Source organism: Sphingomonas cremea (assembly GCF_021502585.1).
Taxonomy (GTDB): domain Bacteria; phylum Pseudomonadota; class Alphaproteobacteria; order Sphingomonadales; family Sphingomonadaceae; genus Sphingomicrobium; species Sphingomicrobium cremea.
On sequence record NZ_JAKFGM010000002.1, the window covers coordinates 653550 to 709487 of the forward strand.

At 62.1% G+C, this 55938-nt stretch carries 55 protein-coding genes and 2 pseudogenes (2 of these 57 running past the window's edge); 28 read left to right on the forward strand and 29 right to left on the reverse strand.

Annotation, left to right across the window (positions count from 1 at the left end):
• Positions 1-3093, reverse strand: partial view of an efflux RND transporter permease subunit gene (locus LVY65_RS09705; protein WP_235067871.1) — the 5' portion only. The gene continues 69 nt to the left of window position 1, outside the view; 3093 of the gene's 3162 nt are visible here — the first part of the coding sequence; the start codon lies at positions 3091-3093; the stop codon falls past the left edge of the window.
• Between the two features lie 32 nt (positions 3094-3125).
• Complete coding sequence (locus LVY65_RS09710) at positions 3126-4307, reverse strand: efflux RND transporter periplasmic adaptor subunit (protein ID WP_235067991.1); 1182 nt, start codon at positions 4305-4307, stop codon at positions 3126-3128.
• 226 nt (positions 4308-4533) lie between these two features.
• Here LVY65_RS09710 and LVY65_RS09715 point away from each other — a divergent pair, with 226 nt between their 5' ends.
• Entirely contained in the window at positions 4534-4797 is a 264-nt protein-coding gene (locus tag LVY65_RS09715; RefSeq protein ID WP_235067872.1) for a GlsB/YeaQ/YmgE family stress response membrane protein, read from the forward strand.
• An 83-nt stretch (positions 4798-4880) separates the two neighbouring features.
• Complete coding sequence (locus tag LVY65_RS09720; protein ID WP_235067873.1) at positions 4881-5606, forward strand: SIMPL domain-containing protein; 726 nt, start codon at positions 4881-4883, stop codon at positions 5604-5606.
• A gap of 68 nt (positions 5607-5674) precedes the next feature.
• Here the strand turns inward: LVY65_RS09720 and LVY65_RS09725 are convergent, their stop codons facing one another.
• From LVY65_RS09725 to LVY65_RS09735, 3 genes are all read right to left on the reverse strand, one after another.
• Positions 5675-5929, reverse strand: a complete 255-nt coding sequence (locus tag LVY65_RS09725; protein ID WP_235067874.1) for a GlsB/YeaQ/YmgE family stress response membrane protein — start codon at positions 5927-5929, stop codon at positions 5675-5677.
• 187 nt (positions 5930-6116) lie between these two features.
• Positions 6117-6416, reverse strand: a complete 300-nt coding sequence (gene sciP, locus LVY65_RS09730; protein WP_037497888.1) for a CtrA inhibitor SciP — start codon at positions 6414-6416, stop codon at positions 6117-6119.
• A gap of 95 nt (positions 6417-6511) precedes the next feature.
• Positions 6512-6739 (reverse strand): hypothetical protein, encoded by a 228-nt coding sequence (locus LVY65_RS09735; protein ID WP_235067875.1) that lies wholly within the window; start codon positions 6737-6739, stop codon positions 6512-6514.
• A gap of 77 nt (positions 6740-6816) precedes the next feature.
• Here LVY65_RS09735 and mnmA point away from each other — a divergent pair, with 77 nt between their 5' ends.
• Complete coding sequence (gene mnmA, locus LVY65_RS09740; protein WP_235067876.1) at positions 6817-7926, forward strand: tRNA 2-thiouridine(34) synthase MnmA; 1110 nt, start codon at positions 6817-6819, stop codon at positions 7924-7926.
• A 330-nt stretch (positions 7927-8256) separates the two neighbouring features.
• On the opposite strand, the gene LVY65_RS09745 is transcribed toward mnmA, so the two are convergent.
• The 3 genes from LVY65_RS09745 to LVY65_RS09755 form a co-directional block, all read right to left on the reverse strand.
• Positions 8257-8757, reverse strand: a complete 501-nt coding sequence (locus LVY65_RS09745) for a hypothetical protein (RefSeq protein ID WP_235067877.1) — start codon at positions 8755-8757, stop codon at positions 8257-8259.
• A 536-nt stretch (positions 8758-9293) separates the two neighbouring features.
• Positions 9294-9563: a hypothetical protein gene (locus LVY65_RS09750; protein WP_235067878.1), complete on the reverse strand. Its 270-nt coding sequence runs from the start codon at positions 9561-9563 to the stop codon at positions 9294-9296.
• A gap of 292 nt (positions 9564-9855) precedes the next feature.
• On the reverse strand, positions 9856-11685 hold the full coding sequence (locus tag LVY65_RS09755) for a sulfatase-like hydrolase/transferase (RefSeq protein WP_235067879.1): 1830 nt from the start codon (positions 11683-11685) through the stop codon (positions 9856-9858).
• Positions 11686-11827: 142 nt separating this feature from the next.
• Between LVY65_RS09755 and LVY65_RS09760 the strand changes: the two genes are divergently transcribed.
• A complete protein-coding gene (locus LVY65_RS09760) occupies positions 11828-12490 on the forward strand; it encodes a TetR/AcrR family transcriptional regulator (RefSeq protein ID WP_235067880.1) in 663 nt (220 codons plus the stop codon).
• A gap of 93 nt (positions 12491-12583) precedes the next feature.
• Here the strand turns inward: LVY65_RS09760 and LVY65_RS09765 are convergent, their stop codons facing one another.
• On the reverse strand, positions 12584-12922 hold the full coding sequence (locus LVY65_RS09765; RefSeq protein WP_235067881.1) for a YciI family protein: 339 nt from the start codon (positions 12920-12922) through the stop codon (positions 12584-12586).
• A gap of 879 nt (positions 12923-13801) precedes the next feature.
• Here LVY65_RS09765 and LVY65_RS09770 point away from each other — a divergent pair.
• Positions 13802-14416: a hypothetical protein gene (locus LVY65_RS09770; RefSeq protein ID WP_235067883.1), complete on the forward strand. Its 615-nt coding sequence runs from the start codon at positions 13802-13804 to the stop codon at positions 14414-14416.
• Between the two features lie 431 nt (positions 14417-14847).
• Here the strand turns inward: LVY65_RS09770 and LVY65_RS09775 are convergent, their stop codons facing one another.
• The 3 genes from LVY65_RS09775 to pdxH are packed head-to-tail and all read right to left on the reverse strand — an operon-like array spanning position 14848 to position 17185.
• Complete coding sequence (locus tag LVY65_RS09775) at positions 14848-15639, reverse strand: PhzF family phenazine biosynthesis protein (protein WP_235067884.1); 792 nt, start codon at positions 15637-15639, stop codon at positions 14848-14850.
• On the reverse strand, positions 15636-16610 hold the full coding sequence (locus tag LVY65_RS09780; RefSeq protein WP_268828691.1) for a cation diffusion facilitator family transporter: 975 nt from the start codon (positions 16608-16610) through the stop codon (positions 15636-15638). Before LVY65_RS09780 ends, LVY65_RS09775 begins: the two co-directional genes overlap by 4 nt.
• Positions 16607-17185 carry a pyridoxamine 5'-phosphate oxidase gene (pdxH, locus tag LVY65_RS09785; protein WP_235067885.1) on the reverse strand — a complete coding sequence of 193 codons (579 nt, stop codon included), beginning with the start codon at positions 17183-17185 and terminating at the stop codon, positions 16607-16609. The genes LVY65_RS09780 and pdxH overlap by 4 nt, the downstream gene beginning before the upstream one ends.
• Positions 17186-17285: 100 nt before the next feature.
• Here pdxH and LVY65_RS09790 point away from each other — a divergent pair, with 100 nt between their 5' ends.
• The 4 genes from LVY65_RS09790 to LVY65_RS09805 are packed head-to-tail and all read left to right on the forward strand — an operon-like array spanning position 17286 to position 20365.
• Entirely contained in the window at positions 17286-18239 is a 954-nt protein-coding gene (locus tag LVY65_RS09790) for a DnaJ C-terminal domain-containing protein (protein ID WP_235067886.1), read from the forward strand.
• A 9-nt stretch (positions 18240-18248) separates the two neighbouring features.
• Complete coding sequence (locus tag LVY65_RS09795; protein ID WP_235067887.1) at positions 18249-19283, forward strand: YihY/virulence factor BrkB family protein; 1035 nt, start codon at positions 18249-18251, stop codon at positions 19281-19283.
• A gap of 3 nt (positions 19284-19286) precedes the next feature.
• Entirely contained in the window at positions 19287-20090 is an 804-nt protein-coding gene (fabI, locus tag LVY65_RS09800) for an enoyl-ACP reductase FabI (RefSeq protein ID WP_235067888.1), read from the forward strand.
• Positions 20090-20365: an acylphosphatase gene (locus LVY65_RS09805; protein ID WP_235067889.1), complete on the forward strand. Its 276-nt coding sequence runs from the start codon at positions 20090-20092 to the stop codon at positions 20363-20365. Before fabI ends, LVY65_RS09805 begins: the two co-directional genes overlap by 1 nt.
• Here the strand turns inward: LVY65_RS09805 and LVY65_RS09810 are convergent.
• The gene (locus LVY65_RS09810) at positions 20362-21651 is read right to left on the reverse strand and encodes an adenylosuccinate synthase (protein ID WP_235067891.1); all 1290 of its coding nucleotides are present in this window, start codon (positions 21649-21651) and stop codon (positions 20362-20364) included. The genes LVY65_RS09805 and LVY65_RS09810 overlap by 4 nt on opposite strands.
• A gap of 88 nt (positions 21652-21739) precedes the next feature.
• Here LVY65_RS09810 and LVY65_RS09815 point away from each other — a divergent pair, with 88 nt between their 5' ends.
• The 3 genes from LVY65_RS09815 to LVY65_RS09825 all read left to right on the forward strand — a co-directional run bounded on the left by LVY65_RS09815 (position 21740) and on the right by LVY65_RS09825 (position 24157).
• Complete coding sequence (locus LVY65_RS09815) at positions 21740-22729, forward strand: alpha/beta hydrolase (protein WP_235067893.1); 990 nt, start codon at positions 21740-21742, stop codon at positions 22727-22729.
• A gap of 432 nt (positions 22730-23161) precedes the next feature.
• Positions 23162-23626, forward strand: coding sequence for a conserved oligomeric Golgi complex subunit 4 (locus tag LVY65_RS09820; protein ID WP_235067895.1), 465 nt, complete (start codon positions 23162-23164; stop codon positions 23624-23626).
• A 99-nt stretch (positions 23627-23725) separates the two neighbouring features.
• Positions 23726-24157 carry an acyl-CoA thioesterase gene (locus LVY65_RS09825; protein WP_235067896.1) on the forward strand — a complete coding sequence of 144 codons (432 nt, stop codon included), beginning with the start codon at positions 23726-23728 and terminating at the stop codon, positions 24155-24157.
• A gap of 59 nt (positions 24158-24216) precedes the next feature.
• Here LVY65_RS09825 and serA read toward each other — a convergent pair whose 3' ends face one another.
• Entirely contained in the window at positions 24217-25797 is a 1581-nt protein-coding gene (gene serA / locus LVY65_RS09830) for a phosphoglycerate dehydrogenase (protein ID WP_408021984.1), read from the reverse strand.
• Positions 25794-26912 (reverse strand): phosphoserine transaminase, encoded by a 1119-nt coding sequence (locus LVY65_RS09835; protein WP_235067898.1) that lies wholly within the window; start codon positions 26910-26912, stop codon positions 25794-25796. Before LVY65_RS09835 ends, serA begins: the two co-directional genes overlap by 4 nt.
• A 388-nt stretch (positions 26913-27300) precedes the next feature.
• Between LVY65_RS09835 and LVY65_RS09840 the strand changes: the two genes are divergently transcribed.
• The 3 genes from LVY65_RS09840 to xth are packed head-to-tail and all read left to right on the forward strand — an operon-like array spanning position 27301 to position 29410.
• Positions 27301-28245, forward strand: a complete 945-nt coding sequence (locus LVY65_RS09840) for a M23 family metallopeptidase (RefSeq protein ID WP_235067899.1) — start codon at positions 27301-27303, stop codon at positions 28243-28245.
• Positions 28246-28282: 37 nt separating this feature from the next.
• The gene (locus LVY65_RS09845; RefSeq protein ID WP_235067900.1) at positions 28283-28606 is read left to right on the forward strand and encodes a HesB/IscA family protein; all 324 of its coding nucleotides are present in this window, start codon (positions 28283-28285) and stop codon (positions 28604-28606) included.
• Positions 28607-28636: 30 nt separating this feature from the next.
• Positions 28637-29410: an exodeoxyribonuclease III gene (xth, locus tag LVY65_RS09850; protein ID WP_235067901.1), complete on the forward strand. Its 774-nt coding sequence runs from the start codon at positions 28637-28639 to the stop codon at positions 29408-29410.
• Here the strand turns inward: xth and LVY65_RS09855 are convergent.
• On the reverse strand, positions 29407-29964 hold the full coding sequence (locus LVY65_RS09855) for a cysteine hydrolase family protein (RefSeq protein WP_235067902.1): 558 nt from the start codon (positions 29962-29964) through the stop codon (positions 29407-29409). The two genes, xth and LVY65_RS09855, sit on opposite strands and share 4 nt — an antisense overlap.
• Before the next feature lie 82 nt (positions 29965-30046).
• On the opposite strand from LVY65_RS09855, the gene LVY65_RS09860 reads away from it, so the two are divergent.
• Entirely contained in the window at positions 30047-30484 is a 438-nt protein-coding gene (locus LVY65_RS09860) for an Lrp/AsnC family transcriptional regulator (protein ID WP_235067904.1), read from the forward strand.
• A 7-nt stretch (positions 30485-30491) separates the two neighbouring features.
• Here the strand turns inward: LVY65_RS09860 and LVY65_RS09865 are convergent, their stop codons facing one another.
• Positions 30492-31631, reverse strand: a complete 1140-nt coding sequence (locus LVY65_RS09865) for an N-acetyltransferase (RefSeq protein WP_235067906.1) — start codon at positions 31629-31631, stop codon at positions 30492-30494.
• A 139-nt stretch (positions 31632-31770) separates the two neighbouring features.
• Here LVY65_RS09865 and LVY65_RS09870 point away from each other — a divergent pair, with 139 nt between their 5' ends.
• Entirely contained in the window at positions 31771-32868 is a 1098-nt protein-coding gene (locus tag LVY65_RS09870; protein WP_235067907.1) for a fatty acid desaturase family protein, read from the forward strand.
• Between the two features lie 41 nt (positions 32869-32909).
• Here LVY65_RS09870 and lptG read toward each other — a convergent pair whose 3' ends face one another.
• Positions 32910-34007, reverse strand: a complete 1098-nt coding sequence (gene lptG / locus LVY65_RS09875) for an LPS export ABC transporter permease LptG (protein WP_235067908.1) — start codon at positions 34005-34007, stop codon at positions 32910-32912.
• Positions 34004-35212, reverse strand: coding sequence for an LPS export ABC transporter permease LptF (lptF, locus tag LVY65_RS09880; protein ID WP_235067909.1), 1209 nt, complete (start codon positions 35210-35212; stop codon positions 34004-34006). The genes lptG and lptF overlap by 4 nt, the downstream gene beginning before the upstream one ends.
• Positions 35213-35365: 153 nt before the next feature.
• On the opposite strand from lptF, the gene LVY65_RS09885 reads away from it, so the two are divergent.
• From LVY65_RS09885 to LVY65_RS09895, 3 genes are read left to right on the forward strand one after another with little or no spacing between them, the layout of a single operon-like run.
• Positions 35366-35866: a DUF2141 domain-containing protein gene (locus LVY65_RS09885; RefSeq protein ID WP_235067910.1), complete on the forward strand. Its 501-nt coding sequence runs from the start codon at positions 35366-35368 to the stop codon at positions 35864-35866.
• On the forward strand, positions 35866-36840 hold the full coding sequence (locus LVY65_RS09890) for a diacylglycerol/lipid kinase family protein (RefSeq protein WP_235067911.1): 975 nt from the start codon (positions 35866-35868) through the stop codon (positions 36838-36840). Before LVY65_RS09885 ends, LVY65_RS09890 begins: the two co-directional genes overlap by 1 nt.
• A 9-nt stretch (positions 36841-36849) precedes the next feature.
• A complete protein-coding gene (locus LVY65_RS09895) occupies positions 36850-37713 on the forward strand; it encodes a hypothetical protein (protein ID WP_235067912.1) in 864 nt (287 codons plus the stop codon).
• Here the strand turns inward: LVY65_RS09895 and LVY65_RS09900 are convergent.
• From LVY65_RS09900 to LVY65_RS09910, 3 genes are read right to left on the reverse strand one after another with little or no spacing between them, the layout of a single operon-like run.
• A complete protein-coding gene (locus LVY65_RS09900; RefSeq protein ID WP_235067913.1) occupies positions 37670-39673 on the reverse strand; it encodes an ATP-binding protein in 2004 nt (667 codons plus the stop codon). The two genes, LVY65_RS09895 and LVY65_RS09900, sit on opposite strands and share 44 nt — an antisense overlap.
• A gap of 56 nt (positions 39674-39729) precedes the next feature.
• Positions 39730-40932, reverse strand: a complete 1203-nt coding sequence (gene spt / locus LVY65_RS09905; protein WP_235067914.1) for a serine palmitoyltransferase — start codon at positions 40930-40932, stop codon at positions 39730-39732.
• A gap of 1 nt (position 40933) precedes the next feature.
• Entirely contained in the window at positions 40934-41179 is a 246-nt protein-coding gene (locus tag LVY65_RS09910; RefSeq protein ID WP_235067915.1) for an acyl carrier protein, read from the reverse strand.
• Between the two features lie 404 nt (positions 41180-41583).
• On the opposite strand from LVY65_RS09910, the gene LVY65_RS09915 reads away from it, so the two are divergent.
• Positions 41584-42537 (forward strand): prolyl hydroxylase family protein, encoded by a 954-nt coding sequence (locus LVY65_RS09915; RefSeq protein ID WP_235067916.1) that lies wholly within the window; start codon positions 41584-41586, stop codon positions 42535-42537.
• A 9-nt stretch (positions 42538-42546) separates the two neighbouring features.
• On the opposite strand, the gene LVY65_RS09920 is transcribed toward LVY65_RS09915, so the two are convergent.
• The 4 genes from LVY65_RS09920 to LVY65_RS09935 all read right to left on the reverse strand — a co-directional run bounded on the left by LVY65_RS09920 (position 42547) and on the right by LVY65_RS09935 (position 45526).
• Positions 42547-42720 (reverse strand): hypothetical protein, encoded by a 174-nt coding sequence (locus LVY65_RS09920; protein ID WP_235067917.1) that lies wholly within the window; start codon positions 42718-42720, stop codon positions 42547-42549.
• 89 nt (positions 42721-42809) lie between these two features.
• Positions 42810-44024: a selenium-binding family protein gene (locus LVY65_RS09925; RefSeq protein ID WP_235067918.1), complete on the reverse strand. Its 1215-nt coding sequence runs from the start codon at positions 44022-44024 to the stop codon at positions 42810-42812.
• A gap of 170 nt (positions 44025-44194) precedes the next feature.
• Positions 44195-44998, reverse strand: coding sequence for an agmatinase (speB, locus tag LVY65_RS09930; RefSeq protein ID WP_235067919.1), 804 nt, complete (start codon positions 44996-44998; stop codon positions 44195-44197).
• A 93-nt stretch (positions 44999-45091) separates the two neighbouring features.
• Positions 45092-45526, reverse strand: coding sequence for a MarR family winged helix-turn-helix transcriptional regulator (locus LVY65_RS09935; protein ID WP_235067920.1), 435 nt, complete (start codon positions 45524-45526; stop codon positions 45092-45094).
• Positions 45527-45643: 117 nt separating this feature from the next.
• On the opposite strand from LVY65_RS09935, the gene LVY65_RS09940 reads away from it, so the two are divergent.
• Positions 45644-46351 (forward strand): alpha/beta fold hydrolase, encoded by a 708-nt coding sequence (locus LVY65_RS09940; protein WP_235067921.1) that lies wholly within the window; start codon positions 45644-45646, stop codon positions 46349-46351.
• A gap of 111 nt (positions 46352-46462) precedes the next feature.
• Here LVY65_RS09940 and LVY65_RS09945 read toward each other — a convergent pair whose 3' ends face one another.
• Positions 46463-48526 (reverse strand): alkaline phosphatase D family protein, encoded by a 2064-nt coding sequence (locus LVY65_RS09945; RefSeq protein ID WP_235067923.1) that lies wholly within the window; start codon positions 48524-48526, stop codon positions 46463-46465.
• Positions 48527-48808: 282 nt separating this feature from the next.
• Between LVY65_RS09945 and LVY65_RS09950 the strand changes: the two genes are divergently transcribed.
• A complete protein-coding gene (locus LVY65_RS09950; protein ID WP_235067924.1) occupies positions 48809-49723 on the forward strand; it encodes an alpha/beta fold hydrolase in 915 nt (304 codons plus the stop codon).
• A gap of 33 nt (positions 49724-49756) precedes the next feature.
• Here LVY65_RS09950 and LVY65_RS09955 read toward each other — a convergent pair whose 3' ends face one another.
• Positions 49757-50524, reverse strand: a complete 768-nt coding sequence (locus tag LVY65_RS09955) for a transporter (RefSeq protein ID WP_235067925.1) — start codon at positions 50522-50524, stop codon at positions 49757-49759.
• The gene (locus tag LVY65_RS09960; protein WP_235067993.1) at positions 50521-52353 is read right to left on the reverse strand and encodes a potassium transporter Kup; all 1833 of its coding nucleotides are present in this window, start codon (positions 52351-52353) and stop codon (positions 50521-50523) included. The genes LVY65_RS09955 and LVY65_RS09960 overlap by 4 nt, the downstream gene beginning before the upstream one ends.
• A 276-nt stretch (positions 52354-52629) precedes the next feature.
• On the opposite strand from LVY65_RS09960, the pseudogene LVY65_RS13455 reads away from it, so the two are divergent.
• The 5 genes and pseudogenes from LVY65_RS13455 to LVY65_RS09985 all read left to right on the forward strand — a co-directional run.
• Positions 52630-53340 (forward strand): annotated as a pseudogene (locus tag LVY65_RS13455) (DUF4118 domain-containing protein); the annotation flags it as partial.
• Positions 53341-53613: 273 nt separating this feature from the next.
• Positions 53614-53901 (forward strand): annotated as a pseudogene (locus tag LVY65_RS13460) (winged helix-turn-helix domain-containing protein); the annotation flags it as partial.
• A 143-nt stretch (positions 53902-54044) separates the two neighbouring features.
• Positions 54045-54974: a TIR domain-containing protein gene (locus LVY65_RS09975; protein ID WP_235067926.1), complete on the forward strand. Its 930-nt coding sequence runs from the start codon at positions 54045-54047 to the stop codon at positions 54972-54974.
• Between the two features lie 13 nt (positions 54975-54987).
• Positions 54988-55908: a hypothetical protein gene (locus LVY65_RS09980; protein ID WP_235067927.1), complete on the forward strand. Its 921-nt coding sequence runs from the start codon at positions 54988-54990 to the stop codon at positions 55906-55908.
• 5 nt (positions 55909-55913) lie between these two features.
• Positions 55914-55938, forward strand: partial view of a glutathione binding-like protein gene (locus LVY65_RS09985; protein WP_235067928.1) — the 5' portion only. The gene runs 578 nt beyond the window's last position; only the first 25 of its 603 coding nucleotides appear in the window; it begins with the start codon at positions 55914-55916; the stop codon falls past the right edge of the window.

The following is a 55938-nucleotide window of genomic DNA, read 5'->3' on the forward strand; positions in this document are numbered from 1 at the left end:
GAACTTGGCCGCGATCCAATGCTCGATGTCGACGGCAATCGAGAAGTAGGCCGGAACCAGCAACAACGTCAGGAGCGTCGAGAAGATCAAACCGCCGATCACGGTGACGCCCATCGGCGCGCGCCAGCTGCCGTCGCCGGTCAGCGAGATGGCAATCGGCACCATTCCGGCGACCATCGCCACCGTGGTCATGACGATTGGCTGGGCGCGCTTGTGCCCCGCTTCGTAGATCGCCTGATTCTTGGGCATGCCGTGATTCATCATCTCGACCGCGAAATCGACCAGCAGGATCGAGTTTTTGGCGACGATTCCGAATAGCATCAGGATGCCAATCAGCACGGGTAGCGAAATCGGGTTGTTGGTCAGGAGAAGACCGATCGCGGCGCCCAATGGTGCAAGCAGTAGAGAGCCCATATTGACGAACGGCGACAGGAACCGCCGATACAGCAGCACCAGGACGGCGAACACCAACAGGACGCCCGACATTAGCGCGATCATGAAGTAGTAGATCAGCTCTGCCTGCCACTTGCTGTCGCCAAGCTCGAGCTTCTGCACGCCCTCGGGAAGATGTTTGACGGTCGGCAGCTCGTTGATCTTGGTCCAGGCGTCGCCGGTGACCAGGCCAGGCGCAAGGTCGGCGCCGATGGCGATGCGGCGGATCTGGTTAGTCCGCTGGACCGTCGTCGGACCGGATCCAAAGCCGATCTCAGCGACCGACTTCAATGGCACCGAACCACCGCTGGAGGTCGGGACGGGCAAATTCTCGAGCACTGAAAGATCGCGACGCGAGCTTTCCGCCAGCGACACGGTGATCGGGACCTGACGATCGGCGAGAGAGAACTTTGCGCTGTTCTGGGCAATGTCGCCCAGCGTCGCGATGCGAATCGTCTGCGATAGCGCAGTAGTCGTGACCCCAAGGTCCGCAGCAAGGTCGAAGCGCGGCTTGATCATGATTTCCGGCCGAACCAGGTCGCCTTGGACGCGCGGAGCGCGAAGTTCCTTCAGCCCGGTCATCTCCTCGACGACCTTGTTGGCGGTCGCTAGGAGCAGCTCCGGGTTGTCGCCGCCCAGGTAGAGCGTGATATCGCGTCCGCCGCTGCCAGGGCCCCCTCCATTCTGGCTCATGAAATTGACCTGGGCGTCGGGGATCGCCGAGATCAACGGAGTCAGCCCACGCTCGAACTCGGTCGAGGTGACTTCGCGGTCCTTCTTCAGGACGATATTGATGAACCCGCTACCGACGAAGATGCGCTGGAAGACGCGATCGACCGCGGGATCCTTTTCGATGATTGCTGCCGTGCGGTCGGCAACTTCGGCCGTCTGCTCGAGCGTGGAGCCCGGCGGCAGTCCGATACGCACTCGCGAGAAGTCTAGGTTGAGAGGCGGCTGGAACGACATCGGGATGCTCATGAACAGCCCGATCTGGACGATGAAAGCCGCAAGGCCTGCCCCAACCATTGCAAAACGATGATCGCGAAACAGCGACATCACACCGCCGAAGAAGCCCGGGTGCTGGGCCCGATAAGCCTCGGCCTTGTCCGTATTCAGGCTCCAGTTCAAAATCCCTAGATACCGCTCCATCATCTTGCCGGATGCGTGCGGCTGCACGCCATGGGCCTTCAGGAAATAGGCGGCAATCAGAGGGGTAATCATCCGCGCGACGAACAAACTCATCAGCACCGAGATAACGACGGTGTAGCCGAAGCTCTTGAAGAATTGCCCCGAGATGCCCGGCATCAGCGCGACCGGCAGGAACACCGCGACGATCGACATGGTCGTCGCGACGACCGCTAGGCCGATCTCGTCGGCGGCATCCATCGCCGCCTGATAGGCGGACTTGCCCATGCGCATGTGGCGGACGATGTTCTCAATTTCAACGATCGCATCATCGACCAGCACGCCCGCGACCAGGCTCATCGCCAGCAGCGACAGGCCGTTCAGGGTAATGCCCATCAAGTCCATGAACCAGAAGGCGGGAATTGCCGACAGCGGGATCGCGAGCGCGGAGATGATCGTCGCCCGGAAGTCGCGCAGGAACAGGAAGACCACCAGCACCGCCAGGATGGCGCCGAGGATCAGGCCCTCCATCGCGGAAAGATATTGCTCCTTGGTGTAGTCGACCTGGTTGATGATCTCGATGAAGCGGATCCGTGGATCCTCCTTCTCGATCTTGCGCAACTCCTTCCAGGCGTCGTCATAGGCCGTGACTTCGGACGCACCCTTGGACCGCTGGACGTTGAAGCTGATCACCTGGCGGCCGTTCATCTTGGCGATGGTGCGCTGTTCCGAATAGGCGTCCTTGACTTCGCCCAAGTCGGCCAGGCGAACGACGCGGCCGTTGCCGGCGACGATCTGCGTCTGCGACAGTTCATAGGCGGAACGGGCATTGCCGAGCACTCGGACGGCTTGCTCCGAACCCGCAATCTCGGCGCGGCCGCCGGTCGCGTTGAGGTTGGTCTGCCGAAGCTGCTGGTTGACCTGGGCGGCCGTGATCCCCTGCGCCTGCAGCGCGGCGGGATCGAGAATGACGCGGATCTGGCGATCGACACCGCCTTCGCGCGAAACCGCGGCAATGCCTTCGACCCCGAGCAGGCGGCGAGAGACGGTGTTGTCGACGTACCAGCTCAATTGCTCGAGCGTCATGTCGGTGGTCTCGGCAGCCACGAACAGGATCGGGTCACCGGCGATATCGACGCGGTTGATTTGCGGCTCGAGGATGCCCTCGGGGAGGTCGCTGCGGATCTGCGCAACCGCCTCACGCACGTCATTCACGGCGCGATCGGTCGGAGTGCCGATCTCGAACTGAACGAAGGTGCTGCTGCTGCCTTCGCGAACCGAGCTATTGATCTCGTCGACGCCATTGACCGAACGGATCGCCGCTTCGACCTTTTGCGTGATCTGGTTTTCCATCTCGGTCGGGGCGGCTCCCGGCTGCGAGATGTTCACCTCCGCGGCCGGGAAATCGATGTCCGGATTATTGTTCACGTCCATGCCCATGAAGGCGACGAGACCCGCCAGCATGAGGCCGATAAACAAGACAATCGGCGGAACCGGATTGCGGATGCACCAGGACGAGATGTTGCGGAAATTCATTTAATCACGCCTTCGCTTTACTAGCTCCGCAGTCAGCGGGCCGCCTGCCGCTTGGGGGCAACCTTCTGCCCTTCATTGAGGAACGGCCCGGCCGAAAGCACGACGGACTCCTGGCCCGACAAGCCCTCGGCGATGGTAACTCCCTGATCGTCCACCGTCCCGATCTTGACGTTGCGCCGAACGACCTGGTTCTTGCCGTCGATGATATAGACATAATTGCCCTTCTCATCGCTCAGCACCGCGCTCTGCGGCAGCAGCGGCGCAGTCGTCGCGCCTGCCTCGATCTTGGCCTCGGCGAAACCGCCGGGGCGGATTGCCGGATCATAAGGGACCGTGATCCTGACCTCACCCTGCCGGCTTTGCGGGTCGATTACGGGCGAGACCTGCCAAACCCGGCCGGCGAAGCTCCGGTCGGTACCGATTGGAGTGACCGACGCAGGCATGCCCTGGCGGATGAATGCCAGGTCCTGCTGGGACATTTGCGCCCGCATTTCCATTTCGCCGCCTTCCGCCAGGCGGAACAGGGCGCCCGATCCGGCGCTTACGACCTGGCCGACCTCGACGTTGCGCGAAAGGATCAGGCCGCTTTTCGGCGCACGGATATCGAGCCGCCCGATCTGGGCGCGCATCGAATTGAGGTTGGCCTCGGCTACCCGGATCCGCGCATTGGCTGCGTCGCGCGCCGCCTTCTTTCGGTCGAGGTCCGCCTTTGACACGAAGCCGCGGCCGACCAGGGCCTGGCTGCGCTCATATTCATTCTGCGCGAGGGCGGCATCGGCGCGCGCCACCTGCACCTGCGCTGCAAGCTGCGCCGCGTTCTGCGCCTGGACCGACCGGTCGACGGACGCCAGCGTCTGGCCTTGGCGCACCCAGGCGCCGGCATCGACCAACACCGCGCGCACCATGCCACCTTCGCCAGCCACGCCGACCGGCTGATCCCTAAGGGCCGCAAGCGCGCCCGAGGCAGTAATGATCCGCGCGACCTGGCTCCGGCCCGGCACGACGACGCTCACCGTTGGAATTTGTCCACGGCCACCGGGCGCGGTTGCGCTCGGCCCACCGGCCTCATCCTTGCTCCCACCCGAGAGCATGAAGAAAGCGATCAGTGCTGCCGCAAGGACTGCCACCGCGGCGATAATGATGTTCCGCCGACGCCGTGAGCGATCGACCACGACTAGCGTGTCGGAACTCGCGAAAGTGGTTTCCCGGTTCATAAGCCGCATTCTTTCCGCCATTCGTAACAAGCGGCAGCCTTCCGAGCCGCCACCGCTGTATTACCTAAATAACTCACCGCGCGCAACTGCACCGCCCGCGCCGCCGGTGGAAAGGCTTTTTCTACGAACGGCGGCACCCGTTACACAGACGCGCGTTGTTGCAATAGTGAAACGAGCGTGTGCAAACTGAGTAGCTGCGTCATTTAGCACAGGGAGCAAGAAAAGGATGATCGAAAGTTACGGAATCCTCGGCTGGATCGTCATCGGCCTCCTTGCAGGGGGCATCGCCAAGCTGCTTATGCCGGGCAAGGATCCCGGCGGTTGCGTTATAACCATCTTGCTTGGGATAGCCGGCGCCCTTTTGGCAGGCTTCCTTGGCAAGGCAGTGGGCTGGTATGACGAAAGCGAAGCCGCCGGCTTCGTCGCCGCCATCGTCGGCGCTTTCCTCATCCTGCTGATTTACCGCCTCGTACTGAGCCGCCGCCGCTAGGCGCTGCCTCGTCGTTCATATTGGGGCCATCGCTGATCAATCACGATCCGGCGATGGCCCTGTTTTTGGCGGGAGGTGAAGTTATGCGAAACCTGTTTATGACTGCGCTGGCGCTTGGCGCCTCCGCGATCCCAATGAGTGCTGTCGCCCAGACGGTGGCGACTTTACCGGTGCTGAACGGTACCCGGCTTGACGTCAGTGCAACCGGTGAAGTGACACGTGTGCCTGACCTGGCGATCATCTCGGCCGGGGTTCAGACGCTTCAACCGACCGCGACTGGGGCGATCGAGGAAAATGCGACGCGGATGGAACGAGTCCGTGCGGCGTTGAAGCGCGCCGGCATCGCCGACAAGGACATCCAGACTTCGTCGATCAATCTCAATCCCGAATATCGCTATGAAAATAACCAGCCGCCGCAGCTGACCGGATATCGGGCGACCAACACGGTCAACGTCAAGTTCCGCGACTTGAAGCGAAGCGGGTCGATATTGGATGCGCTTGTCGCAGAGGGGGCAAACCAGATCAGCGGGCCCAACCTGACCATCGATAAGCCCGAGGCGGCCTATGACGAGGCCCGGGTCAAGGCGATCGCAGCGGGTCAGGCCCGTGCGGAACTATATGCGCGAGCTCTCGGCAAGCGAGTTGTGCGGATCTTGTCGGTAAGCGAGGGCGGGGCCTTTGTGCCGCCGCCGATGCCGTTGGCTTACGGACGCGACATGGTTGCGGCGGCCCCCATGGCAAAGACCGAGATCGATCCCGGCACCCAGCAACTGCAGGTAAATATCTCGATGAGTTTCGAACTTCAGTAGTACTGGCAATAAAAAGAGGCCGCCCGGACCATTCTAGGCGGCCTCTCTTATCGCGTCTTTATCGACAGCTAGCGCACGCTTCCGCGGCGGACCAGATTCACGACCGCCAGCAGGATCACCGCGCCGAGCAGTGACCACAGGAAAGTTTCGACCGTCAGGCCCTGATTGATCGTACCCTTACCGAGAATTAGACCGGCAATCACGGCGCCGACAATGCCGACGACAATGTTCATGAGGATGCCTTGCTGGGCATCGGTGCGCATAATCAGGCTGGCAAGCCAACCCACCACACCACCGACGATGAGCCAAATAATGATACCCATGTTCGTTCCTCCTGTTCGTGGCCACCCCAATTTTACGCGGGGCGCCTTCCGGCATCAGAGACGCACGATGCGGGCATGTTGTTCCGGTAAAGCAACTCTATGTCTAGTGTCGGCTACGAAATGAATGTGAAAAGGGCCCCGCCTTCCGGCGGAGCCCCCTCCTGGTCCAACTGGGGACGGACCTAAATCAATAGCGCTGCTGGCGCTCGTACTGGTCGCGATAATGTTTGATGCGGGTAACCCGAAGGCCGGGCATGCCCGACCGATCGACGGCCCGCTGCCAGCCGGTAAATTCCTCGAGGCTCAAAGTGTAGCGCTGGCATGCCTCGTCGACCGTCAGGAGCCCACCGGCGACCGCTGCGACAACCTCGGCCTTGCGGCGGACGACCCAACGCGTGGTCGAAGGAGGCGGAAGCGAGTCGAGCGTCAACGGTTCGCCAAGCGGTCCGATAACCTGCGCGGGACGAATTTTCTGATTCTCGAGCATCTAAAACCTCAACCACGTTAAACTTTTGTCGATAGCCAGCTTTTAACCGAAGGCCGTTGAGAAGGTCTGAAACACAACGGTAACCTTCTGCTTCATCATTCCTTACTTTCCCTTAACCACGAGGGCCGCGGGATGCTTGCAAAGGTGCCTTTCAGCGTGCCCTTTGCATCCTTCCACCCCTCGCTGACGGAGAGGAAACAGGCGATTGCGTCCTGACGCTCTTCTCGCCCCAAATTGGAGCTCGACGACAGCACCGAAAGAAGCTCGTCGATTTCGAGCTTGGTTTCTCGCGCCGCCTTAAGTTTGCCTTCGAATCGCGCCAATGAACGCCCCCTCACCCCCGATTGGGCAGGGTCGATCTAGCCGAACAGGGTGAATTTCGAGTAAAGAGCCGCGCAGCATGACCCCAAATTTTGACCTTAAGGACGCCGCGTCGGCGCGGATCATCGTTGCGATGTCGGGCGGCGTCGACTCCAGTGTGGTCGCGGCGCTCGCCGCGCGCACCGGCGCGGAAGTGATTGGGGTGACGCTCCAGCTCTACGACCATGGCGAGGCGGTGAAGCGCAGCGGCAGCTGCTGCGCGGGGCAGGACATCTACGATGCCAAGACCGTCTGCGACCGGCTCGGCATTGCGCATTATGTGCTCGATTATGAAAGTCGATTTCGCACCGGAGTGATCGACAAGTTCGCGGATGAATATGCCGCGGGGCGAACGCCGGTTCCCTGCTCGCTTTGCAACCAGGGGGTGAAATTCGTCGACCTCATCGCCTTCGCCCGCGACCTTGGCGCCGACTGCCTGGCCACCGGCCATTATGTTCGGCGCGTGAAGCGGGAAGGCCGGGTCGAATTGTGGAAGGGGCGGGACCCGTCACGCGATCAAAGCTATTTCCTCTACGGCACCACGCCTGACCAGTTGAATTATCTTCGTTTCCCGCTCGGTGATTTGCCGAAGAGCGAGGTGCGCAAGCTCGCTACCGAAGAAGGGCTGATCGTGGCCGACAAGCCCGACAGCCAGGACATCTGCTTCGTTCCCGACGGCGACTATGCGGGCCTGGTCAAGCGGTTGCGGCCGGAAACGGCGGCGCCGGGTGAGATCGTCGATCTTGAGGGCCGGGTACTGGGCGAGCACCAGGGTGTGGTCCACTTCACTATCGGCCAGCGGCGCGGAATCGAGGTCGGCGGCCAGCCCGAGCCGCTTTACGTCGTCCGGATCGAGCCGGAGGCGCAGCGGCTGGTCGTCGGCCCGCGCCGTGCGCTGGCGGTCGCGGCGGCAAGGGTCGAGGGAATCAACTGGCTGGCCGAGGACCAAGTGCAGGTCGAGGCCAAGGTGCGATCCCTGGCCCGGGCGGTGGCGGGGCGCTGGGACGGCGAGAAGCTGACCTTCGCCGCACCCGAATATGGTGTCGCGCCGGGCCAGTCGGCGGTCTTCTACGACGGAGAACGACTGCTTGGCGGAGGCACGATCGTCGCGACCGAATCCGCGGCGATCGAAGAAGCGGTCGCGGCCTGATCGTTCAAGGGTCGGCTCTTAAGTTCACTAAGTTCGCAAAAGTCTCGGGATAAGGCGCCATTGGCGTGAACTTAGTGACCTCGAGGTGTCCAAGTCGGGTTAGTGCGGGCAATGAGAAAGAGCGTGGCGACGCTCTCACATTCTGCCGCCTGTAGGACAGGAAAATCGGTCGGCCCAAATGTCCGCTTTGGGGGGAAGCCGGAAATTGCCTTTTAGGCTTTAAGTCCCCAATCGACGTGGCTCAGATTCGGAGAAGCCCGGCCGGGACAGACGTCACCGCCGGGCTTCTTTCAACGCTGCTTTTGTTGAGTAGCGCCTCGACCAGATCGCTTAGTGGACGTTCAAGTTGCCCGAGACGATCGTCTCAAGCGGAAGGTCCGTCAGCGTGGCGCCGAGGCACAGTGCCGGATCGCCCGTGGTCGCCGGATCGCCGTCGAAGAAGAATGCGCGGCTGACCTTGTCCTTGCCAGCACCGGGCTCGCCATTGTCCTGGACCGAGAAATAGACGGTATCGACCAGGCTTGGGTCGTTGGTCCGCTTGACGGTGCCGCCGAAAATGGCGGTGTTGGCATCGACCATTTTGCCGCAGCTGATATCGAGCTGAAGCAGATAGGGGGCTTTGCCGTTTTCGCCGGTGAAGGCTTTGTTGATCAAAGTTGCGTGGCCGGTGGCGGTGCCATCGGCGTTGATCTTCGCGCTCACCGAGAAATTGCGGCGCGGGTCGCTTGAAAGCGCACCCTGGCCGCTGACCATACCGCTGGTGGCGGCGATGGCGGGAACTGAACCGACGAGTGCAATGACGAGGCTTGCGGCCCCAAGGGAAATCCGCATGGGCTTACTCCTTTACTGGTTTTACTGGGAGAATAGCGCTCAACGCCTTGTAATCACTGAATGTTCCGAAACACCTCGAAAGGGTGGGGAAGCATCGACGCTAATGTCCGCTTTGGGGGGAAAGCGGACATTGGTCATGGAGTGATCTTCGGGCATCCATTGGCCGAAGGGATGAGGTGACGCCAGACAGTGAGCCCTGTCCAATATCGGCAAGTGAACCAAATCTCCTCCTCCGTTCGGGATGCCTCCTGGGCGTTCGCCGGAGGTGTCTCAGAAACCAAATCGCCCTCAAAAACATAGACGCGCGTCTTTTTAGCGGTCAGCAAAACAGACCTTTGAGTAGCTTGAAGGAGGGCCGCTTGGACGGCGAAAAGGCCAATTAGGCCGAATACGATCCAGCGAGTAGCAGAGCGTCTCATGTTCCAACTATTCGATAGAGCGGCTTCAGTGGCAATGTCCGCAATGGGTCGAAGGCGGACATTCCTAGGGAAACCTATTTGTCCGTAGCGCGGCGCGCTGAAGTGGTCGCGCCCTAATTATTTATCCGTTGTGGGAGGTGAGCTTCCGGGCGAATTGGGATTAACATTGCCCAACCTCAGCGCGTTGCGCGCGTTGGTGTCGATCGCGCGCTGCTCGACGTCCGATCTGCAGATCCTCTTGTACAGATGGCTTCCGACCTCGCGAGTCCTGCGGCACTTCTGATCGGCTTGTCTCTCACCTTTGACTACGATCGGCTGCTGTTCGGGCGAAGGGGCCGGAGGCTGTGCCTGACCGGCAAGAGCGATGAGCAACACTGACGTGATCATGGCCGCCTCCCAGGGTGTATTTCTGCTTCGCGGCCGCTCAAGTCAAATCAAGGCCTGCTAAGGTGTGGAGGCCACCCAACGAGCTAGCGGCAGGAATGGGTCGAAAGCTGCCATAAGCCGATTTCGTCATTCCCGCTTTCGCGGGGATGACGAAATGGAGTTGAGCGATAGTCTCTCTAATGACTACAAATGGTTGAAAGCGGACGTAAGCTAAACCCTGCCCCACTCGTCGCAGTCGTTTCCACCCCCATTCCATTTAGTGCAGGCAGACGAGACCCAAGGGCCAGTTCGGCTAGAATCCCTTCATCGTCTCCGCAGAAACTTCCCAGCCGCCATCGATGCCTCCAGGCATGATAGCGCCATTGTCCTCGCCAACCTCCGTGTCGATCAGGCGGTTGAGCTTGTCGTTCATGGCGAGCACCAGCTCATAATTCGCGTTGCTGCCGGCCGCGAGGTTGACCGCCTCCATCGGATCGGCCTTGAGGTCATAGAGCTCGATATCGTTGAAGGCGCGGATCTGCTCCAGGCTGTTCGGACGATTGTGCTGCTTGGGCGAGAAGTAGCGGGCGTACATGTAGCGACCGTCGAAAACCGATCGGATGGCACCGCGCTTCTTCAAATCGGGCAGGATTCCCGCTTCCTTGAGCTGGTTGCCCTTCCCGCCCTTGCGAATGAAGTCGATCGCCCGATAGGCAAAATCGCCATCGACATAGGCAAGCATGTTGTAATTGAAGAGCACGCCGTCGCGGACTGCATCGAGTGGTGCGGCGTCGGGTTTTGCAAGGACAATCGACAAGTCCTTGCCCTTCAGTTGCCGGGTGATCGCCGCCTTCTTCTCCGGCGCGGCCCCTGTCATCGCTACCAAGGTCGGGGCGAGGTCCAAGTGCGATGTTACTGCCCAGCATTCCTTTCCGCCGGGATGATCGGGATGGACGATGATCAGCGGCACGTTGTTTTGCTCGCGGTACGCGCTCGCGCCCTTCGAATGCATGAAATGGGCGCCATCGATGTCGCCATGGTCGGCCGTGAGTACAATGATTGTGCGGTCGGCCAGGCCCGAAGCGTCGAGTTCAGCCAGGATGGCAGCAATGTTACGGTCCACGTCGCGCAGACAGTTGAGATAATTGTTGTGGCGCCGGTGCCAGCGCGCATCGTCGGCGGGGTCGACCGGCTTCACCATCGCGTCGTGCGAACGAAGATAGTCGCGATGCGCCGCCGGGCGTCCTGGCTGGTCCAGCGGCTGATAGTGCGTGGCCGGCAGATTGAAATTCCACTGACGAGCATAAAGCGGGTCGACCGGGTCACGCGCCACCGGCGCAATGCCTGGGGGCGGCTGGATGGGACTACCGGGCGGATCGGTATCGAAGAACATGACGTCGTGCGGGTTGACGAGGTTGACCGCCAGGAACCAGGGCTTGGCTTGAACGGCGAGATCTCGTCCCTTGCCGCGCAGCCAGCTGGTGGCCATCGCCGCAATAATGCCGTCGTGCAGATAGCCGCCTCGCTCATGAGCGATGATATCGCCGATCCCGAAATAGTCGGAGAAGCCATAGGCTTCCATTTCCGCGGTGAAGATCTTGGTCGGCGAGCCGAGCTTGTTGACCTCCTCGAACTCCTTGGTCATGTGCCATTTGCCCTTGTACGCGGTGTAGTAGCCGGCATCCCGAAGCATGTCGCCGACCGTTGGCATTTCGGTATCCAGGCTGTGGATCCACGGGAAGTTGGTGTTGTCGAACATCTTGGTCTGCTGGATGTGCTGACCGGTGTAGATGACCGAGCGCGACGAGGTGCAGACGCATGACGCGATGCGATGGTTGACGAAATAGGTGCCTGACTTCTTCAGGCGGTCGTGAGCGGGCAATTCATATCCCACCGGTAGCTCGCCGGGCCGGAAATGCCGTTCCTGGTCGGTGAGGATAAACAGGATGTTGTAAGGCCCGCGGCTGACCTTTGCCGGGCCGGATGCGGGCGCAGATGCCAGCCCTTCGGAGCCGCTGCTGCCTATCGCCAGCCCGGCCAGTGCCGGCGGCACCATCGACAGCACGGAGCGACGAGACAGCCCGCCGTTTGCGCCAGATTTCTCGTCTTCCATTTCGAGCAGCCCCCCAAGCGCACCGTTCACGGACACCGCCTTTGGTCCATCGGGTCGCATCAAAAGGCTAACGTCGGTCCCGGAGACTGTCCAGAAAAAATGTACAGTGTGTCATTATGACAAAATGTACAATTTCATGGACCTGACGGCTGCGCTCGTGCATTGCTTCGGCATGGACCAGCCAAACCATCGTGTGCGCGTGGCCGCCCTGCGCCGGGAAAGGATGCGGTCACGCCTGCTCGAAGCGGCCCTGACCGTCTTTGGCGCAGCGGAGGACGAAACTGCAGCAGTGGACGAGGTCATTCGTCGCGCAGGAGTCTCACGCGGCACTTTTTACAATTACTTCAACAATGCCGATGACCTGCTGCGGGCTGCGGCGGACGAGGTGGGTACCGAACTCATGCTGGCCGTGGCGCCGATCGTCGAGGCTCGCGATGATGCCGCCGAGCGCATCGGCGCGGGCGTTCGGTCGTGGATTTCGCTGGTCGGGCACTATCCCGGCCTCGCCGGCTTCTTCCGCAGGGCAGGGCTGTACATCCTGTCCAACGAGCGCGTCCGGACGGACCTCCCGCGCGACCTAATGGCGGGCATGAACTCCCGGCGCTTCACGATAGACGAGCTAGAGCTTGGCTTCGTACTCGTCGCCGGCACAGTCCTGGCTGCAATCAACACCTTGGCCATCGGCAAGGCGCCGCGGACGTATGGCAACAAGCTTGCCGAGCGCGTGCTCATGTCCCTCGGCGTCGAGCCTATCGAGGCGCGAGAAATTGCACGTGCCCGGCTCAGAAAACCGCAACTGGCTCAAGAGTCACTGATTGCCCGGGCAGGCAGGTAAGGAACAATGACAAGCTGAAGGGCGAAGGTGCATGCCTGGCTCACTTGGGTTGGGTAATGACCGGAACGGGTGGAAAGCGGACGTTGGTAATACTTAGCTTGCTGGGTCGTACCCGAACTCGCGGAGCTCCTGCGAGCAACGACAAGCCTTTGCAATCTTCGCTGCCCAACGAACGGCATCATCCCGCGTTGGCAATTCTAGAATAGTGAACCCGCCGTTCAGTGAGCTTCCGGGATAAAGATCATGCGAGATCAGTCCGTCGGACGATACCAGCACCGGAGCAGCCTGCTCATCGATCCCTCCGCCAAATACGTAGACACCGGCCTTCTTTGCTTCTTCGATGACGGCATGTGAGTCGGCCACGACACTGGGAAACTCCTCGTCGGTGACGACCATGGCTTCGCTAGGAAACGAAATCAGGTACTTCGCCATTCAGCAATCCTCGATCCAGGCGGCACCGTCCATGGTGAACGCAGCAGCTTACCGACAAGAGCAATGTCTGCAATGGGTCGAAAGCGGTCATCACCGCTAATGACCGGAATGGGTGGAAAGCTGCCATTACGCGGCTAACGTCGGGATTGTGCGGAAAGGGGACGTTCAACGGCCCGCCAAGCACCACAGATATCTACTCGCATTGCCAATTGTGGTTCGGTTGATTTTGGAAGTTATTGGGTGCACGTAACGATCTTCTTATTGTCGTTAGTATCCTGGCGTATCCGCGATAACAGATATCGGGGAAAATCATGCCACCTGCAGCTGTCCGCTTTGCAGCTCTATTTCTCGGTACGGTAGCTTCGGCTGCAACTGCCCAGTTCAATCCGAGGATCATTGTCCGGCCGCCGCCAAATCCTGGCCAACCAGCCACTGCGCCTGCCCCAGTTGTCACTGAGCCGCCCATGGAACCATCCGCCATTCCGACTACCGCGGCCGAGCCCACGACGGCACCTTACTCGCCCAATAGCGCCTATGCGCAGCCCCAAACTAACGAAAAGCAGATTGTCGATCTGCAGGCGGCAGTTGCTGAGCTCCAAGCGGAGGTAGAGCGCTTACGCGGGCAAATCCATGAGATAAGACCCAATCAAAATGATTATGTTCTTACGAGTGCTAGCCCAGTTCCTGGTCATCGCTGCGACTACAGCGGGATGGTTTCGCTGAACACTATACTATCTCACGTTCACACACACGGAGTAGCGATCGGGGGAACGGAGAACATGAATATGTACGTACCCGGCCGTGATTTTAAGAACGATCCCATGGTCTTTACATGGACTAACTGTCGCTGACTCTGCTCCAACGGAGGATGGGAAGGCCATGAAACATTTACTGATCTTCGGGACATTTCTGGTTTGCGGTGCTTTGGTTTCCGCGCAGCCAGTAAACCGGGGAACAACGCGCGTGGCAGTTCCCCAGCAATCGCCGCCTGCAGCGGTGGACCAATCCGCCGTGCAGGTTCCAGTTGCTGACGAACCGGCGAAGGCCAAGAGCGCCAATCCAATCTCCAATCCCAGGTCGGGATTTGTCGGAAAACTTCCCGCTATTGCGAGGACGTTCGTCTATCCTCCTGGAGAGGGGGAATATAAATTCGAGGCTGCGGGGCTTTCGATGGGCGAAGATGGCTACTATTCTCCAACGGACAACGGCAATTCGTTCTTTATGTGGTTCCCTCGGTCAGCGATGGGAATGCCGCTATCGATCGCTTGCTCGGTGAGAAGGCAACCTTTCGCGTTCGGCACTCTCTCCTGGGCCAATTGGGGTGGAAGCCCGGGTGGTGGAGTGGCCTTTCGTTTCGGACCTGGCGAAACAGAAGCACGCTATCAAACAAACTTCACCAACGGGGACGCCTCGCTTGTCATGTTCAAAGTTTGGGTTCCGCCAGACGGGGGTCTGAAGGAATGTCGTGTCACGGGAACATTTGAGCAGGAATAGACCCGTTGGATGGCTCCGAATGTCCGCTTTGGGTCGAAAGCGGTCATAAGCCCCTAATGACCGGAATGGGTGGAAAGAAGACATTGGCTGGGTGATGACCGACTGGACTGAATCACGCGCTAAGCTGACCTTAAGGCCGTATTGATTGTTGCAACATCCTCGCGACATTCAGCGAAGCTGAGGTGCCATGTTGCAATGAGTAGGGGTTATTATGGTTGAGTATCGACGTGGTGTTGCGAGCAAGCGGAAGAACGACCTCTGGCATTGGTATCAGGAGTGCGAGTTGTATCCGACCGGGAGCTTCGCCATCCACCAAGGCAGGCCGCAGGACGAAGAACTGTGCTCGCGATGCGCGGCTGCCGCAGAGGCTGTGAGACCTCGCGCCGCTCCCTAGCATCTAATGACCGCAATGGGTCGAAAGCGGTCATTGCCTATATCTGGAAAAAGCCCTCGATTACGGTGACCGCATGGCCGCCGAGGATTACTCGGTCGCCCTTGAGTTCGCAGTCCAGCAGGCCGGCTCGCTTGCTTGCCTGGAAAGCGGTGAAGCGGTGGCGGCCGAGGCGCTTTGCCCAATAGGGCGCCAGCGCGGCATGGGCCGAGCCGGTCACCGGATCCTCATCGATCCCCATGTAAGAGACGAACACGCGGCTGGCGATGTCATGGATATCGCCGGGCGCGGTGACGATCGCCATGCGGTGGATCGAGCGAAGGGCGACGAAGTCCGGCGTGATGGCGCGCACCTCTTCCTCATTTGCGACCGGGACGATGCAGCTGTCGTTGCAGCCTTCGGACAGCCAGACAGGTCGTGGCGAAAGGCCGAGCGCGCGGCAAACCTCCGGTTCGGCCACTTCCGTTAGCGGGGGCGCCGGCAGGTTGAGCTTGAGCAGCGCCTCATCGTCCTCGTCCCGAGTGACAGTGAGTATCCCCGCGTGGGTCGAGAAGCGGATGGCGCTGCCCTTCAGCAGGATATGGGCCGCGGCCAATGTGGCGTGGCCGCATAGCGGTACCTCCACCTCCGGGGTGAACCAGCGAAGGTCATAGTCAGACTCACCACCTTCGCTTGGCACGGTGAATGCGGTTTCGCTGAGGTTGTTCTCCGCCGCGATGGCCTGCATCACGGCATTGTCGAGCCAATGGTCGAGCGGCATGACCGCCGCCGGGTTGCCGGTGAACGGCCGCGAGGCAAAGGCATCGACCTGAAAGATCGGCAATGGGGTCATCGCGCACTCTCCGCCAGCGCAGAGGGCAGTATCCCTTCGCGGTCGGTGTGCCCTTCCGGATCGAGGTGGATGATGATTTCGGTGCCCGGGAACCGGTGCTGCAGCTTTTCCTCGACGGCGTCCATTCGCCGATGCGCCTCGCCGACCGTCCAGTCGGCCGGAACCCAAACGTGGAACTGGACGAAGCGGTGGGCACCCGATGTTCGAGTGCGAAGGTCGTGCAAGCCCGCAAGCTCGGGATAGTCGGCGGCGGCGGCAAGAAATGCCTCGCGCTCATCGTCAGGCCATTCGCGGTCCATCAGCTGGTCCACCGAATGGCTGGCCGCGCTCCACGCGCCATAGGTCAGCCAGGCGGCAATGGCGAAGCCGAACATAGGGTCGGCAAGACGCCAGCCGAGCATCTGGTCCAGGACAAGGGCGGCGATGACCGACAGGTTCAGGAAAAGGTCCGACTGGTAATGGACATGGTCGGTGTGGATTGCGACCGAGCCGGTCTTGCGGATCACGTAGCGCTGGTATGCGAGCAGGGCGAAGGTCGTGACGATGGCGATCACCGAAACGCCGACCCCCAGCTCCAGCCCTTCGGTCGGCCGGCCGCTTTGCAGGCGATCGAACGAGCGCCATGCAATTCCCAGCGCCGACACCGCGATCAGGATGACCTGGACAAGCGATGCCAACGCTTCCGCCTTGCCATGGCCAAAGCGATGCTCATCGTCGGCCGGCATCGCCGCCCAGCGGACGCCGAACAATGTGACGAGGCTGGCGACAAGGTCGAGCGTGGTGTCGGCCAGCGACCCCAGCATTGCTACCGAACCCGTATCCCAGCTGGCGTAGGTCTTCAGCACGACCAGGAACAAGGCCATCGAAATGCTGGCGATCGCCGCCCGGGTGGTCAGCCGGCTACGCTCCTTGTGATGGGCGTGATGGTGCCCATGAGGAGCGTGGTGATGGCGATGATGCGCGCCGGTCATGGATAAAGCAGCCCTTCCGACCAACCGTCGCCTTCGCGAGCGAACAAGCGCCGCTCATGCAACCGGTGAGGACGGTCCGTCCAGAACTCTATCCGCTCCGGTACCAGGCGAAAGCCGGTCCAACGTTCCGGGCGAGGAACGTCGCGGCCGTCAAACCGCAGTTTGGCTTCCTCATATCGCGCCTCGAAAGTCGCTCGTCGGTCGAGCGGGCGCGACTGGAGCGAGGCATGGGCGCCCAGCTGCGAATCCCGGGTGCGGGTGGCGAAATAGGCGTCGGCCTCCGCCGCGCTGACCTCTCCAACCGCGCCTTCGATCCGAACCTGGCGACGCAAGGACTTCCAGTGAAACAACAGCGCCGCCTGCGGGTTGGCTGCCAGCTCCCCGCCCTTCCGGCTTTCGCCATTGGTGTAGAAAGTGAAACCGTCCGGCCCAAAGCCCTTCAGCAGTACAATCCGCACCGAAGGTCGTCCGTCAGGAGTCGTAGTTGCCAGCGCCATCGCATCCGGGTCATTCGGCTCTGCCGCCTTTGCCTCGTCATACCAGGCGCCGAACAATCGGAAGGGATCGTCTGTCATGCGCGGCCTTTGCCTGCTGCTTTTCCAACTGTCGAGGCTTTGCGATGCTTGACGGATGTTGGCCGTGATCCGAAACGGGTCTGCGGACAAAGGGGAAAGAATGGATCTCTACCAGCAGTTGGGCGTCAAGCGCGGGGCGACCGAGGCCGAGATCAAGAAGGCCTATCGCAGCCTTGCCAAGCAGCTGCACCCCGACCGCAACAAGGATAATCCGCAGGCCGCGGAACGGTTTGCAAAGGTTACCCAAGCCTACGACCTGCTGTCCGACAAGGACAAGCGGGCGCGCTACGATCGCGGCGAGATCGACGAGGACGGCAATCCGCGAATGCCGTTCGGTGGCGGTTTCGGCGGCGGCGGGGCCGGTCCGCGCCCGGGCGGCGGAGGTTTCGATGGCTTCCCCGGCGGATTCGATGCCGGAAACGCAGCCGATCTCTCGGACCTGTTCGAAGGATTGTTTGGAGGAGCTCCAGGGGCGCGTCGCGGGGCCGGCGCGGGCGGGCCTTTCGGCGGTTTCGGTCGCGCGAGACGGCCGCAAAAAGGTGCCGACGTTGCCTATCGGCTGAAGGTCGGCTTCACCGACGCCGCCACGCTGAAGGAACAGCGCGTTACCCTTTCAGGCGGGAGGACGATCGATCTCAAGCTGCCCAAGGGCGTGGAGGACGGCACCAAGATCCGGCTGTCTGGCCAAGGACAGGAGGGTCAGGGAGGCCGCGGCGATGCGATCGTCACCATCGAGATTGCGAGCCATCCCTTCTTTGTCCGGGAAGGAAAAAACATCCGCCTGACATTGCCGGTGACGCTGAAGGAAGCCGTGCTGGGCGCAAAGGTGAAGGTTCCCACAGCAGAAGGACCGGTGATGCTGACCGTTCCAAAGGGCTCCAGCTCCGGCAAGGTGCTGCGCCTCAAGGGGCGCGGCTTTACTGGGAAGGACGGCAACCGCGGCGACCAGTTGGTCCAGCTGGCGATCGACATTCCCGCCCATGACGAGGCGTTGGAAAAATTTGCCGAAAGCTGGGATGGCGGCGGCAACCCCAGGGCGACCCTTGCGGTTTAGTCGCCCTAGATGAAGGAACTCCATCCTTATTCGCCAGAGGAACGGCGCAAGCGGCTAGCCAGGCTGAGGGCGCGCTTTGGCAAGGCGGCGATCGAGCGCGCCAAGCGTGAGATCAAGCCGCTGATCGTGGCCAAGCGCGTCGGGATCGGCCTTTACGACGACGGTTTCATCCATGCCGGCAACCTCGCCTACCTGTCGCTGCTTGCGATGTTTCCCTTCTTCATCCTTGCGGCGGCGGTCGCGCGGCTGTTCGGCCGTACCCAGGACGCTTCCCTGGCCGTCGCGGCGATCCTCGGCCGCTTGCCGGCTGACGTAAGGCATGTGCTCGACGGTCCTATCGAGGAAGTGATCCAGGGTCGTTCGGGTGCGCTGCTCTGGCTGGGTGCGATAGTCGGCCTTTGGACCGCGGCGAGCTTTATCGAAACCATCCGCGACATCTTGCGACGCGCCTATGGCGTCAAATTTTCGGCCAGCTTCTGGCAATATCGCTTGGCCTCGATGGCCGTCATCCTGGCGTCGGTCGTATTGTTGTTCGTCACGTTCGGCCTCACCGTGGTGATGGCATCGGTGCATAATTTCGTGATCGAAAAGTTGCCTATTTCCGAAGGAATCGGGCGCGGGCTCGGCTTTTATCGCCTCGTCCCCGGATTGACGCTGTTCGCCACCTTCTATGTCATCTTCCTGGCGCTGACCCCGTCGCGTTACCGGACCATCGAATGCCGCAAATGGCCCGGCGCCTTGATCGTTACCCTGTGGTGGCTGGTTACGGTTGAGGTGCTACCTGACGTCATCGGCCTGTTCGGCGGCTATGAAACGACCTACGGCAGCCTTGCCGGGGTCATGGTGGCACTGATCTTCTTCTTTGTGATCGGCCTCGGCGTGGTTGCGGGCGCGGAGCTCAACGCCGCCCTAGTCGAGCCGGGCGGAAAAGCGCTAAGGGGCGAGCATTACGAGGGACCGTACGAGGCCGAGCTTCCGGTCGAGGAGCCGGCCCCGGAAGAAGAATTAGCGGCGGCTGCAAGGCGCCAGATAGGGGGGAATTAGCCGATGGGCGGCATCATGACAGGCAAGCGCGGGCTGATCATGGGACTCGCCAACGACCGGTCCCTCGCATGGGGGATTGCCAGGCAGTTGCGCGAGCACGGCGCCGAGCTTGCATTCAGCTACCAGGGCGAAGCGCTGGAAAGGCGCGTGCGCCCATTGGCGGAACAGCTGGGCAGCGACTTGCTGGTCGACTGCGACGTCAGCGACATGGCCGCGCTCGACCGTACGTTCGAGCAGCTTCAGAAGCGCTGGGACAGCCTCGACTTCGTCGTTCACGCGATCGGCTTTTCGGACAAGAATGAGCTTCGCGGCAAATATGTCGAAACCAGCCTCGAGAATTTCCTGCTGACCATGAATATCTCGGTCTACAGCTTCGTCGCGGTCGCGCAGCGCGCCCGCGCGATGATGAGCCCGGGCGGGTCGTTGCTGACCTTGAGCTATTATGGCGCGGAGAAGGTGATCCCGCACTACAACGTCATGGGTGTCGCCAAGGCGGCGCTTGAAACGTCAGTCAAATATCTCGCAGCTGACCTTGGGCCTGACGGCATCCGCGTTAACGCAATCAGCGCCGGGCCGATCAAGACCCTGGCCGCCAGCGGCATCGGCGATTTCCGCTACATCATGAAGTGGAACGAATATAATTCGCCGCTCCGCCGCAATGTCACCATCGAGGATGTTGGGGGCGCGGGCCTCTACCTTTGCTCGGATTTGGCGTCGGGCGTCACCGGCGAGATCCACCATGTCGATGCGGGTTACAATGTGATCGGCATGAAGGCCGAGGACGCGCCCGACATCGCTACGGTCTAATGCCGCGCGTCGGCCGCCACGTCCGCGTGACCGGCCGCGTGCAAGGCGTGTTTTTTCGCGCCTGGACCGCTGAGCAGGCGCGGGCGCTAGGCGTTACCGGTTGGGTGCGAAACTGCCCTGACGGCAGTGTCACGGGACATCTGGGCGGTGAGGAGCCCGCGGTTCAGCAGCTCATCGAACTATTGCACCAGGGTCCGCCATCGGCGCAGGTGGCGGCCGTCGACGTCGAGGTGGTCGAGTTGGAAGTCTCCGACCGGTTTGAGATCAAGCACTAAGAAGCAAATGGATCGCTCACCAGGATCGTATCGTCGCGTTGCGGCGACGTGCTGACCAGCGCGACCGGGCAGCGGATCAGCTCCTCGATCCTGCGGACATATTTGATCGCTTGCGCCGGCAAATCGGCCCAGCTGCGCGCGCCTGCGGTCGTCCCGCTCCAGCCTGGCATTTCCTCGTAGATCGGCTCTGCCCGCGCCTGGTCGGCGGCGTGCGGCGGGAGGTAGTCGTAGGTCTTGTCCCCGATCCGGTATCCGGTGCAGATTTTCACCGTTTCCATCCCGTCGAGCACGTCGATCTTGGTGAGCGCGATGCCGGTGATGCCGCTAACCGCGGCCGATTGGCGTACCAGCACGGCATCGAACCAGCCGCAACGGCGCTGGCGGCCGGTGACCGTTCCGAACTCATGGCCGCGCTCGCCGAGCCGTTGACCGACTTCATCCGAGAGCTCGGTAGGGAAGGGGCCGGAGCCGACGCGGGTCGTGTAGGCCTTGACGATGCCGAGCACGAAGCCCGCCGCGCTGGGGCCCATACCGCTGCCCGATCCGGTCGTCCCGGCGACGGTATTGGACGAGGTGACGAACGGGTAGGTGCCGTGATCGACGTCGAGCAGCACTCCCTGCGCACCCTCGAACAGGATGCGACGGCCGCGCCGGCGGGCCTCGTCGAGGTCGCGCCAGACCGGCCGCGCGAAAGCCAGGACGAAGTCGGCGATTCCTTCGAGGTCGCGCTTCAGGCGATCGCGGTCGACCGGCGGCCAGCCGAAGCCAGCGCGCAAGTGATCATGGTGGGCGCAGAGACGGTCGAGCAGCGGATCGAGCTGGCCGAGGTGAGCGAGGTCGCAGACCCGAATCGCGCGGCGCCCGACCTTGTCCTCATAGGCGGGGCCGATCCCGCGCCGCGTCGTCCCGATCTTGCCCGCGCCAGACGCATCTTCGCGAAGCGCGTCGAGGTCGCGGTGGATCGGCAGGATCAGCGGACAGGTCTCGGCGATCATCAGCACGTCGGGCGTGATGGAGAGGCCCTGGGCCGCAATTTTCTCGATCTCGGCCTTCAGCGCCCAAGGATCGAGCACGACGCCATTGCCGATTACCGAGGGCGTCCCACGAACGATGCCCGAGGGGAGGAGCGAAAGCTTGTAGGTCTCGTTGCCGACGACGAGCGTGTGGCCGGCGTTATGCCCGCCCTGGAATCGCACGACCATGTCGGCACGGCTGGCCAGCCAATCGACGATCTTGCCCTTGCCCTCATCGCCCCACTGCGCGCCGATTACCGTGACGTTGCCCAAGCGAAATTCCTTAACCAGACCGGGTCAGGCCCGGTTCAGCGCGCCTCCTATTGATTGAAGTTCCAACCGTCCAGCTTGGGAGGCTGAAATGCGGTGGATGTTGGTTGCGATAATTGGTGCGACGGCGATTGGTGGAATCGCCCTGGCCCAGCGCGAGCGGCTTCCGGCGGAGTGCCGGCAGGAGATATTCCAGCTTTGCAGAGGTGCGGAAGGCGGTTTCCGCCAGTGCCTGATGACGGCGATGCCGAAACTGAGCGATCCCTGCCGCAAGGCGATCGGCGAGCGCGCCGCAGAGGCATATCCGCCGGCACCGGGCACGGTCGAACATAGCTATGGCACCGACCCGAGGCAGCGGCTCGACCTGGTCAAGCCGGCGGGTGTGGCGAGGGCTCCGGTGCTGCTATTCGTCCATGGCGGCGGCTGGTCGATCGGCGACAAGGCCCATGCCGCGCCCGAAAAGGCACGATGGGCCAATGCCAAGGGCTGGGCCTTCGCCAGCACCAATTACCGGCTGGTGCCGCAGGCGACGGTCGAGAGCCAAGCGGCCGATGTCGCCAGCGCCGTCGCCTGGCTTCGCGCCAATGCGGATAGGCTAGGCCTCGACGCCGACCGGATCGTGCTGATGGGGCATAGTGCCGGGGCTCATCTCGTCGCGCTGGTCGGCACCGATCCGCAATATCTCAGGGCCTCCGGGGTGCCGATGGGTGCGGTGAATGGCGTCGTGCTCCTGGACGGCGCCGGTTATGACGTGCCGACCCAGGCCAGCGCCGAGATGAACATCGTCAAGCCTATGTACGAGGCGGCGTTCAGCAAGGACCCGAAGCGGCAGGCAGCGCTATCCCCGACCCGCCACGCCGCCGCGCCCAATGTCGCGCGCTGGCTGATCCTGCCGATCGAGCGCCGCCAGGACAGCCAGGCGCAGTCGAGGGTGTTGGCTGACGCCCTCAACCGAGCCGGCGCCAGCGCCGCGGTCGTGGCTGTCCCCGACGAAAGCCACGGCTCGCTCAATAAGGGGCTGGGCGAGGCGGGCGACTTCGCGACTGAGCAGGTTGAGCGTTTCTTGGTCGGAGCACGCTAATGACCGCAATGGGTGGAAATCTGTCATTGCCCACAAGGCCCCCGGCCCGATCAACCAAGTTTCCAAGGCAGCAGCAGCGGGCATGCAGTGTTGCGCGGCGAGACGGCTTCCTACGGCGCGCTGCGGGCGCGCCGGTTATGCATGTCGACGGCGCCGCTGCGGAGCGGCGTGGCCGAGATCAGCTCGAGCCGTCGCGTGCTGGGCAGCCCGCTCAGTTAGAGGGTTGGGCGGTGTCCGAGCTCCCCATTAACCCGGAACTTCCGCGCGGGCGCATGATCGCTTATGCGGCGATCGGTACGATTGCCGGGCTGACGGCGGGACTCGGCAATGCGCTGGTCAGCGTCAGCCTAGCATCCGGACAAGTCGGTGGTTTCACTCATCAAGACGGAGGCGCGCTAGATGGACTCGACACTCGCCGCACTAATCGGAGCTGTGATCGGCGGCGGATTATCGGTGTTGGCTTCCTGGCTGGCGCAGCGCGTGCAATCGAAATCGCAATGGCTGATTCAGGAAGTTCGGCGAAGGCAAGACCTCTACAGCGAATTCGTTGAGGCGGCCGCATGCTGCTTCGGCGATGCCTTGCTAGAGAACGAGCCAGACACAGCGCGGATTGCCAACCTTTATGGCGAGATGGGACGCATGCGGCTCGTATCATCGGAGCCTGTGCTGAAGGAAGCCAATCGGATCGTGCACAGAATCCTGGATACTTACAATGACGCCAACCGGAGCAAAACTGAAGTTAGGGACTTCCTTGCCCATGACTCAGTCGACCTGTTTTCGGATTTTGGGAACGCGTGCCGCACGGAGCTCATTGGGCTCCAGCCGCTGCGCATAGGCATCGAGGGCCCGTCGATGTTCCGGATTACGCCCCTGCCTGGCGAGCGCGCTTCGGATTGAGTCCGCGAGAGCAGAGAGCCGCTGCCTAGGCGCACTCTCGAGCTTCCGGTCGGCCGGCGAATTTGGCATGCCGACGGCGCATCCAACGAGGGCCCGAACATGACCGACACGACCGTGCCGAGCGGCGATCCGACTTATCGCGGCATCGTCTATCCCTGGCACTGTGACCATATGGGGCACATGAATGTCATGTGGTACGTGGGCAAATTCGACGAGGCCACCTGGACATTGATGGCGCGTGTCGGGCTAACGGCAGGCTATCTGCGGTCCGCCGGTCGCGGCATGGCGGCGGTCGAGCAACAAATATCTTACCGGCGGGAGCTGCTCGCCGGCGACGCCATCTCGATATTCTCCGAATTCATCGAAGTTAAGGAAAAGGCCGTGCGCTTCCGCCATGTCATGGTTTGCGACAGCGACGGGGCGATTGCCGCGGAAACGACGTTGACCGGCGTGCACATCGATACCGGCCTGCGGAAAGCTTGTAGCTTCGATCCCGCCATCAAGGCGCGGTTTCAGCTTCAGGAGCAATAACTCCGTTGGCTTCAAATCAGCTATGCAGCGGCGGCTTTGCCTGAAGCCGCATCATCTGGTCAAAACCGCAGCGGCACGACTTCCCGAACGCCCTCGAGCTTCGACAGAGTTCCCACCACGGCTGGAGGGACATCGCCGTCGACAGCAACCAAGGCTACCGCCTCTCCGCCCGCGGCACGACGGCCGAGGTTGAAGGTGGCGATGTTGATCCCGGCCTCACCCAGCGCGGTGCCGAGCTTGCCGATGAAGCCTGGCGCGTCGGTGTTGACGATGTAGATCATCGATCCGGTCAGCTCGGCCTCGACCTCGACCCCGAACATTTCGACCAGGCGCGGCGCCTTGTTGCCGAACAATGTTCCGGCAACGCGGCGGACGCCGTGCGAAGTGCCGACCTCGACCGCGACCAGCGTGTGATAATCGCCCTCTCGGTCGTGGCGGACCTCCTTGACGTCGAGCCCACGTTCCTTGGCCAGGAACGGCGCGTTCACCATGTTCACCGTCTGCGAATAGGTGCCCATCAGCCCGGCGAGCACGGCGCCGGTGATTGGCTTCTGATTGAGCGCGGCGGCCGCGCCCTCCACTTCGACCGCAACCGAGCGAACGTCTTCGCCGAGAATCTGCCCGGCAAGCTTTCCGAGATTCTCGGCGAGCGCCATATAGGGCCGGAGGCGCGGCGCCTCCTCGGCACTCAACGACGGCATGTTGATCGCATTGGTGACGCCGCCCAGCAGCAGATAATCGCTCATCTGCTCGGCGACCTGGATCGCGACATTGACCTGCGCCTCGCTCGTCGAGGCGCCGAGGTGGGGAGTCGAGATGAAGCCCGGCGTGCCGAATAGCGGCGAAGCGGTGGCGGGTTCCGTTTCGAATACGTCGAGCGCCGCACCCGCGACATGACCGCTGTCGAGCGCTTCCTTCAGCGCCTGCTCGTCGATCAGCCCGCCACGGGCACAATTGACGATGCGCACGCCCTTCTTCGTCTTGGCTAAGTTTTCGCGCGATAGAATGTTGCGGGTTTGATCCGTGAGCGGCGTGTGCAGCGTAATGAAGTCGGCGCGCCTCAAAAGCTCGTCGAGCTCGACCTTGTCGACGCCGAGCTCGACGGCCCGTTCGGGGGTGAGGAACGGATCGTAAGCGGCGACTTTCATCCTGAGGCCGAGTGCCCTCGTCGCGACGATCGAACCGATGTTGCCGGCACCGATCAGGCCGATCGTCTTGCCGGTAACCTCGACGCCCATGAAGCGGTTCTTCTCCCACTTGCCGGCTTGGGTAGAAGCGTCTGCCTCCGGGAGCTGGCGGGCCAGCGCGAACATCAGCGCAATCGCATGCTCGGCCGTGGTGATCGAATTGCCGAACGGTGTATTCATTACGACCACGCCGCGTGCGGTGGCGGCAGGGATGTCGACATTGTCGACGCCGATTCCGGCCCGGCCGACAACCTTGAGGTTGGTTGCCGCTTCCAGGATCGGCTTGGTCACCTTGGTCGCCGAGCGGATGGCCAGCCCATCATAGTCGCCGATGATGGACTTCAGCTCTTCCGGCGTCAGCCCGGGCCTTTCGTCGACTTCGATACCCCGATCACGAAAAATGGCGGCTGCCCGGGGGTCCATCTTGTCGGAAATAAGGACGCGTACGGTCATTGGCATTGCTCCCAGGCCCAATCGAGCCAGGGCCCGAGCGCTTCGATGTCGGCGGTGTCGATCGTGGCGCCGCACCAGATTCGTAAGCCCGGCGGCGCGTCGCGATAGCCGGCGATGTCAAAGGCCGCGCCTTCCGCTTCGAGCAGCTTGGCGAACCGCTTGATGAAATCCACGTCGGCCCCGTCGACCGTCAGGCAGACGCTGGTTTTCGACCGGCTGGTCGGGTCCTGGGCGAGGTGGCCGAGCCAGTTGCGGCCCTCGACGATCCGATCGAGCGCGGCGGCATTGGCGGCGGTCCGAGCGATCATGCCCTGGAGGCCGCCGACCGATTTGGCCCATTCGAGCGCAACGATCGCGTCCTCGACGGCCAACATCGACGGCGTATTGATCGTCTCGCCGGTGAAAATCCCCTCAATCAATTTACCACCTTTGGTAAGCCGGAAGATCTTGGGCAGTGGCCGGTCAGGGGTGAAGCTTTCGAGCCGCTCGCCCGCGCGCGGGCCGAGGATCAGGACGCCATGTCCGCCTTCGCCGCCCAGTGCCTTTTGCCAGCTGAACGTGGCGACATCGATCCTGTCCCATGGCAGGTCATAGGCGAACACGGCGCTGGTCGCGTCGGCGAAGCTCAATCCCTCGCGGTCGTCCGCGATCCACTCGCCGTGCGGGACCCGGACGCCAGAAGTCGTTCCATTCCAGGTGAACAGCACATCGTCCGACCAGTCGACCTGCCGGAGGTCTGGAAGTTCGCCATAATCCGCCCGGATGATCGTCGGGTCGAGCTTCAGCTGCTTGACCGCGTCAGTCACCCATCCTTCGCCGAAGCTTTCCCAAGCAAGGCAGGTGACGGGGCGTGCACCCAGCATGGACCACATCGCCATTTCGAATGCGCCGGTGTCGGAACCGGCAACGATACCGATCCGATGTGAGTCGGGAAGCTGGAGCATCTCGCGCATCAGGTCGATGGCGAGCTTCAACCGCGCCTTGCCCAGCGCGCTGCGGTGCGAGCGGCCGAGGATCCTTGTGTCGATTTGATTGGGATTCCAGCCCGGCGGCTTCGCGCAGGGACCGGACGAAAAATGCGGGCGCTTGGGGCGCACCGCAGGTGGGGTCTTCATCACTGTCAACTCTCCTTGCAGAGAGCACGCGCCGCGTTGGGACGGCGTGGCCCGTCGCAGGCTTTAGCGGGGAATTGCAGCAAGTGGGAAGGACCAATTTTGCAGGTGCGAAAGAATCACTCACGAAAAGAGCAGGTAAATTCCGGTTAAATTCTTAACCTAACGCAAGTCGGAATAACGGTTCGTCGTAGTGTGCCCGCACTTCACCCTAAGACGGGGAACCGAAGGTTGAATTGATTAACCACTCCGGGTCAGTGTCACCATTCCGTCAGGCGAGGGCAATCGCTTGATGGAATAGCGGGGCTGGGGAGCTCCATAACCGATGAACTACTGCACCGGGCACGACTGCTGTGCCTGGCGCCAGTGACTTGAGGAGTTGGGCGGAGCCATGACCCAAGCGGCAATCGCGACGACCAGGATTTTCCAAACGCGGGACCTGTTCGTCCACGACGGCAGTCATCTTCGCCGACTGCGCCTTTCGGCGCCGGTGCAAATGGCGATGTTTGTGACGATGCTGCTGTTGCTTTGCTGGTCCGCTTACTCCGCATTCCGTCTGATTGTTGCTCCTGCTTCCCTGACGGCCGCTCCGGCGGCCGTTTCTTCGGATATCGCCCGTCTTGCCGCCGCCACCGAATTGCGCGTCAAGCAAATCGAGCAGCGCCAGCAGGTCCTTGCCGCGATCATCGCCGGACAGAAGGTCGATCCGGAAGCGATCGCCAAGCTTGGCTACGTCCTCCCCAAGGGTGGTAAGCTGGCTCAGGGCGGTCCGTTCGATTCCGCTACGCAGGCGGACCCGACGTTCAAATCACTGTTCACGAGCTGGAAGAAGCTCGACAACCTTGCCGACGGCGCCATCGCCGTCCCCTCCGACAAGCCGGTCAAGACCGCCGAATTCACTTCGGGCTATGGCGTCCGTTCCGATCCATTCAACGGCGGCGCGGCTCGGCATATGGGCATCGACCTTGCCGGGCCGACGGGAACCGCAATCTATGCCACCGCCGACGGCACCGTCAGCGAAGCCGGCTGGAACAACGGCGGTTATGGCAACCTCGTCAAGATCGACCACGGCCGCGGCATCGAAACTCGCTACGGCCACCTTTCGGCCATCCTGGTGCGCCCCGGCCAGCATGTTACCCGCGGCCAGCAAATTGCGCGCATGGGTTCGACGGGCCGTTCGACCGGCAGCCACCTCCACTATGAGGTCCGGATCGACAGCCGCGCGGTTAATCCAATCCCGTTCATGAAGTCGAACGACTATCTGCTGGCGATGCAGAAGAATGGCGCCGGCACCCATTCGATGGACGCAGTCGCGCTGGGCGGCCCCAAGCGCTAAGCTTGCCGCCATCCCTTCGCGTCCCTATCTCGCGGACGTGACCGCAGTGACCCTCTCCCCCAGCGCCGCCAAGCGCGTAGCCTTCATCGCCGGCAAGCAAGGCAAGCCCGCCGTGCTTCGCCTCTCTGTCGACGGCGGCGGCTGCGCAGGATTCTCCTACCGATTTTCGCTTGGAGAGCCCGAAGAAGGCGATGTGGTCGCAAGTACCGATGGAGTCAGCCTGGTGGTCGACCCGGTCAGCCTTGAGCTGCTCGAAGGGTCGGAAGTGGACTATGTCGAGGAGCTGGGCGGAGCGTCGTTCAAGGTAACCAACCCAAATGCCGCGTCGGGTTGCGGCTGCGGGTCCAGCTTTTCCGTTTGATTGAGGATTGAGCCCCGCTAGGGAAGCGGAGTGAAACTCGTCACCTTCAACATCAACGGGATCCGCGCGCGAATGCCGCGCCTGCTCGAATATCTCGAGCGGGAAGCGCCCGACGTCGCCTGCCTCCAGGAACTGAAATGCGCCGACGACTCACTGCCGATCGGCGAGATCGAGGCGGCGGGCTACAACGCCGTCTGGCATGGCCAGAAGGGCTTCAACGGCGTCGCAATCCTATCCAAGGGCGAAGCGCCAGTCCTCCGCCAGGTCGGCCTTCCGGGCGACCCCGACGACAGCCACAGCCGCTATATCGAGGCCGAAGCGAAGGGCATGATCATCGCATCGATTTACCTGCCCAACGGCAATCCAATCGGCACCGAGAAGTTCGATTACAAACTCCGCTGGATGGACCGGCTTCGCGAGCGTGCGGCAGCCATCCTGGCCGAAGAGCAGCCGGCGGTGCTGGCCGGCGATTTCAACGTCATTCCCGAGGATCGCGATACGTTTTCCCGCCGGGCGATGGCCGATGATGCCCTGTTTCAGCCGGAGAGCCAGGCCGCGTTCCGAAGAATCGTAAACCAGGGTTGGACAGACGCGCTGCGGGCGCTCCATCCGAACGAGGAACGGCTCTACACCTTCTGGGATTATACCGCAGGCGCCTGGCCGCGTGACGCAGGGTTTAGAATCGACCACCTGCTCTGCTCCCCACAAGCTGCGGACCGGCTGCTGGGTGCGGAGGTTCACAAATCGGCGCGCGGCGAGGAGAAGGCCTCCGATCACGCACCGGTTGCGATCGAACTAGCCTAGGCCCTTATCAATTCCGCGGTTGTGACGACCCGGCAGAATTCGAAGCCGAGGGTTGCGACATGGGCGGCATGGATCGCCTCGGCCGAGATCGTCCCGCCCATGCCGTCAGGCAGTTCGAAGCAATCGCACGCGTCGGCAGCCAGCATCATGTCCCAACCCATATTGGCGCCGGTGCGGATCGTGGTCGAAACGCACATGTCGGTTGAAATGCCGAAGGCAATCACATGGCGAGCACCCAGCCGCCTGAGCCTCAGGTCAAGGTCGGTTCCGATGAACGCGCTGTTGACGCTCTTGCTGACCATGGGCTCGCCGGCCAAAGGCTCGAAACCCGGCCGGAACCGATTGCCCGCAGAGCCGGGGGCAAGCGATGATCCTTTGGTCACCGAGTCATGCCGTACGTGAATGATGGGCCGGCCCGTCTCCCGCCAGCGTCGGATCAGCGCCAGCCCATTGCCATCGACCGCTTTATTCCAGCGCCGTGGCCAGGCCTCGCCATCGAACGCCTGCTGCATGTCGATCGGCAATAAAACGGCACGTTCATAATCGACTGTCATCTCACGGTCTCCAAAGTTCGAGCCGGATATGCCTATTTCCTCCGCCGGTTTCATTGGGCATCATGCCGGAATTGCCGGCAGAATGACGGAATTGGCATTGGACGATCGCGACCGGTTGCTGGTGGACCTTCTGCGGCGCGATGCGCGCCGCCCCATTGTCGCGCTCGCCAAAGATCTCAATCTGTCGCGCAGCGCCACCCAGGATCGCCTGGCCAAGCTGCAGGCTTCCGGAATCATCGGCGGCTTTACAATCCGTGAGGGCAATGCGGTCGGTGCGCGCCAATCCGCCTATCTGATGGTGAGCTTCGAACCCGGTTATCATTGCGCCCAGGTCGTCCCGAAGCTTCAACGAATTAGCTCAATCGGATTAATCCATTCGGTCACCGGACCGATCGACCTGGTGATCAGGATCGACGCTGCGGACGTTGCCGGCATCGAAGCGAGCCGATCGGCAGTTGCCGCAATCCCAGGCGTCGCCTCGGTCTCGACGTCGGTCGTGCTCGACCGGCATCTCGATTGAATCCGGCCTAAAGCGCTTTCTCGTAAATCCGGTAGGTGTGGTTGATCCCGGCACCCGGCAATTGGGCGATCGACATCATTCCCTGGTTGTCCTCGAGCACCCAGCCGAACTCGCCGACATTGATGCCATATTTGTCGACGCAGACGCGGCGGGTGAATTCGATCAGCATGAAGGCCAGTTGGCTGGCCATTCGTCCGCCCTGGAGCGACTTGCGGACACCCATCAGTGGAACGCGCACCCGGCGGGTCGTTACGTTGTGGAGGCGCCACAGCAGTTTCGCCCAGCCAAACGGGAACAGCTTGCCGTCGAGGTCGCGGATCATCTCGTTGAGGTCGGGAATGGTGATCATGAAAGCAACCGGCTCACCGTCGACCTCGGCGATCTTGACCAGGTCCTCGACGATGATCGGTTTCAACTTCTTGCCTGCATAGGCGATTTCGGCATCGGTCAGCGGGACGAAGCCCCAATTGTCCGACCAGGCGTCGTTCAATATCTCAAGGATGATGGCCGCTTCCTGGTCGAATTTCGACTTGTCGACGTCGCGGATTCGGATGCGGGGATTGTTTTCGCCCGCCTTGATGAGCCGGTCGATGACCGGGATCATGTCGATGCGGATGTCGAGTTCGAAAGTATAGAGATCCTTGGCCTTGCCGTATCCGGCGGCCTCGATCCATGCGCGATATTCCGGGCGATGGTGGCCCATCATCACCAGCGGCGGCTCCTCAAATCCCTTGATCAGCAAGCCCGGCTCATCCCAGATGGAAATGGAGATTGGCCCAAGCGCCTTGGTCATCCCCTGATCCCGCAGCCATCCCTCCGCAGTCGCGATCAACGCTGCCGCGGTTTCACCGTCGAGCGCTTCGAACATCCCCCACTGGCCAAGACCGGGTTCCATATGGACCTGGACCAAATCGTCGACCTGGGCGCTGATCCGGCCGACGACCTTGCCGCCGCGCGACGCCAGCCAAAGCTCCGCCTTGCCATGCCCGAACCAGGGATTTTTGCGGGGATCGAGGAGCCCATGCACCTCGTCCTTCAACGGCGGGACCCAGCACGGGTCGTGCCGGTACACCTCCCAGGCGAAATCGACGAACGCCTTGCGGTCAGCCTTGGTCGTTACGGGGCGGATGATGATGTCAGAGCTCATCCCTAATCCGTTGCAGGCGGCAGGAGTTGGCGCAACCGATTAATCGATGAGAGCCATGCCCGGCTATCCTCTAAGGCCCGCGCTTGGCCCTTTCGTCGCCACGATGGTGCCACTATCTCCTGCAAGTGGCCGCTTTCCCATGAGCAAGTCCGTCACCCTCGACCGTTCGACCGCGCCCGATTCCGCGGGCAAGGCCGTTCCTGCGCCCAGCGGCGACGACAATGCGATGCTCAAGGCCACCGCCAGCCTGACCCGCAACCTCAATGTCGCCCGGCCCGCAATTTACTGGGCGGACATGCTCGGATCATTGCTGCTCGGCTACGGCGCCATGGCCGCCACCATTGCCACCGGTTCGACCATCGCTGCGCTGATCGCCGGCCTGGTCGCAGTGCTTGCCCTCTATCGCGCCGGCAGCTTCATTCACGAAATCACCCATATGAAGCCCAACGCGGTACCCGGCTTCTACTGGACGTGGAATGCACTCGTCGGGATCCCGCTGCTGATCCCATCCTTCATGTACGAAGGCGTGCACAACCAGCATCATGCCAAAACCTATTATGGGACGGCGGAGGATCCCGAATATCTGCCGCTCGCCCTAATGCACCCGTGGACTCTTCCGGCATTCCTGATCGCCGCGGCCCTGGCCCCTATCGGCATGCTCATCCGCTTTGGCCTGCTGGCGCCGCTGTCGCTGCTGTCGTCGAAGCTGCGGGAGACGGTGGTCGCAAAGCTTTCCGGGCTACAGATCAACCCCCGCTTCCGCCGGCCTAAGCCGACGGGCGATTTCAAGCGACGCTGGACGATCCAGGAAACCGCCGCGAGCCTGTGGGCCATTACGCTTCTTGCACTGGTCGCGACCGGGCTTGTCCCGCTGCGCGCCTTCCTGATTTTCCTGGGCATCTCGTCCGGCGTGATGTTCCTCAACCAGATCCGCACCCTGGTCGCGCACCTGTGGGAGAATGACGGCGAGCCGATGAGCGTCACGGAGCAGTATCTCGACAGCGTCAACGTTCCGCCGCCGGGGGTATTGCCGGCGCTGTGGGCACCGGTTGGCCTGCGTTATCACGCTCTTCACCATTTGCTGCCTGGCTTGCCCTATCATGCCCTTGGTGAGGCGCATCGGCGCATAACGACGGCGCTTGGTCGGGAATCGGCTTACTTCCGATCAAACCACCGCGGGCTTTCACCGCTGGTCGTGCGACTGGCCGTTAGTAGCTGGAAGGGCGTCGCCCGATAATTTGGCCAAGCCGACTCCTCCCCTGGACAAGCTGCTAATGGCTATTCTTCTTGCCGGATCAGGACGAATTCGCCGATCAGCAGGAACAGCAAAAAGGGCGCCCAGGCCGCAAGGAACGGCGGATAGGCACCGTAATTCCCCAGCGCCAGGCTGAAATTATCGGCGACGAAATAGGTGAAACCCAGTGCCATGCCGATCGTCGCCCTCAGCAGCACATGTCCGGATCGGGCAAGGCCGAAAGCGGCAGTCGCAGCCAGCAACGGCATTAGCATCGTCGACAATGGCCCACTGATCTTGTGCCACCAGCCGGTCCGCGCTTCTTCGGTCGGACGGCCTGCATTTTGCAGGGCTCGTATTTCCTGCCGCAGTGCGATGAAGCTACGCTCGTCCGGATCGATCTTTGCCAATGTGAATCGCGTTGGCTCCACTCCCCGAAGCCCGATCATTTCCGGCTGTCGCATCAGGATATTCATGCGGGCGTCGTAGGTACGAACGCCTTCCAGCCGCCAACCACCGGCGACCTGTTCCGCACGAGCGACGTCCAACACCCGCGCCAGTGCGCCGCGCTCGCGCTGGTAGATGGTAATGCCCCGCAAACGGGTCTGCGCCCCGCTTCCAGTGACAATCCTTGCCCGGACCATATCGTCGCCGTCCCGTATCCAGACATTCGACAGGATGCCGCTCGACGGGGGTATCGGTTCGTAATCCGCATCGGTCCAGGCATTGACGGTCCGGGCAGCCTTGACCACAACCAGTTCGTTGAAGGCGAACAGCGCAATTGCGACGCCGAGGCTTGCGACAACCATTGGCGCAAGGATCTGGTGCGCAGACAGGCCGGCCGCCTTCATCGATATCACTTCGCTGTGCTGATTGAGGCCAACAAAGGCGATCAGAGCGCCGAGCAATACCGAAAATGGCAGGAATCTGGAGATAAGAATGGGAACTCGAAGCGATACGTAGCGCCACAACTCCGCCTCGCCATTGCCGGGCACCTTCAGAATCTTGCCCGACTCCCCGAGAAGGTCGAGAGTCATGAGCACCAGTACCAGCATGACCATCACCGCCAGGCTGCGGGTCAGGAACAGCCGCGCGGCATAAAGTGCCAGCTGACGCGACGGCATGAAATCCAGATTGATCATGCGGTCGCCTCGATCACAGCCTGACGTCGCCGCGGCAACATTCCGCGAACCGCTTTGCCAATTCTGGTGAAGGCGGCCTCGAGCGCCCCGATCGGTTGCCCGCCAGGCCGATGAGCAATGACGTGGTACATCCAGAGGATCAGCGCCACAAATACCAGGAAGGGCAGCCAAAGCGCGAGTTCCGGCTGCAATCGCCCCTGGGCGCCCGCGCTTTCGGCATATTGGTTGATCTTGTGATAGGTGACGACCATTACGATCCCAACAAAGATCCCCAGCGAACTGTTGCTGCGTTTAGGCGGAACCGCCAGCGCAATTGCCAGCAGTGGCAGCATCAGCATCATGGCGATCTCGACAAGGCGGAAATGGAAGTTAGCGCGAGCAGCCAGCTCATTTTGCCTGTCAGGCGCGGCACCTCCATAAGCCCGGGCATAGACTTCCGGGAGGACCAATTCCTTTTCTTCATTACCGCGACCGCGGAAGGGATCGATAGCCGGCAGCTTGATCGGCAGATCATAGCTTTTGAACGAGAGCGTCCTAGGAGTGGCGAAACTTGGACCTTCCTGGACCAGACGGCCGTTCTGCAGGCGGAAAATGATCGTGTCGGGATCGTCCGTGGACAGGAATTTTCCCTCCGCAGCCGTGGCCGCAATCCGCGTTCCGGACTTGTCGTCAAGCGCAGTGAATATTCCAAGCAGGTGAGTGCCCTTCTGTTCGCTTCGGTCGATACGAAGGGTCATGCGCTTGCCGAATTCGTTGAACTCGCCGACCTTTATCGAAGCCCCGAGTGCGCCGGATTTCAACTCGAACCGCAATCCTTCGTATCGATAGCGCGCATAGGGATCGACCCATCCGACGATCGCGATATTGACCAATAGCAGGCCGATGGCGAACGCGTACGGAACGCGCAACAGCCGGCCGTAGCCGACGCCGATTCCGCGCATCGCGTCCAATTCCGAGGAAAGCGCCAGCTTGCGAAATGCGAGCAGGATGCCCAGCAGCAACCCGATCGGAATCCCAAGTGAGAAATATTCCGGCAACAGGTTGGCGAGCATCCGCCAGACCACGCTGACCGGCCCGCCAGCGTTGATGACGAAGTCGAAAAGCCGAAGCATTTTTTCGAGCACCAACAGCATCGCCGCCAGCACCAGCGTGCCGATCAGCGGGACCGCGATGTTCCGAGCGAGATAGCGATCGACCAACGCCAAGCTTGAGCACCTTTTCGTCTCCGCGGCACCATGATTTGGCCGCAAAGCAGGCCGACATGAAACGCCGGGGCGTCGGGCCTTGCCGATTCCGAAAGGGGGGAGCGGTAAGGGCGCAGCGCCGTCTGTGGCTATAGCGAACCGGAATATAAAATCATGTCGAAATCTTCGATCCCCTTTATGGTCGCCACCGGAGCCGCTCTGACTGCGGCGACGGGCGCTGTCGCGCTGCCTGCGCCGATCCGGGCGAGCAGCGGCTGCACCGCCGGCAAGCCTTCGGTCCTAGTGCACGTCGCAGGCTTCAAGCGACCGACCGGCAATGTCAAAGTGTCGCTATATGGATCGGAAGGCCGCTGGCTGGAGAAGGGTGGCCGGATAAGTCGGGTGAATATTACGGTCACCGGCCGTGAGATGGACATTTGCATACCGGTGCCGTCCCCGGGCCGATATGCCGTCGCGGTCCATCACGACTATAATGTAAATGGGGAGCGCGACCGTCAGGACGGAGGCGGTTATTCACGCAATCCCAAGGTCAGCCTGTTGAACCCCAAGCCGCCTTTTTCCAAGGCGGCGTTCACCGTTGGGAACGGCCCGTCCAAGGTTGGGGTCAGGTTGATCTATCGCAGGGGCTTTGGCGTAGGGCCGGCCGTAAGCTGATGGCCCGGCCGCGGATCGCCTTGATCAGCAATCCCAAGTCGACGGGCAACCTTGCCCAGTTGCCGCTGATCCGCGCCTTCTGTGCCGACCATCCCAATATCTTCCATTATGAGGTCGAGGCCGCCGATCAAATCGGGGAAGCCATGCGGACCATCGCCCGGATCGAGCCGGCGGTGCTGGCGATTAATGGCGGTGATGGTACCGTTCAAGCAGTGTTGACCGAGCTTCATAACGGCGGACACTTCGGCTCGGCGGCGCCGCCAGTTGCCGTATTGCCGAGCGGAAAGACCAACCTCATCGCGCTCGATCTCGGCGCACGGGGTGACCCCGTCGAAGCGCTTGAGAAACTGCTGGCAATCGCCCAGGCTGGCCTGGCGCCGCACCTTGTGGCGCGCGAGTTGATTTCTCTATCGGGTGGAGAAACTGGAATTACCCCGGTAATCGGCATGTTCCTGGGCGGAGCGGGTCTCGCAGACATCATGCTTTATTGCCGCGAGCGGGTTTACCCGCTGGGCCTGCCAAACAGCATCAGCCATTTCATCACGGCCGTCGCGGTGGTGCTTCGGCAGGTTTTCGGGCTTCGGGCCAGCTTCCTGCCGCCCGAGCCGTCGATGCTTAGCGTGCAGGTTCGCCGCGATGGGGCCATCACCGGCCGCTTTGCTTTCCTGTTCGTCACCACCCTTGAGAAGCTGCTGTTGTCGGGCGAGGTCAGTTCGCACGGCAATGGTCCGCTCAAATTCGTCGCGGTCGAGCAGAAGCCGGTGTCGATGCTGCGCGCTTTCTTCGCAAGCCTGGTCGGCCGGCTTGGCCGGACCAAGCTTGACGGCGTCCATGTGGAGGAGGCCGACGAGATCGCGATCGAGGGCGATGCAAGCCAGGTAATCCTCGACGGCGAGACCTTCCGGGCCGGTGTGGGCAAGCCAATCCTGCTGCGTCCGGCCCAGCCGCTATCCTTCGTTCGAATCGCCGCCTAGGGCGAGACAATGTCCGATGCCCTATGCGTCCTCGTCGAGGCCGAACTTCGTCAGCCTGTCGACCCAAGGGTGACCGCAATGGCGAAGGCCATTGCGGCAAAGCATGGCCCGGCAAGCCGAGCGGTGCTCTTCTACGGGAGTTGCCTGCGCCAAAAGCAGCTCGATGGGCTGATGCTCGATTTCTACCTTATCGTGTCCGATTATCGCGCTGCCTATGACAAGGCGTGGCTGGTGAAGGCGAACAAGCTGATCCCCCCGAATGTATTCCCGTTCCAGCATGACGGCCTCGCCGCCAAATATGCCGTGCTGAGCGAGGCGGATTTTCATCGGTTGAATGGTCCGGAAACGCTCAACGTTTCGGTATGGGCGCGCTTCGCCCAGCCGTCGCGGCTGGTCTGGGCGGCGGATGACCTTGCCGCTCGTACCGCGATCGAAGCGGTCACGCGCGCCGCGCCTACGCTGCTCGCTGCGGCAGGGAGAGTTGAGGGTGAACCTGTTCTCGACTGGTGGCGGCGTGCATTTGCGCTGACTTATTCAGCCGAGCTTCGGGCTGAGCGCAAAGGGCGCGCCGGCTCGGTGATTGATGCCGATATCTCGCGCTACGAGCGTTTTTCCCCAGCTGTAATCGCCGCGATCGACCCTTCTGCATGCGCGGGTGGCTGGGCACGGCGTCGGATGGAGGGGAAGGTGCTGTCGGTCATTCGACTGGCAAAAGCGAGCGCGACCTATGCCGGGGGTGCGGAATATATCGCCTGGAAGATCAACCGCCATGCAGGGACGGAAATAGAGCTAAAGCCGTGGCAGAAGCGGCATCCGTTGCTGGCCGCGATCAGCCTGCTGCCGCAGCTCCTCCGATCGGGCGCGATTCGCTAGGCCGTCGGGCCGAGGCGCTGGCCACCGCACTTGCAAGAGTGCTCACGGTGAACGGCTTCCTTAGCAGATCATAGCCCACAAGATCGTCGCCTTCGCCTTCGCCGACATAGCCTGTGACGAACAAGACGGCGAAATCGTGCCGACGCGATTTCATCTCACGGATCATTTCCGGCCCGGTCATTTCCGGCATGATGACATCGGAGATAACCAGGTCGAATTCCATGCTGTCGAACAAGGCAAGTGCCTCCGCCCCGCTTGCGCAGGCGATGGGTTCGTAGCCGAGGTCCTCGAGTGCCCCCACCGTCGCGGTCCGCACACGCGGATCATCCTCGACCAGCAAGATTCTCGCGCCGGGCACGGTCATGTCGTCCTCCGCCCTTGCCTGCATCGCCGGGTGCGCGCGTACATTGCTTGCCTGAGCATCGGTTCGTGGCAGGTAAATTGATACGGTTGTGCCCTTGCCAACCGTACTTTCGATGCCGACCTCGCCTCCAGATTGATGGGCGAAGCCGAAGATCTGGCTGAGGCCGAGACCGGTCCCCTTGCCGACCGCCTTAGTAGTGAAAAAGGGCTCGAACGCGCGCTCCTTGACCTCTGGGGTCATGCCGCAGCCCGTGTCGGATACTTCGATGACCAGATATTCGCCTGCCCGAATATCGCCAACCGCATTGGAATCCATGGTCACATTTCGGCTGCGGATGGTCAGTTTGCCGGTCCCGTCCATGGCATCGCGTGCATTGACCGCTAAGTTGAGAATGGCATTTTCCAGCTGGTGAGGGTCGACAAAGACCGGCCAGGCGTCATTGGCCAGTTCTGTCTTGACCTTGATCCGCTCGCCCAGCGTGCGGTCAAGAAGCTCGCTCATGCCGCCGACCAATATTGCGGTGTCGAGGCGTTCGGGAAGCAATGGCTCCGAGCGCGCAAATGAGAGCAGGCGGCGCGTCAGGGCAGCGGCACGCGTAGCACCTTCCATCGCATTGGTGAGGTGGGTCATCACCTCTCTTCGCGGACCGTTGAGGCGACGCCTGGCAAGGTCGATTCCGCCGACCACGACCGCCAGCATGTTGTTGAAATCATGTGCGATGCCGCCGGTCAGCTGGCCGACCGCTTCCATCTTCTGGACCTGGCGGAGCTGGGCCTCGGCCGCCTGGCGTTCCACCGCCTCGGCCTTAAGCGCCTGGTTCGCCTCCCACAGCTCCTGCGTGCGGTCGCGGACCGCCTGCTCCAGGGCCTGGGCACGCTCGGATTCGCTCTCGGCCTCGCGTCGGGCGGCGGCGTTGAGGCGCAGTGCCTGGACCGCGATGTAACCCATGAAGATCGCGAACAACCCGACGATGACGCCGAGCCAGCTAAGATAATCGGTCAGCCGGTCGGCTTCGGCGGAAAAAAGCTGCGACTCCTCGATCTTTTCCGACAATCCGGCGCGCTCGGCATTGGCGATTTCCGAAAGCTTGCCCCTCAGCCTCGTGCCAACATCATCAACCCCGTTCTGCTTGACCGAGATCGAGTAGAAATAGCTGAGGCCATAAGCTTTTTGGCGGCCGGCGATGTAGCGTGCGACATCGCTGAACTGCTTGCCGCGTTCATTGAACAGCATGCGCAGCTCTGCAGTTCTCCGCTGCTGCTGAGGATCGGGCGAGACCGATCGTTCGAGCTGGGAGATTTGCTGCTCGGCAAGGCGCCATTGGGCATAATAGCGACTGCCACTCGACTTCATGTCCTCATCGAGGGCAAATCGACCAACCGCCGCCTCGGCCCTAGCGATGCTGGCGTCGGCGGTGCGGGTCAGAAGGGCAACGTCATAAGCGTGACGCTCAGCCTCAAGAGCCTGATCGCGGGCGCTGTTGGTCATTGCGACCAGCACGACCATCCCCAAAAGGACCAAGGTCGCGACGAGCGCCACCGCCGCTGCTCCGCCGCGGCGCCAGTAGAACCATTGTTCTTCTTCCCCCGGCGTCATGGCGCCAGTCTAAACTCCGGATTCGGGGAGCGAAACCCCTATTAGGGCGACGTTGCTCAGCCGATGCACCCCGTGGCACGGCCCGCCGCCTCGAACATGCCAAGAATCTCGTTGACCTGCTCCGCCGAATGCTCGGAGCACAGCGAGCAGCGAAGAAGGGTCATGTTGGCCGGGGTTGCGGGCGGGCGGGCGAGATTGACGTAGAGGCCCTCGTGCAAAAGCGCCTCCCACATCGCCGCGCCTCGTTCCAGGTCGGGCATGATGACGGCGATGATCGCCGACTGTGGCGCTTCGGTGCCAAGGGTGAAGCCAAGCGCCTTCAGGCCAGCGTGCAGCTTCTTGCTGTTCTCCCACAGATGGTCGCGCTTCGCCTTGCCGTGCATCAGCTTGCGGATCGAGGTCGCAGCGGTGGCGACCACGCTCGGCGGAAGCGAGGCGGTGAAGACGTAGGGGCGGCAAACCAGCCGGAGGATTTCGAACTTGGGGTGATTGGAGACGCAAAATCCGCCGACCGTTCCGACCGACTTGGAGAAAGTGCCGATGATGAAGTCGACGTCGTCGATGACGCCCTGCGCTTCGGCAACGCCGCGGCCATTTTCCCCGATGAAGCCCATCGAATGGGCCTCGTCGACCAGGACCATCGCGCCATGCGCCTTCGAAACCGCGACCATTTCCTTCAAGGGAGCGATATCGCCGAGCATCGAATAGACGCCTTCGAGCACGACCAGCTTGCCCGTGTCCTGGGGAAGGCGCTTCAGCCGCTTTTCGAGGGCGTCGATGTCGTTGTGACGGAACGGCACGATCTGAGCATTGCCGAGCGCGCAGCCGTCGTAGATCGAGGCGTGGCTGTCGATGTCGAGGATGATGTAGTCATCCTTGCCGGCCATCGTCGAAATGATGCCGAGGTTCGCCTGGTAGCCAGTCGAAAAGACCATGGCGTGGTCCATGGAGTAAAAGTCCTTGAGCGCCTCCTCGACCGCCTTGTGGCCGACGTAGGTGCCGTTGAGGACCCGGCTGCCGGTGGTGCCGGAGCCGAACCGGTCCAGCGCGTCCTTGCCCGCCGCGATCACGTCGGGGTCGAACGTCATTCCCATATAATTGTAGGTGCCGAGCAGGATCGTCTTGCGGCCGTTGCAGATGGCGACGGTCGGCGAGACCACCTCTTCCATCACCAGGTTGAACGGGTCGGTGACCCCGGTCGAAAGCAACTGTTCGCGAGTTTCGATCAGCGGATCGAATTTGGAGAATAGGTCAGTCAATTCAGGCCGCCTGCAGCTTGTCGACCGCGTCGACCAGCTGGCCAACGTTCTCGATCTCCGCCTGCTGGTTCATGGTGATGAGAATATCGAACTCGTCTTCAACATTGGCGACGAAGTCGAGCACGGTAAGGCTGTCCCACTCCAGGTCCTGGGCGAACCGGGTCTGGTCGGTGACCTCGATACCCTTCTTGTTGAACGGCTCGATCAGGGCCTTCACCCTGGCGTCGGTTTCGGCTCGGTCGGTCATGTTCGCGTCCCTAGTGAGGAGCGCGGGCTTTCGCAATCGAATGGGGCGCAAAGAGGGCGGGACGACCGCCACCTAACGTCACTAAATTCACCAATGTCACGGGGTCAGGCGCCATATTCGTGAACTTAAGGGCGGCGGATCTCCCAAATGCCAGGCAATGAGAAGGAGCCGCCACCAGCTTCTCACAGGCGGATACCTGTAGGACAGGATTTTCGGACGGCGGCATTGAATGTTCTTACCAATCCCGCGCAACCGATGCCCGCAGCGGACATTGCCTATCCCGGGCGAACGTGGAATTTGGCGGACATGACCTTGTTATCCTTTGCTGCATTGGCCGCCGGCGGGACGCGTGCCCCAAGCGTCGGTCTAGACCGCGCTTGGGAGTGTAGCTGCGGATGAACGCCATGGCTGAAACAGAATCCGACAATCAGTTTCGAACCGGCATGGCCATGCTTGCCGGCAACACCCTGTCCCCGGACTGGGAAAAGGCCGTAGTGCTGATCGATGCGGCGGCGGCGGCGGGCCATGCGGACGCCATCGAGCGCCAGGCGCTCCTCGAATGCAGGGGAGTGGGCCGCGCCCCCAGTTGGGACAAGGCGCTGGATTTGCTGGCAATCGCGGCCGGGCGCGGTTCGCAATATGCGGCCCGGCAGCTGATCCTGCTGGCCGACGACCAGTTTGAGCCGGCGGACTCGGCCGAGCCGCGGCAGGGCGATTGGGGCGAAATGCGGTCGCGAATCCCGATCGCGCAGCGCGTAAGGGCGTCCACGGCCCCGGGTCACATGTTTTCGGCGAGCCCGATCGTCCACGCCGTGCCCGACTTCGCCAGCGCCGCCGAATGCCAGTGGCTGATCGCCGCGGCTGCGCCACGGCTCGACCGGGCAGGCGTCTATAATAATCCGTCAGGGATCGACCCCGGGCGCACCAATCAGAGCGCTTTATTCAATTTCTGCAATTCGGACATGGTCGTCGAGATGATCCGACACCGTATCGCGAACCAGCTCGACGCGCCGCTGGGATGCCTGGAGATGTCGCAAGTGCTGCATTACGGCGTCGGGCAGGAATTTGTGTTGCACTGCGACTTCCTCGACCCGCAAGCGATGCGCGAGGAAATTGCGCGCAATGGCCAACGAGTTGCAACTGTCCTCATCTACCTCAATGATGACTTCGAGGGGGGCGAGACGAGTTTCCCGCGCCTTCAGATCGACCATCGCGGCGGGCCCGGCGATGCACTGGTGTTCGGCAATGTCGATTCGGCTGGAAGGCCGGACTCAAAGTCACAGCATGCCGGCCGCCCGCCGACGCGCGGCGAGAAATGGGTTTTCTCGCAATGGGTGCGGAATCGAGCGCCAGGCTGAGTCGGTAGCCTAGCTGCGCAAACCGGTGGCGCGCTTCGCGCCGAACACCACCGCCAATGCCTCATAACGATCCGCCATTTCCGTGTGGACCGCGGCCACCCGCAGGTTGGTCGCGCGATCGCTCATGCTCCGCTCGTAGCGCTCACGGTCGGCAAAATAGCTGGCGAGTTGATCGTCGGACATTTTCCCCAAACGTAAAATTCCGGTTCGGGTTCCGACAGGCGGCGACCGCAGATGCGAAGCCTGATGGTCGAGGGGCGTAGGCGGCGTGATCAGCGCGAGAACACCGCTCCATGCGGGGCGCCCTCGCCAGTCCAGCCGTGCGGCCATGACTGCTTGGCAAAGCTGAATCCGGGCTGGCCATCCGCCCCGCGAAATGCCTCGTCGATCGTCAGCGCGCCGCTCTTCTCGTCGAGCTTGAGCAAATACATCCGCTCGCCCGGCTTTTGGGGGGTAACGGCCAGGCGCCTGGAATTCGGGTCCCAGGCTGTCCAGTGCGGCGCAAAATCCGAGCCAATGACCAGCCGGGAGACCTCTACCGGGCTGTTTCCGTCGGCAATGTCGAGGACTATGAAGCCGTGGATGTCGGGGACGCTTTGCACCATATAATGCCCGGCGATGGTCGGAACGCCGCACCAGCTTCCCGGAAACTGGTGAACCAGCCTTGCCTTGGGCGCCGGGCCTTCCATGCCGGTCACCCGCTGCACGCCGCATGACAGGGTTTGGACATAGGCCGCCCCATCGGGTCCGATCCGCGGCTCCTCGGGCGAGATATGCCCATTGAGCCGGGGGCCGGGGTCCAGCCTGTACGTCCCCAGCAGTTTGAGGTCCGACAGGCGAAACAGTTGATAGGTGTTGCTGGTCAGCAGGAAATCGTCGCCCATCGGCGAATTGGTGACGATCACCCGGTCGATCTTCGGCAGGACCGCCAGCCCATAGGGCAGCAGCCCCTCGTCCGCGAACGCCGGGTCGGCATTGCTTGCCGACCGCACGATCTTGCCGGAATCGTCGATTTCCACCAGCCCGCCGCTCTTCCCGCCCATGACCATGTGGCCGCCGTGATCGGGATATTGGAAGGTCGCCAGCACATTGCCGTTGGGCAGGCGAGCGAAGCTGTGCGGCATGCTGTAACCGCCAAGGCTGGTGAAGGCGCCGGCCTGGCGAGGCTGGCGCGGATTGCGCAGATCCATGATCACGGTGCGATTGGCGTCATGATCATTGGCGAACAGCATTCCACTGACCGGCATTTCATATTCGGTATGGTGGGCCTTCGAGCTTTTCTGGTCGGTGCCGACACTGGTAACCAACTTGCCGTAGGCCGGAGAAGCCGGGTCGGCGTCCACCACAGCCAGGAAGTCGTTGCCGGTCTTTACAGGGTCACCGACCCACACGAACAAATATCGATCGGTTGATTTGGCAGGTTGGGATTGTGCGGCCGCACCCAATGCCAGCGACGCCAGCGCAAACAGTCGAAAACCACGAAACATCGTTATTCCCCCCTATCGTCGCAGAGACACGGATTGCGACCAATCGTACGCGTCACATCAGCAGCCTGATAGTTTCACTCAACGCCAATGTCCGCAATGGGTGGAAACTGCCACTAGGGCTTATGGCCGGAATCGGTGGAAAGCGAACATTAGCGGCGCGGGCTATCCTTTCAGCTTCGCCCGGCCGCGAGCGAGGCCAGCTCCTTGACGAGTTTGGCGGCAACCACGGCGGTCATTCCGTTGATGTCGCGTGTCGGATTATATTCCACCACGTCCGCGCCGACGACAGGCACCTCGATGCGATGAAGCACGGATAGGATCTCCCGGACCGACAGCCCGCCCGGTTCATGATGCGAAACACCAGGAGCGAACGCCGGGTCGAGGGCGTCCAAATCGATGCTGACGTAAAGCGGCGCAGCAGGGATGGGCACCGCATTGTGCGCGAAGTGCCGCATTTCAATGATCTCAACGCCGAACCGCCTGGCCTGCTCCCGGCAATGGCCATTTAGTGTCCTAATCCCCACTTGCACGAGGCGACTCGCAAGTCCCCGCTCCATGATCCGCGCGAATGGCGAAGCGTGGCTTAGCGGATCGCCCTCGAAGTCGTCATAAAGGTCCGGATGGGCGTCAAAATGCAGGATGTTCACTGGGCCGTGGACCTCCGCGAGGCCCGCGAGGATCGGATAAGTGACCATATGATCGCCGCCTAGAAAAAGCGGCGTTGCTCCGCCCTGGGCCGCCGCGGCCACGGCCGCGCGGATGCAGTCGAAATCGGCCGCAGACTCCTTGAGGTTCAGGTCGCCCAAATCTTCGAGGGCAATATCGAGACCGAGCTCGGCACCCAGCTCCGTTGCCCTGTTGCCATGTTCGGATGCCAGCGCCGCCCGGATAGCGCCGGGTGCCTGCGCTGGCCCGCGCAGGAAGGACGAATGCGAATCCGTCGGCAATCCGATCAGTCGAACCGTTTTCAGCATGCGCGAAGGCTAGGTAACGATGGCAATGACCGCAATGGGTCGAAAGCTGCCATTACGGCAAGTGGCTATAACAGGTCGAAAGCCGAAGCTGCGCTAAGTCCCGCTGAGGGCATCCCGCAATTTTCGGACCTGGCCGTTGAGTTTAGTCAGCTTTTCCGGCGTGAGCCCTGATCGCTCCAGCAGGGTTTGCGTAAGGCAGGCCGTCTTCTGGTCCAGCGCGCGGCCCTTGGCCGTCAGGCTCACGATGACCTGGCGCTCATCCATTGGATTGCGTTCGCGCGTAAGGAACCCTGCCGCCTCCAGGCGCTTTACCAGCGGAGTGATGGTGCTGGACTCCAGCGACAAGCGGTCGGCAATCGCGGATACTGCCAGCCCGTCCTGTTCCCACAATGCGCTGAGGACGAGATATTGCGGGTAGGTGAGGCCGAACGCGTCGAGCATTGGCTTGTATGTCCGATTGACCGCCATGCTTGCCGCATAAAGCGAGAAACAAAGCTGGCCTTCCAAAGGTAGTTTCTGAGGCTTCATAACCGGATCTCCTGCAATTGTATATCGCGATAATGAATCGCTTGACAAGGGTTATTGGGAAATCTAGAAGATAATTATCGCGATAATCATTATCGTCACAATTCAAAGGAAAACAGAATGTCCGCATCACAAAAGCCAGTCAGCATCGTCCTGGTCCACGGCGGGTTCGTCGATGGATCGGGTTGGAGAGGCGTTCACGACATCCTGACGAAGGACGGCTATGAGGTCATCGTCGTCCAGAACCCGACAGTGTCACTGGCCGACGACGTTGCCGTCACTAGGCGCGCGATCGCTTCCGCTAGTCACCCGGTGGTTCTCGTCGGCCATTCCTATGGCGGAGTCGTCATTACCGAAGCCGGCAACGACCGGAAAGTTCGCAGCCTGGTCTATATCGCCGCCTTTGCGCCGGATGCGGGCGAGTCTGTCGAAACCCTCATCGCCAACCCGGCGCCCGGCGCTCCGGTCCCGCCGATCCTGCCGCCGCAGGACGGTTATTTGAAGTTGGACGGCGCCAGGTTCGCGGACTCATTCGCAGCCGACGTCGATCCCGATACCGCCCGGTTCATGGCGGACTCGCAGGTCCCCTGGGGCGTGGATGCGCTTGCCGGAAAAGTCGGCGTTCCGGCGTGGAAGTCGAAGCCCTCCTTCTACCTCGTTGCGGCCGACGACCGCATGATCCCGCCGCCCGCACAGCGCATGATGGCGGAACGTGCTGGCGCCCAGGTCAGCGAGACGCCGGGGAGCCATTCGGTGTATGTGTCGCGACCCGAACAGGTCGCACGCCTGGTATCGCTGGCAGCTGAACAGGCCATAGCAGTCGCATAAACTTTAGGGGCGGTTGGCATTGGTCAACCGCCCCATTCTGATTATCAGAATGGGGCAATTCGGAGAGCGCCTAGTGCCGCGGGGGGTGAAACGCGGCCTTAATGCACAATCCTAGATCGCGAGGCCTGCGTCGCCTTCCAGAACAGTAACTCTAAGCTCCGGCCGTTCTCCCGGTTCCCATAGGCGCGCAGTATGAGCGACGCGATACCGTAAGGGGCCTCCGTCGGGGGGATCGCTGCGCGTTACCGGCCGGGGGATGCAGACGAACTCGGTCCGGATCTCGCTTCCGGTCAAGCGGACCTTGGCGTAGCCATGCCCGCCCATGTCAATAAACTCGAGGTGCGGCGCTAGCGCGGGGTTGCTGAGCGCCCGGGCCTTCCCGAGATCGAAGCTCTTGGCATATTCCAGGCACGACCGAACACCGTGCTTCAGCAGCATGTTGAACGTCCAGTCGGCCTTGGCGCCGTCTGGCCGGTCGGCCAGGTACAATGGCCGCAGCTTCAGGTCTTTCGGCAAGCGGTGCTCGTAAGATTCCATTGCGCCCGGACTGGCCAGCGATCCGCCAATGAAGCTCAGGCCGACAGGCTCGAATTTCGCGGGTGGAAGCCGCGCAGCGGCATAGCCTGCCCAGAAGCTGTGGCGATCGCCCGAAACGATTGCGAAGCCGGTGATCCTCGCATCGCGGACCAAGTCGTAGATTTCGCCGCGCTCGACCCACGCGCTGCCGTGGTCGCCGCCGCCAAGGTTTGCGAAGGTGTCGGCCGGCCAAGGTTGCTTGGTCAGCCCGGCGGGCAAGTTTTCCGGGTCCGCGCGCCATTCCATCGTGCCCAGGGAATTGCCCCAGATCTTCCAGGTCGCGCTCGACTTGCGAAGCTGATTTTTGAGCCAGGCTTTCTGCGTCGCCCCCAGGATTGACTGGGGCGGCGCGGCCTTGCGGGGGTTGGCAATCTTCTTTTCCTTGAACGCTATTTCCGCTGGCGGATTACCGCCGTTGAAGGTCCGGCCGCCATCAAGCACCATCATCACGTCTTCCGGAAACATCCCGTTATAATCTTCCCAGTCGCCGAGGTCGCCGAGCGACGGGTCGCTAAACGGGTCGGGCCCGTGAAAACTATGCTGGTCAGTAATGATCAAATCGAGGTGCCCGCCGTAACGCAGCGCGCGATAGGCGATCAGGCTGTTGATCGCTGCCCGGTTGTTGGGCTCGTCGCCGATGCCGTCGTCGTTATAGTGCTCGATCTTCACATTCTTGACCGCTGGCGCCTCGAAACGTTCCAGCGACGCGCCGGGCCTCGCGACCCGCGCTGGCTGATACTCGAACCAGGCCTGGTTGGCGGCGACCTTGACCGATTGGCCGGGCCGCTCAATCGGCCCCGCCTTCAACACGCTCTGCCAGCCTTGCCAGCTAAACTCGTGATTGTCCCACATGCACACGAACGGCCAGCGTGCTCGCGCATCTTGTAGATCGGGATCGTGCAAATAGCCCTTATAGACCGCGCGATACCCCTCGACCGTCAGCGGGATGTGGAAATTGCCGACCTTGAGTCCATCGGGAATGCGCGCGACCTCATAGATGGTGCGGTCGTACCGCGTCTTCACCTCTTCGGGATATTGCACCACTTCATAGATGAAATCGCCGAGGTGCAACACGAAACCAAGCTGCTCGTCGGGCGCGGCTCCCTCGTCCTCGAAAATCATGCGTCGATACGCATTGAGCTTGCCTTCATTGACGCTCTGGCAACTGACGAATGCGAAATTTATTGCTCTGGGATCGTCGTCGGCGGGCGCGGTGATTGTCCGGCCAATCCGGCTGCCGTTGCCCAGCTCGTCAATGAAACGATACCAATAAGTCCGAGCGGGCTTGAGGCCGGCGATCAGCACCCTGCTTGTCCAGTCTGACGCGGCCGAAACCGGCGCCGGTGCCTGGGCGATGACGCGGCGGAATGCCTCGTCCTCGGCGACTTCAACCGTGAGCAAGTGGCGATCTCCCGCGTCGAACGGCCGACGGGTCCACAGGATCACGCTATGCGGATCGGGATCGCCCGAGGCCACTCCTTCCGGGAATAAGCTGCGCTCCTCCCTCCAGTTTGTGCGGGAGGCCCGGGCCGGGCCGGTCCATGCGAGCGATGCTCCCATGGCGGCGGCAACCTGGATGAAGTGCCGGCGGCTGAACAAATTTCGTGCCCTTTCGAAACGGTGGCTCAGGCTGCCCACCATCTATGTTTGGACACTTCCGCCCGCGCCAGTCCGAAGCGACGGACGCCTATGAATTTCGACGAATGAGTGCCCGGCTCGATCAAGGTCATATGGCTCCTTCGGGTCGAAAGCGGTGGATAGACGTTGCCGCCTCCGTGCTGGACTTGGGCGCCCCGCGGTGATCTACAATCGATCCACCTCAGCGTTCGGGCCGCTCGGGCGCCGGCATGTCGGCATTACTTCCCCAGATTGGAGACGCCCATGCGATTCAAACTTGGTGCTGCCCTGCTGCTGGCAATCGCTACGCCTGTGACGGCTCAGGTTCCGCCTTTTCCCGACGCGTTCCACACGCAGGAAATCACCACCAACGGGGCGACCATTCATACTCGCGTTGGCGGCAAGGGTCCCGCTGTCGTCCTGCTCCACGGCTATGGCGAGACCGGCGACATGTGGGCGCCGCTGGCCGCCGAACTGATGCGCGACCACCAGGTTATCGTGCCGGACCTGCGCGGGCTTGGCCTTTCGTCAAAGCCGAAATCGGGCTTCGACAAGAAGACCCAGGCCGAGGACGTTGCGGGGGTGATGGACAAGCTTGGTGTCAGGCAGGCCGATCTCGTGACGCATGACATCGGCAATATGGTCGGCTTTGCCTTTGCCATGCAGCACGCCGATCGCGTGCATCGCTTCGTATTGATCGACGCCCCGGTGCCGGGCATCGGCCCATGGGAGGAAATCCTCACCAATCCGCTGCTGTGGCACTTCCGCTTCGGCGGACCGGACATGGAGCGGCTGGTCGCGGGCCGCGAGCGCATTTACCTCGACCGCTTCTGGAATGAGTTTTCGGCCGATCCCAAGCGTTTCGACGAAGCTTCGCGAGAGCATTACGCCAAGCTCTATGCGTTGCCCGGATCCATGCATTCGGGCTTCGAGCAGTTCCACACCTTCGACCAGGACGCAGCGGACAATCGTGCGATGCTTGCCGCCAAGGGCAAGCTCAAGATGCCGGTGCTGGCGATCGGCGGAGAAATGAGCTTTTACCACCAAATGGCGGTCGTCATGCGGGCGGGCGCAACCGACGTCACCGAGGGAGTAGTGCCGGGGTCGGGCCACTGGATCATGGAAGAAAATCCGGATGCGACGGTCAAGCTGGTGCGCGAATTCCTCGACGCGCGCTGAAGTGGCCGGAATGGTTAAGCGGGCACTTGCCTTTCAAAAGCGCAGCGACACACCGGCATAGACTTCGACATCGGCGGTATCAGGCGTCAAACCGGCATTGACGCCCATGTCCAGCTGGGTCGACGGGGAAAGCGCGTAGGCCACCGCTGCGTCGGCCGAGGCCTGTTTGATCGTGCCGGCCGGATCGAAGTTGAGATTGCTCCATAGCTCCCCAATCAGCGTCAGGCGGGGGGCGATGGGCGCCGACAGGTTGACGAGATTGACCAGCCCCAGGTGCCGCCCGTGCTTGTCGCCGTCGGCGATGAGGTCGAGCTCCGGCCCCAAGGTAGCGGTGACGCTGCCGCCCAAGCCAAAGCTGATCGGTACGGCAAGGCCGCCTTCCAGCTTGCGATTGCCGATGCCCTGCCTGGCAATGGGGATTTTGACGAAGGGCAGAAGGCCGACCTGAACCGGAGATTCCCCGGTCGAGAGCCAGTGCTTGTAACGGACCGTGATGTCGCCGACGCCGGATTGGTCCCCGATAGCGCCGCTGTTCCTGATGCGGACGTAAGGCGTGAAGCCAAGCTGCAGGTCGGAGCGATCGGTCAATCCGTATTTGAGGAAGGATGAGCCCCCGGAAAGAGCCTTGGTCTTTGTGCCGCCAGCCTTGGTAAGCGTCCAGCCGAGCACAGAGGTTTCGAGCTGGAAGCTGCCCTTGGGTACCGTGCAGATCGCATTCGCCTTGGTCGGGCGGTCGGTGCAGATCGGGGCCTCATTCGCAGCCGAAGCCGCCGCGAGGAGCAGCATTGACGCGAGGCTCATATCTGTACCTGGCTGCCGAGCTCGATCACGCGGTTGATGGGCAGGCGAAAGAATTCCATCGCGCTTTCGGAGCTTTTGAGCATCCACGCGAATAGCCGTTCCCGCCATAGCGCCATGCCCGGCTTTTCCTTGGTGGCGATGAGCTTCTGGCGGCCGAGGAAGAAGCTGGTGGTCATCATGTTGAAGGGGCCACCGGCGTCGGTAACGCGCGCAAGGTCACCCGGGATGTCTGCCTCCTCCATGAAGCCATAGTGGAGGATGACGCGGAAGAAACCGCTGCCGACGTCGTTCGTCTCGATGCGGTTTTCGGGGTCAATATGAGGCACGCCCTCGACCTTGACGGTAAGGATGATCACCCGCTCATGCACCACCTGGTTATGCTTGAGGTTGTGCAATAGCGCCGAGGGAATGCCGTCCGCCGTCGACGACATGAAGACCGCCGTGCCCCGGGCGCGGAAGGCGGAGGCGGCCGACTTCACGAACACCTGCAGCGGCACCGAGCTTTCCTCCAGGCTCTTGCGCATCAGCGCCCGGCCGGTCGCCCAGGTGGTGAGGATGGTGAAGCTGACCGCCGCCACGACCAGCGGGAACCAGCCGCCGTCGGGGATCTTGGTGATGTTGGAGGCGAAATAGACGCCGTCGACGAGCGCGAAGGTGCCGATGACCAGCGCCGCCACGATCCGGTTCCAGTTCCACACCTGGAAAACCAGGAAGGCCAGCATCACCGTCGTGATGAGCATCGTCCCGGTGACGGCAATGCCATAGGCCGAGGCGAGATTGGTCGACTTCTGGAAGCCGAGAACCAACACGATGACCATCACCAGCAGCGTCCAGTTGATTGCGGGAATGTAGATCTGGCCGGCGGCCTTGGCGCTGGTGTGCAGGGTCTTCAGGCGGGGGAGGAAGCCAAGCTGTACCGCCTGGTGGGTGACCGAGAAAGCGCCAGAGATCACCGCTTGGCTGGCAATGATCGTCGCCAGCGTAGCGATTCCAACCAGTGGCAGGCGCGCCCAGTCCGGCGCCATCAGGTAGAAGGGATTTTCGACCGCCGCCGGGTTGCCGAGCAGCAGCGCGCCCTGGCCCAGGTAGTTGAGCATCAGGCAGGGGTAGACGAGGCCCAGCCATGAGAAGCCGATCGCCCTGCGGCCGAAATGACCCATGTCGGCATAGAGAGTTTCCGCGCCAGTGACGGCGAGAAACACCGATCCCATGGCGAGGAAGGCGAGCTTCGGGTTGTAGAAGAAGAATTCGATGGCCCAGCTTGGGCTCAGCGCGGTCAAAATGTCGGGATGCTGTACGATGTTGTGCATGCCCAGGGCGGCGAGCGTCGCGAAATAGATCATCACGATCGGCCCGAACATTGCGCCGACCCGCGCCGTGCCTCGCGCCTGGATCAGGAACAGGCCGACCAGGATCGCGATCGAAATGGGGATGACCAGCGGCTCTAGGCTGGCGTGGACGATGGTTAGTCCTTCCACCGCCGACAGCACGGAAATGGCCGGCGTGATCATCGCGTCACCATAGAAGAGGCAAGTCGCCAGCACGCCCATCGTGACCAGGCTTGCCGTCCATTTCCGGCCGGGCAGGCTGCGCGAAATCAGCGCCAGAAGGGCGAGTGAGCCGCCTTCGCCGCGATTGTCGGCGCGCATCGCCACCGCCACATATTTGACCGTGACGATCAGCATCAACGACCAGAAGATCAGGCTCAGCACGCCGAAGATATGCAGCCGATCGACCGCCATCGGATGCGGCCCGATGAAGCTTTCCTTCATCGCGTAAAGTGGCGAGGTGCCGATATCCCCATAAACGACGCCGATCGCCCCGAGCATGAGAATCGGCAGCCGGTCGCGCGGTCCGTGATAGGGGGCTGGGACGGCCTCGGCCGTTGCTGTGATGCTTGTCATCTGCACGAGGTGGATGCGGGGGGCATAAAGATTCCATGTGGTTTTCGTGGAGGAGTCATAAGGAAAGCTATCGAAACAGGCCCGAAAACCTCGACGCCGGGAGCTGCAAGGCGCATCTGGGCGGCCATGAACGATACCGAACTCATGACCGTTGCAGCGCGCAAGGCCAGCGCCGCCAGCATTGTGCGCCCCTATGCCGAAATGTTGGCGATGGTCGCTGCATCGACCTTGGCCGGCATGCTGATTGCACCACGTTGGGGCAATTCGGCGGTGGACTTGCTCTATCTACCGGCCGTGCTCGCTGCAGCCGGATTCTATGGTCTGGTTCCCGGCATCCTTGCCGCGGTGACGTCCGCCCTGGCCTTCAATTATTTCTTCACGGAGCCATTCCGCACTTTTCACATCAATAGCCCCGAAGACATCGCCACCGTCGTCTTCCTGTTCCTGGTTGCCCTGGTGACAAGCCAACTTGCCGCGCGGATGCGAGCAGGCGCCCGCGCCGCCGAAGCCAGCGCGGCCCGGAACTCGACCATCGCCGGTCTCGCTCGCCGGCTATTGTCCTGCGCGGGAGACGAACAGATCGCGAAGATTGCCTGCCGCGAGCTTGGCCGGCTGTTCGACTGCAACGCCGTGATGATGAGGGGCGGACCCACGCCACAGATCGTTGCTGCGCGGCCTGCCCATGCGACCCTGACCCCAAGCGACATAGCCGCGGCCGCCTGGGCAATTGAATCGGGCAAGCCGGCCGGGCGCGGTGCGGAGGCGGTCAACGCGACCGAATGGGTCTTCTATCCGGTCCGGTCCGACACGGCCGTGCTCGGCGCCATTGGCCTGGCCCGCAACGACGGCACCCGGCCGGTGGCCAGCGGGCAGCTCGACCTGCTCGACAGTCTCGTCGATCAGGTAGCCCTCGCCCTCGAGCGGGCGCGGCTGGAGGGCGAGGCGAGGGAGTTCGAGCGGGTGCGCGAGCGGGACCGGGTCCGGTCGGTGCTGCTCTCCTCGATCGGGCAGGACCTCAGAGGACCGCTGGCGGCGATCACCAAGGCGGTCGGTGCGATCAGGCGCAGCGGGCTGGCCGACAAGTCGTTGACTTCGGTCATCGGTGCGGAAGCGTCGAAGGTCGATCGCTATATTTCCAATTTGCTTGAGGTCGGCCCGGAATCCGACCAGCAGCCAATCGAGACGGGCGGCGTGACCATCGACCTGTTCCGGCGGGTCGTGTCCAGAGATGGCGAGGAAGTGCACCTGACTCCAAAGGAGTTTGCGGTGCTTGCGGAGCTGGCGAAACATCCCGGGCGGGTGCTCACCCATTCCCACCTGCTTCGGGCGGCATGGGGCCCGGCACAGGAAGGGCAGACGGAATATCTTCGGGTGGCGGTGCGGGCATTGCGGCAGAAGCTGGAGTCAGATCCATCGCATCCGCGACTGATCGTCAATGAGCCTGCAGTCGGTTACCGCCTGCTGACGGGTTGAGGGGCGTCCTCAAGGCGGGGGCGCCCGACAATCACGCATTTTGACGGCGGGGGCGGGGAGCTTTATCGGCCACTGGCGCATTAACTGCGAGGGCGGAGAAGCATTGCCACCGGATGTGGCATTGCGGGCTCCCGGAGGACCCGATGGAGAAGCCTCGAATCTTTCTGGGCTCATCAGGAAAGCAGGAGAAGCTGCTTCAAGCGCTGACGCGCGGCTTGAACGACATCGCGCTCGTCGAGCCCTGGACTTCCTCCTTCAATCCTGGGGTTTCCACTTTGGAGCGCCTCCTCGAACTTACGCGGGAAGTCGATTTCGCGGCATTTGTCTTTGCCGAGGACGATTGGACGATGAGCAGTCCTTCGGCTTCATCCGATCCAGCGGCAGGCCAGGCGTCCCCCCGGGACAATGTCGTATTCGAAGCCGGCCTGTTCGGCGGCGTACTGGGAATGCGCCGGACCTTCATTCTCCATGCAAATGGGGCAAAGCTGCCGACCGACCTGCTGGGCCTCACGTCAATACGCTATCCCGGCGCGATGACTCCTTCCGAGATGCGGGCCGTCAACCAGAAAATCCGCAACGCCATCGAAGATGAAGGCCGGGTCGCCCGCATCGAGGGTAACTGGTGGCAATTTTCGCTGACCGCGCGCACCGAAGCGGAGCCCTCCGCGCTGGGCCTGTTGAAGATTGCGCGCGACCGTGACGGTGCGCTTGAGGTCTCCGGTCGTTCGTGGCGGGGAGATGGCAGCCTGTCGGCGCGATATTGGAGTGAGGCGGTGAGGGAGAAGGACGCATCGTCGGGCGTCTTTTATTATTGGAAGGGCGAGCGGCCACTGGACGTGAATGCGCCGCAGCTGGACGGCACTGGCGAAATCCGGCTGGAATCCGAAGATCGTGCGTCCGGTTATTTCACGACGCGCGCCGATTCCGACCCAAGCATCAACACGCGGACGTCGGGTGTCTATTGGCGTGCCGACCCCGGTGATATCTCAATATTGGACGGTCGCGGCGATCGCGAGCGGGCAGCGCTGATTGCGGAGCGGCTGAAGGAGTGGGAGGCCGTCCGGAACGGTTGAACGGAGAGGTGCCATGCAACCCAAGAAGGTCCTGATTCAAACGACGATTCCGACGGCGGAAGACGATTGGTCGGTCGCCCGATTCAGCAGGCTGGGAAAACTGCTTCGCGAGCAACGCGATGATAGCGGCAATCCTGTCTATGACGTCACCATGCGCGACCGCGATCCGCCCGGACGGCCGGATTCCGTCTTGTCGACGATCGACCAGAGCGACTTTAACGAACTGTGGCTGTTCGCCGTCGATACGGGCGATGGCCTGACCGAAGAGGATTGCGCGGCAATCGGCCGTTTCCGCAAGAGCGGCCGGGGCCTGCTGGTGACCCGCGACCATATGGACCTGGGTTCTTCGGTCTGCACGCTGGGCGGTGTCGGCGAGGCCCATTATTTCCATTCGAGCCACCAAGACCCCGACGTCGAACGGCGCAAGCGAGACGACCCCTATACGACCAACATCGACTGGCCGAATTTCCATTCCGGAGCGAATGGCGATTTCCAGGAGATCGAAATCGTCGCCCCCGCTCATCCCGTGCTCACCGACGGAGGTTCTCCAACGGGCTTCATCCGGCGATTGCCGTCCCACCCCCACGAGGGTGGCGTCGGTGCTCCCGATGGCGAGGATGCGCGAGTGATCGTCAAGGGGCGGAGCCAGGCGACCGGTGTGGATTTCAACATTGCCGTGGCGTTCGAACCGGGCGAGCACGGCGGCCCGGCAATCGCCGAAAGCACCTTCCACCACTTTGCCGACTATAATTGGGATCCAGCCTCGGGCTGCCCAAGTTTCGTCAGTGAACAGCCGGGCGACGGCCTGGGGCGGGTCCCGGAGGCATTGGCCGACACGCATCGCTATGCGCTAAACATCGCCGCGTGGCTGAGCGGAGCGCTGCCGAGCAGCGCGCGTACCGCGGTAGCGCAAGGTGAATTGGTACGGGAGTGAAGATTATGAAGCTTTACTATTCGCCGGGCG

Bases quoted from the DNA above. Each gene is read 5' to 3' on its own strand.
- LVY65_RS09710 (WP_235067991.1), bottom strand. From the start codon at position 4,307: ATGAACCGGGAAACCACTTTCGCGAGTTCCGACACGCTAGTCGTGGTC.
- LVY65_RS09715 (WP_235067872.1), top strand. From the start codon at position 4,534: ATGATCGAAAGTTACGGAATCCTCGGCTGGATCGTCATCGGCCTCCTT.
- LVY65_RS09720 (WP_235067873.1), top strand. From the start codon at position 4,881: ATGCGAAACCTGTTTATGACTGCGCTGGCGCTTGGCGCCTCCGCGATC.
- LVY65_RS09725 (WP_235067874.1), bottom strand. From the start codon at position 5,929: ATGGGTATCATTATTTGGCTCATCGTCGGTGGTGTGGTGGGTTGGCTT.
- sciP (WP_037497888.1), bottom strand. From the start codon at position 6,416: ATGCTCGAGAATCAGAAAATTCGTCCCGCGCAGGTTATCGGACCGCTT.
- mnmA (WP_235067876.1), top strand. From the start codon at position 6,817: ATGACCCCAAATTTTGACCTTAAGGACGCCGCGTCGGCGCGGATCATC.
- LVY65_RS09745 (WP_235067877.1), bottom strand. From the start codon at position 8,757: ATGCGGATTTCCCTTGGGGCCGCAAGCCTCGTCATTGCACTCGTCGGT.
- LVY65_RS09750 (WP_235067878.1), bottom strand. From the start codon at position 9,563: ATGATCACGTCAGTGTTGCTCATCGCTCTTGCCGGTCAGGCACAGCCT.
- LVY65_RS09760 (WP_235067880.1), top strand. From the start codon at position 11,828: ATGGACCAGCCAAACCATCGTGTGCGCGTGGCCGCCCTGCGCCGGGAA.
- LVY65_RS09765 (WP_235067881.1), bottom strand. From the start codon at position 12,922: ATGGCGAAGTACCTGATTTCGTTTCCTAGCGAAGCCATGGTCGTCACC.
- LVY65_RS09770 (WP_235067883.1), top strand. From the start codon at position 13,802: ATGAAACATTTACTGATCTTCGGGACATTTCTGGTTTGCGGTGCTTTG.
- LVY65_RS09775 (WP_235067884.1), bottom strand. From the start codon at position 15,639: ATGACCCCATTGCCGATCTTTCAGGTCGATGCCTTTGCCTCGCGGCCG.
- LVY65_RS09780 (WP_268828691.1), bottom strand. From the start codon at position 16,610: ATGACCGGCGCGCATCATCGCCATCACCACGCTCCTCATGGGCACCAT.
- pdxH (WP_235067885.1), bottom strand. From the start codon at position 17,185: ATGACAGACGATCCCTTCCGATTGTTCGGCGCCTGGTATGACGAGGCA.
- LVY65_RS09790 (WP_235067886.1), top strand. From the start codon at position 17,286: ATGGATCTCTACCAGCAGTTGGGCGTCAAGCGCGGGGCGACCGAGGCC.
- LVY65_RS09795 (WP_235067887.1), top strand. From the start codon at position 18,249: ATGAAGGAACTCCATCCTTATTCGCCAGAGGAACGGCGCAAGCGGCTA.
- fabI (WP_235067888.1), top strand. From the start codon at position 19,287: ATGGGCGGCATCATGACAGGCAAGCGCGGGCTGATCATGGGACTCGCC.
- LVY65_RS09805 (WP_235067889.1), top strand. From the start codon at position 20,090: ATGCCGCGCGTCGGCCGCCACGTCCGCGTGACCGGCCGCGTGCAAGGC.
- LVY65_RS09815 (WP_235067893.1), top strand. From the start codon at position 21,740: ATGCGGTGGATGTTGGTTGCGATAATTGGTGCGACGGCGATTGGTGGA.
- LVY65_RS09825 (WP_235067896.1), top strand. From the start codon at position 23,726: ATGACCGACACGACCGTGCCGAGCGGCGATCCGACTTATCGCGGCATC.
- serA (WP_408021984.1), bottom strand. From the start codon at position 25,797: ATGACCGTACGCGTCCTTATTTCCGACAAGATGGACCCCCGGGCAGCC.
- LVY65_RS09835 (WP_235067898.1), bottom strand. From the start codon at position 26,912: ATGAAGACCCCACCTGCGGTGCGCCCCAAGCGCCCGCATTTTTCGTCC.
- LVY65_RS09840 (WP_235067899.1), top strand. From the start codon at position 27,301: ATGACCCAAGCGGCAATCGCGACGACCAGGATTTTCCAAACGCGGGAC.
- LVY65_RS09855 (WP_235067902.1), bottom strand. From the start codon at position 29,964: ATGACAGTCGATTATGAACGTGCCGTTTTATTGCCGATCGACATGCAG.
- LVY65_RS09860 (WP_235067904.1), top strand. From the start codon at position 30,047: ATGACGGAATTGGCATTGGACGATCGCGACCGGTTGCTGGTGGACCTT.
- LVY65_RS09865 (WP_235067906.1), bottom strand. From the start codon at position 31,631: ATGAGCTCTGACATCATCATCCGCCCCGTAACGACCAAGGCTGACCGC.
- LVY65_RS09870 (WP_235067907.1), top strand. From the start codon at position 31,771: ATGAGCAAGTCCGTCACCCTCGACCGTTCGACCGCGCCCGATTCCGCG.
- lptG (WP_235067908.1), bottom strand. From the start codon at position 34,007: ATGATCAATCTGGATTTCATGCCGTCGCGTCAGCTGGCACTTTATGCC.
- LVY65_RS09885 (WP_235067910.1), top strand. From the start codon at position 35,366: ATGTCGAAATCTTCGATCCCCTTTATGGTCGCCACCGGAGCCGCTCTG.
- LVY65_RS09890 (WP_235067911.1), top strand. From the start codon at position 35,866: ATGGCCCGGCCGCGGATCGCCTTGATCAGCAATCCCAAGTCGACGGGC.
- LVY65_RS09895 (WP_235067912.1), top strand. From the start codon at position 36,850: ATGTCCGATGCCCTATGCGTCCTCGTCGAGGCCGAACTTCGTCAGCCT.
- LVY65_RS09900 (WP_235067913.1), bottom strand. From the start codon at position 39,673: ATGACGCCGGGGGAAGAAGAACAATGGTTCTACTGGCGCCGCGGCGGA.
- LVY65_RS09910 (WP_235067915.1), bottom strand. From the start codon at position 41,179: ATGACCGACCGAGCCGAAACCGACGCCAGGGTGAAGGCCCTGATCGAG.
- LVY65_RS09915 (WP_235067916.1), top strand. From the start codon at position 41,584: ATGGCTGAAACAGAATCCGACAATCAGTTTCGAACCGGCATGGCCATG.
- LVY65_RS09920 (WP_235067917.1), bottom strand. From the start codon at position 42,720: ATGTCCGACGATCAACTCGCCAGCTATTTTGCCGACCGTGAGCGCTAC.
- LVY65_RS09925 (WP_235067918.1), bottom strand. From the start codon at position 44,024: ATGTTTCGTGGTTTTCGACTGTTTGCGCTGGCGTCGCTGGCATTGGGT.
- speB (WP_235067919.1), bottom strand. From the start codon at position 44,998: ATGCTGAAAACGGTTCGACTGATCGGATTGCCGACGGATTCGCATTCG.
- LVY65_RS09935 (WP_235067920.1), bottom strand. From the start codon at position 45,526: ATGAAGCCTCAGAAACTACCTTTGGAAGGCCAGCTTTGTTTCTCGCTT.
- LVY65_RS09940 (WP_235067921.1), top strand. From the start codon at position 45,644: ATGTCCGCATCACAAAAGCCAGTCAGCATCGTCCTGGTCCACGGCGGG.
- LVY65_RS09950 (WP_235067924.1), top strand. From the start codon at position 48,809: ATGCGATTCAAACTTGGTGCTGCCCTGCTGCTGGCAATCGCTACGCCT.
- LVY65_RS09955 (WP_235067925.1), bottom strand. From the start codon at position 50,524: ATGAGCCTCGCGTCAATGCTGCTCCTCGCGGCGGCTTCGGCTGCGAAT.
- LVY65_RS09960 (WP_235067993.1), bottom strand. From the start codon at position 52,353: ATGCTCGGGGCGATCGGCGTCGTTTATGGGGATATCGGCACCTCGCCA.
- LVY65_RS09975 (WP_235067926.1), top strand. From the start codon at position 54,045: ATGGAGAAGCCTCGAATCTTTCTGGGCTCATCAGGAAAGCAGGAGAAG.
- LVY65_RS09980 (WP_235067927.1), top strand. From the start codon at position 54,988: ATGCAACCCAAGAAGGTCCTGATTCAAACGACGATTCCGACGGCGGAA.